The sequence below is a fragment of the Kineococcus sp. R86509 genome (genome assembly GCF_042466365.1).
Taxonomy (GTDB): domain Bacteria; phylum Actinomycetota; class Actinomycetes; order Actinomycetales; family Kineococcaceae; genus Kineococcus.
The window spans coordinates 400,880-457,841 of sequence record NZ_JAXHCE010000001.1 but is presented as its reverse complement, the minus strand read 5'-3'; the positions used below and the strand labels follow the sequence as shown (position 1 = coordinate 457,841).

The following is a 56,962-nucleotide window of genomic DNA, read 5'->3' as shown; positions in this document are numbered from 1 at the left end:
TCGGACGGCGGCGACGTCGAGCAGCGTGCGAGCGGGCGTCGTGAGGGCCAGCCCCGCGAGGTCCTGCACGTCACCGGGTGCGGGCCGCACCCGGGAGAAGCTCAACCGCAGTGGAGCGTGGGGGAGTTCGGGGAGGCGCCCGCCCGCGACCTGGACCTCGTGCGGTGCGGGCAGCGGTCGTCCCAGGTGCACCCAGGCGGCGGCGTCGGCGATGACCACGACACCAGTGGGGACGAACAGCGCGAGGGCGCGGGCGCGCAGGGCCGCGTCCAGGGTCACGTCGGCCGCGAGGACCACGTCCCCGACGACTTGCTGCAGGAGCCCGTCGCGGACCTCACGGTCAGCCGCCGCCGCTGCGGCCCGACCCTGCGGTCGCCACGGGGTGTCACCGTTGCCGGCGGCACCTCGGACCAGGACAGAGGTCAACCACTCGTCGCGCACGCCACCCAGTCCACACCGTGGACGGGGACGTGCGCGACGAGCGGCTCGGACCTGTGGACAGCTCAGGCGTCGCGCAGGGTGGCCTGGGCGGCGTCCAACCACGCGCGACGGGCCCGGAGGGCTTCCTCGGCGCGGGCCAGCGCCCGGGCGTCACCCTGGGTGCGGGCCTTCTCGACGTCGGCCTCGAGGTCGCGGATGGCGTTCTCGAGCTGGCTGGCGAGGCCACCGGCCCGGGCCTGGGCCTCGGGGTTGGACCGCGACCAGCGGGCCTGCTCGGCGTCGCGGACGGCGGTCTCGACGGCGCGCAGGCGCCCCTCGACCCGGCCGAGGTCGGTGCGCGGCACCTTGCCCGCGGCCTCCCACCGGTCCTGGATGGAGTTGAGGGCCTTCTTGGTCGCGTTGAGGTCCTTGATCGGGAGCAGCGCCTCCGCCTCGAGCAGCAGGGCCTCCTTCGCGACGAGGTTCTCGCGGAACTCCTCGTCCACCTCGTCGTTGGCCGCGGTGCGCGCGGCGAAGAAGACGTCCTGGGCCGCGCGGAAGCGGTCCCACAGGGTGTCGTCGTCCTTGCGGCCGAGGCGACCGGCCGCCTTCCAGCGGTCCATCAGGGCGCGGTAGGCGTTGGTCGTGCCGCGCCAGTCGGTGGAGGTGGACAGCGCCTCCGCCTCGGCGACGAGGGTCTCCTTCTCGGAGCGGATGGTGCTGCGTTCCTCACCGAGGGCGGCGAAGTGGTGGCGGCGCATCTTGTCGAAGGCGCTGCGGGCGTGGCTGAAGCGCTTCCACAGGTCGTCCTCGCTGCGCTTGTCGAGGCGACCCTCGCGCTGGGCCGCCTTCCACTCCTCGAAGAGGGTGCGCAGGCGTTCGCCGGAGGAACGCCACTGGACCTTCTCGGGGTCCTGACCGGCGATCTGCTCGGCCTCCTCGACGATCGCGAGCCGACCGGCGCGCAGCGTCTCGCGCTGGGCGGCGCGGGCGCGGTCGGCGGCAGCCCGGGCCTCGTCGGCCACGGTGGCCAGCGCCTCCACGCGGGCGGCGAGGGCGTCGAGGTCACCGACGGCGCGGGTCTCGGCGAGCGCGGTGCGCAGCGTGGCGACCCCGGAGACGATGTCCTTGCCGGCCAGTTCAGTGCTGCGCAGGCGCTGCTCGAACAGGTCGACCTGGGCGACGACCTCCCCGTACTTGCGCACGAAGTAGGCGATCGCCTCCTCGGGTGTCGCGTCGGGGTAGGCGCCGACCTCGTGCTCACCGTCGGCGCGGCGGACCCAGACGGTGCCGTTGTCGTCGACGCGCCCGAAGGCGGCGGCCGCCTCGCGGTCCACCGAGGTCAGGTGCCCGACCTCGGGGCCCGCCTCGGTGGTCGTCGGCGCGACGACGGCCGGGGCGGGGGTGGGACGCGGGCGCGGCGCGGCCGGGGTGGGACGCGGGCCGGGAGCCGGGGTGGGGTCGACCGGCTGCTCCGCCGGAGGGCCGGCCTCGGGCTGCGGCTCCGCCGTCACCTCGGAAGGTTCCTCCGACGACGACTGCGGCGCCTCCGACGCCGGGTCGGCCTCGGCCGCCGGCGTCTCGGCCGCCGTCACGTCCTGCTGCGCGGCAACCGTCTCCGGTGCCTCCGGGGTCGCTTCGGTCGGGGTCTCGGGGGTGTCCGCCACGTCCGTGAGGGACGCCGGCTCCTGGGGCTGCTCGGTCACCCGCCTGATTCTAGGTCCCTCGGGCCCCGATCGGAGCAGGCAGTCACGGCGTGCCCGGTCCTGATCGCGGGCCGTGAGCGACGTCGTCCCTGTCGGCGGCGCGAACTAGGGTGCGTGACGTGCTCATCGACACGGTCGAGGCGACCGTCTTCGGGACCAACTGCTACGTCGTCGCACCCCGGGCCGGGGAGGAGTGCGTCGTCGTCGACCCGGGGGTCGACGTGGCCGACCGCCTGGCCGAGGTCCTGCGCCGGCACCGCTTGAAACCCGCCGCGGTCCTGCTGACCCACGGGCACCTCGACCACACGTACTCCGTCACCCCCGTGTGCGGGGTGCACGGTGTCGCCGCCACGATCCACCGCGCCGACGCGTACCGGCTGAACGATCCGCTGGCCGGGATCGGAGCCCCCCTGCGCCAGGCCCTGGAGGCCACGACGGGCACCGTGCAGTGGCGCGACCCCGACGACGTCGTGACCGTCGAGGACGGGGCCTCCCTGCAGGTCGCGGGCCTCTCGATCGCCGTCCAGCACGCACCCGGGCACACCGAGGGGTCCGTGCTCTTCTCGGTCGACCGGGCCGGGGAGCCCGACCTGCTGCTGTCCGGGGACGTGCTCTTCGCGGGCTCCATCGGACGGACCGACCTGCCCGGCGGGGACCACCAGGCGATGCTGCGCAGCCTGCTGACGCGGGTGTTGCCGCTGGAGGACGCCACCGACGTGCTGCCGGGGCACGGTCCGGCGACGACGATCGCCCGCGAACGTGCGACCAACCCCTACCTGCAGCAGCTGGCCCGTCTCGCCGGCGGGTCCTGAGGTCAGTCCGCCACCCGCAGTCCGAGGTGCTCGGCGAGCAACGGCGCGAGGCGGAGGAGCTGGAGCTCGCTGATCCGGGCGCCGCGCAGCGACCCGACCCCGCTGACGGCCTCGAGGTCGGCCCCGCTCAGGTCGACACCGCTCAACCGGGCCGAGGTCACGTCCAGGTGCCCGATCCGGCAGTCGAGGAACCGCACCCGCGTGAGGCCCGCGCCGGAGACGTCGACCTCGCGCAGGTCGCACCCGGTGAAGGTGACGTCGGTCAGCGACGCCTCGCGCAGGTTCACGAAGTCGAAACGGCCACCGCGGACGGCCACGCGCGTCCACTGCGCCGCGGACAGGTCCCACGCGCCGATGCGGCAGTCCTCGACGACCACCTCCTGCCAGGTGGAGGAGCGCCACGGCGCCTCGGTCGCGGCGAGCGCGGCGATCCGCACGTCGACCAGGCGGGCCCCCGCCAACGCCAGCCCGTCGGCGCGCACCCGGGACAGCACGCACCCCAGGAACCGCGCGTCCCGGGCGTCGACGCCGCTGAGGTCCCCGCAGGTCGCCTCGCCGAAGAGGAGTCCGTCGTGGGACTCACCCGCCCTCGGTGGCCGCGTCGCCGCCTCGAGGGTGGACTCGTCGAGCGGGAGGTCGGGGGTGGGCGTCGCCGGCTCCTCGGAGCGGCGGCTGGGCTTCTTCGGCACGGCGCCACTGTGCCCGATCAGCTGCGGTGCCGGACTAGCCGGCGCCGACGTCCTCCGCCGCGAAGCCCAGCACCCGCGCGCCACCGCCGGGACCGTTGAGGACGCGTCCGCGCGCGAGGACCACCCCGTGCCGCGGCGGCGCGATCCGGAAGCGCACGTCGTAGGGCAGCCCGGTCGAGGCGGAGGAGCGCAGCGCCGAGGAAACGAGTGAGCGGTCCTCGTCGTGGACGCTGCGCCGCAACCACTCCGGCAGCGACGCGACCCCCGGGTGCTGGCCGAGGCCGTAGAGGACGCCGCTGCGGGCGTCCCAGGCGACGGTGTCCGCGGTGGCGTCGTACTCCCACGCCCCGGTCGACTCGCTCGGCAGCGCGGCCTCCCCGGCGACCCGCAGGTCGATGAGGCGGCCCGTCGGCGGCAGGACCCCGGCGAGGCGGGCTCGCAGGGCGGGCGGCACGAGGTGCAGGGTGGCGGAGCTGCGGACGTCGGCGAGGACCCGGGCCAGCGCCTCGTAGCCCAGACCGTCCCCCTGGACGACGAGCCGGTCGTCCACTCCGTGCTGGTCGTCGACGGCGACGGCGTCCACGAGCACGGTCAGCACCGGGTCGGGAGCCTCGGGGAGCTCGTCCCCCCAGAGGGCCTCCAGGTCCGCGCGCACGCGCTCGGCGCGGTGGCGCAGGTGGTGCTCGTGGCTCAGGGCGTCCGACACGCAACCTCCCGGGGACGATCGACGTCGGACATCCCCCAGCCGACGCGCGCAGCCGTCCGAGCGCAGGCTCCAGCGCGGCTGGGGATCAGTCAACCGTTCCCACGACGCTCCGACAAGGGGCGCGCGCCGGGCGTGCGCCACCCGGCGCGGTTCCGCTCGCGAACGATCACGAGTCCAGGATGGTGGACGCGCGATGCAGGGCCCCAACCTGTCGACGTCGCGGACACGTCGAAAGTCACGAGATCACGTAGGCCCACCCGTGGTGGGCTCGCCAGCTTCCTCGCTGACATCAACCCTGGGACCGGCTACCTGGACCGAGCGTCGCTGCGCTACGCCGCCCTGCTCGTCGGCTCGGGCACTCCCAGCCGTTCTGGGCGCCCTGCGCCCGACGTCACGGTCATCCCGCGTCGTGAGCGCTGCCGCCGGCGGCCGCGACGCTGCGGCCTCGCCGAAGAGCAGACGCGCGACGCAGGCGCGGTGTCTGGAGCGAACGGCACCCCTCCCTAGGGTTCGACGATGACCGAGGTGAGGCCCCCCGTCCTCGAGGACGCCGACCAGCTCGCACGCATCCACGTCGACACCTGGCGCGCCACCTGCACGGGCCTGATCCCCGACACGGTGATCGCGGGACTGTCGCTGAACAGCTCCGTCCAGCGGTGGCGTGACGTACTGCCCACCACCCCGCCACGACACTGCTTCGTCGCTCTCGACGTCACCGGAGACGTCATCGGCTTCGTGCGTCGCGGCCCCAGCCGCGACGAGGGAGCAGCACCCACCACCGGTGAGGTCCAGTCCCTCTACGTCCACCCCGAACACTGGAACACCGGGGCCGGGCGAGCACTGCTCGACACCGCCACCACCGAGCTGCGCGACGACGGCTTCACCGACGCGACCCTGTGGGTCCCGACCGGCAACGCCCGCGCCCGGCGCTTCTACGAACGGTGCGGCTGGCACACCGACGGGCGCACCCAGCACGACCACCGCCGGGGCGTCGTCCTGGACGAGGTGAGCTACCGGCGCGGCCTCTGACCCGCTGACTGACCCGCTGACATCCATCCGGTCACCCCGCGGTGCGCGCGGTGGCTCCGGGCCGGCCACCCCCGGCACCACGCCGGAACGGGGCTCCGCAGACGCTGCCGCGTCACGTCGGCCCAGCCGGTCTCTCGCCAGCCGGCCCGTTCCCGCCGGGAACTTCTAGACGTCGTGGGGCGCAGAGGGTCTCACCCGTTCGTCCGAGTGCGATTCACCCGTTCACCGATCCCGATCGGGGTTCAGACCGGGACGTTGAGGGCCGAAGTAATGGGGGACACCACCGGGCAGCGGATCGACCGCCGTCCGCAGCCCCACCTACGGAAGGACCTGACGTGACCAACGTCGACGCCACCCTGAAGGCCTGCCTCGAGATCGACGGCGCCACCGCCGCGGCCCTCGTCGACTACGAGTCCGGCATGTCGCTCGGCCAGGCCGGGGGCGGCGCCCTCGACCTCGACGTCGCCGCCGCCGGCAACACCGACGTCGTCCGCGCCAAGCTGCGCACCATGCAGCGCCTGGGCCTGTCCGAGAACATCGAGGACATCCTCATCACCCTCGGCACCCAGATCCACCTGATCCGTCTCATCCAGTCGCAGTCCGGCCAGGGCCTGTTCCTGTACCTGGTCCTCAAGAAGGACTCCTCGAACCTCGCCATGGCCCGTCGCCAGCTGACGATCCTCGAGCGCGACCTCGCGATCTGACGATCCCCCCGCACCACCGCACCACCGCACCACCCGTCGGCGGTCGGCCGGACGCCTCACCGCGTCCGCGTCCGACCGCCGACGCGCGCAGCCCCCACCCCGCCTCCCGAGGAGCTCCGTGAGCAGCCCCGCCCGCAAGATCGTGGTCACCGGACCCTTCGGGGCCGGCAAGACCACGTTCGCCACCACCGTCACCGCAGGCCTCGGGGGTGGGACGCTCGTGACCACCGAGACCGGGGTCAGCGACGAGACGGCCGCGCTCAAGACCTCCACGACCGTCGCGATGGACCACACCAGCTTCACGGTGCCCGCCCCCGCCACCGCCGGCTGGGACGACGTCAGGGTCAACCTCTTCGGCACCCCGGGCCAGGAACGGTTCTCCTTCATGTGGGAACTGCTGGCCCGGAACATGGACGGCTACCTCGTCCTCGTCGACGCCAGCCGCTCCACCAGCATCGAAGCGGCCGCCGACATCGTCGGGGCCTTCCAGCGCATCGCCCCGGCCGTCCCGCGCCTGATCGCGGTCAGCCGCTGGGCCGACCCCGCCGGCACCCGCGCCCGACTGGGCCAGCTCCTCGGCACCTCGCCGTCGGCGCTCATCGCCTGCGACCCCCGCGACCTGTCCCAGTGCACGGCCGTCCTGACCGTCCTGCTCGACGGCGTCCACACCCTCGAGAGCCGCCGCGTCGCCGCCGGCACGGACGGAGCCACAGCATGATCGTGAAGCAGCACGCGATGCGGGTCAGCGGCGCCCTCAAGCGCGACATCCCGGGGCTGCGGCGGATCCTCGTCGCCCGCACCGACGGCCTCGCCTTCCACGACGACGGCCCCGAACGCGACCACGAGTCCGCGGCGGCCATCGTCGCGACCGTCCTCGGCATCGCCCAGCGCGCCGCGGACGCCAATGTCCTCGGCCCGTTCCAGTCCACGACCGTCAAGGGCACCGACGGTGCTCTCGTCGTGTACGCGATCACCACCAGCCACATCCTCGCCGTCGTCACCGACCCCTCCGTCAACCTCGTGCTGCTCGACCGCCTCGCCCTCAAGCTGGTCGCCGACCTCGCCGGCGCCGAGTCCGGCGCGACACCGGCCCGCGCCCGCTGAGCCCTCGGGGGAGTGCTCCCCGGGGTGCGGCGTTCCGTAGGATCGTCCGTGCGCACACCGCGCTCTGACGATCGAAGGGACCTCCCGTGCTCCGCACCCACGAGGCCGGCAGCCTGCGCGCCGGTCACGCCGGACAGACCGTGACGCTCACCGGCTGGGTGGCGCGTCGACGGGATCACGGGGGAGTGGCCTTCCTGGACCTGCGCGACGCCTCGGGTGTCGTCCAGGTCGTCGCGCGCGACGAGATCCTCGACGCCGGCGGCGCCCGCGACCTGCGCAACGAGTACTGCATCCGCATCACCGGAGACGTGCGGCTGCGCCCCGACGGCAACGACAACGCCAACATCCCCACGGGTGCGGTCGAGGTCGACACCACGGCGCTGGAGGTCCTCTCCGAGGCCGCACCGCTGCCGTTCCAGATCGACGACCACCTCACCGTCGGTGAGGAGGCCCGGCTGAAGTACCGCTACCTCGACCTGCGCCGCACCGGCCCCGCGAACGCGCTGAAGCTGCGTTCGGCCGCGAACAAGGCCGCGCGCACCGTGCTCGAGGAACACGCGTTCACCGAGGTCGAGACCCCGACGCTGACCCGGTCCACCCCCGAGGGGGCGCGCGACTTCGTCGTCCCCGCGCGCCTGTCCCCGGGTTCCTGGTACGCCCTGCCGCAGAGCCCGCAGCTGTTCAAGCAGTTGCTGATGGTCGCCGGCATGGAGCGCTACTACCAGATCGCCCGCTGCTACCGCGACGAGGACTTCCGCGCCGACCGGCAGCCGGAGTTCACCCAGCTCGACATCGAGATGAGCTTCGTCGAGCAGGACGACGTCATCGCCCTCGGCGAGCAGATCGTCTCCGCGCTCTGGAAGCTCATCGGCCACGACGTGGCGCTGCCGATCCCGCGGATGACCTTCGAGGAGGCCATGCGTCGCTACGGCTCCGACAAGCCCGACCTGCGCTTCGGCATCGAACTCGTCGAGTGCGCGGAGTTCTTCGCGGACACCAGCTTCCGCGTCTTCCAGTCGCCCTACGTCGGTGCCGTCGTCATGCCGGGCGGGGCCTCCCAGCCGCGCAAGACCCTCGACGCCTGGCAGGAGTGGGCCAAGCAGCGCGGGGCCCGCGGGCTGGCCTACGTCCTCGTCGGCGAGGACGGCGAACTCGCCGGTCCCGTCGCCAAGAACCTCTCCGACACCGAACGCGCCGGTCTCGCCGCGCACGTCGGCGCGAACCCGGGCGACTGCATCTTCTTCGCCGCCGGCGCCGTGAACCCCTCCCGTGCGCTGCTCGGAGCCGCCCGCGCCGAGATCGCCCGGCGCACCGGCGCGATCGACGAGAACGCGTGGTCCTTCCTCTGGGTCGTCGACGCACCCATGTTCAAGTCCGCGGCCGAGGACGACGACGTGTCGATCGGCGGCGGGAACTGGAACGCCGTCCACCACGCCTTCACCGCCCCGAAGCCCGAGCACCTCGACACCTTCGACACCGACCCGGGGTCCGCGCTCACCAACGCCTACGACATCGTCTGCAACGGCAACGAGATCGGCGGCGGCTCGATCCGCATCCACCGCCGCGACGTCCAGGAGCGCGTCTTCGCGGTCATGGGCATCTCCGAGGCCGACGCGCGGGAGAAGTTCGGCTTCCTCCTCGACGCGTTCTCCTTCGGCGCCCCGCCGCACGGTGGGATCGCCTTCGGCTGGGACCGCGTCGTCGCCCTGCTCACCGGCTCCGACTCCATCCGCGAGGTCATCGCCTTCCCCAAGTCCGGCGGCGGCTACGACCCGCTGACGGCCGCTCCCGCGCCCATCACGGTGCAGCAGCGCCGCGAGGCCGGGGTCGACTTCACGCCCGAGGCCAAGAAGCCGGCGGAGACCGTCGAGGCGTGATCCGGTCCGCCCTGGGGTGTGCCGTCCTGTTCGTGGCGCTCGCGGTCCTCGTGACCACGGGCGCCACGGCGCGTCCGGACCGGTTCCTCTCCGAGCTCGGGACGGCCGCCGCGGGTGCCCATCCCACGCTGACGCGGGTCGCCCAGGTCGTCGAGGCCGTCACCCAGCCCGTGTGGGTGTACCTGGCGGGTCTGCTCGGCGTCGTGGCCGTCTGGCGCCGCGGGCGCCCGCGGGCCGCGGTGGCCTCGCTGGTCGCGGGTGCGGTCGCGTCGGTGACGTCCCCGGCGTTGAAGGCGGCCTTCGACCGGGAACGTCCGGCCGTCGACCTCGGGTACACCACCGCCGGCGGCGGGTCGTTCCCCTCCGGGCACGCCCTGGCGTCGGCGACGGTGGTGCTGCTGTTGGTGCTCGTCCTGGTGCCCGCCCGGTGGCGTTCCCGCGCGATCGTCCTGGGTTCCCTGGAACTCGGGGTGGTCGCGGTGGACCGGGTCTGGGTGGGCGCGCACTGGCCCAGCGACGTGCTGGCCGGGTTCCTGCTGGCGGGTCTGATCGTCCTGCTCGCCGCCCGGTTCGCGTCAGAGGCTGACGGTGACCCAGCCGGTGCGGCGGGTGGTCCCGGTCCCGAGGCTCGCGGGTAGCGCGGCGGGGGAGACCTCACTGACGCGCACCGGCGCGCGGTGGCCGGCGTCGACGGTCGTGGGTTCGGCCTGCGCCGCCCCGACGAGTCCGAGGCTGCCCACCCCCGTGACGAGGCCGACGGCGAGGAGGCGGCGGGGGAGGCGGTTCGTGCGGGTGCGCTGCGTCATGACGTCATCCTGGGGCCGGGGGTTCTGCGTGGCCCTGGAGGTTCCTGTGCGGTGACCGAGCCCGCACCCGGCTCCCGACGACAGTGGGCGTGGTCCCGCGGGACCACGCTCGTGCCGACCGGGTCAGGAGGCCGTGAGGTCGTAGACCGTCGTGCCGTCGACCGTGGTCGCGGTGAAGTTCGCCGCGACCCACTCGGAGATCTCGTTGGCGTCGTCGCTGCCCCCGGAGGTGGTGGAGGCCATCGAGGAACTCGCGATGTAGTAGTGGATGTCGCCGGCCGCGACGTGGGCCTGGAACTGGGCCAGGGTCGGCGCCGGGTCGGTGCCGTTGAACCCGCCGACGGCCATGACCGGTTCCTGGGTGGCGAGCTGGTACCCGGCCGCGTTGTTCGAACCCGTCGTGGCCGCGACCCAGGAGTAGGAACCGGCGTCGGCCTCGAGGAGGGCGGTGAGCGCCGCGCCGGGGGTGCTGGCGCCCAGCAGGCCGCCGACGCCGCCACCCCGCGCGGACCGCGTCCCGAGTCCGGTGCCGGCGGAACCCGTCGTGCCGCCCGCCCCGGTCGGCGGCCCGAACGTCCGCTGACCGCTCTGACCGCTCTGACCGCTCTGACCGCTCTGACCGCCGGCCCCGCCCTGGGCGAACATCCCGCTGAACTGACCGCCCCCGCGGGTGCCGGGCATCCCGCCGGCCATGCCGAAACCGGAGGACACCGTCGGGCCTGCGGAGACGATCGCCCCGGTGTGGGCGGTCGACGCCGTCTGCAGGGAGTACGAGGCGGGGCCGGCGAGGACCGCGATGGCGGCCGCGACGGCCCCGGCCTGCCGCAGTGAACTCCGCAGCTGGCCGGACACCGGGCCACGGACGAACGCCGCCGCGACGAACCCGGCGACGGCCAGGACCCCGGCCACCAGGACGACCCAGCGCAACCACGGGACGAAGTCGGCGCTGCGGGAGAGCAGGACGACGGACCACGCCGTGCTGACCGCGACGACGACCGCGAGGACGGGGAGCGCCCACCGGGCCGACCGCAGCCGCCACAGGTCCACCGCACCCGTCGCGACCAGAGCCGCGACGGCCGGGGCCAGGGCCACCGTGTAGTAGGGGTGGATGATCCCGGACATGAAGCTGAAGGCCACGAACGTGACCAGCAACCAGCCGGCCCAGGCGAGGTAGCCGGCGCGGCGGACGTCGGTCCGCGGGGCGCGTCGGGTCACGACGAACCCGGCGATCGCGAGCAGGAACGCCGCGGGCAGCAACCACGAGACGTTCCCGCCGAACTCGGAGGAGAACATCCGCCCGAGACCGGTCTCGCCCCAGCCGTGGGTGGCGCCGACGCTTCCGGTCTCATCGCCGGTCAGGCGGCCGAAGCCGTTGTAGCCGAACGTCAGTTCCAGGAACGAGTTGTCCTGCGAGCCGCCGACGTAGGGGCGCCAGGAGTCCGGGACGAGTTCGACGACCGCGACCCACCAGCCGCCGGCCACCACCACGGCCGCTCCTGCGAGCAGCAGGTGCCGGACGCGCCGGCCGAGGCCGTGCGGGGCCGCCCACAGGTAGGCCAGTCCGAGGCCGGGCAGGACGAGGAACACCTGCAACTGCTTGGTGAGGAAACCCAGGCCGATGAACACCCCCGCCCAGTACAGGAACCGGGCCCGGCCGGTGTCGACCGACGTCAGGACCGCCCAGGTGGCGGCGATCATCAGCAGGACCAGCAGGGCGTCGGGGTTGTTGAAGCGGAACATCAGGACCGCGACGGGCGTGGTGGCCAGCAGCGCTCCGGCGATCAGACCGGCCGCGGGGGTGCTGCGCCGGCGGACGGTCGCGTACAGCAGCGCCACCGCGGCGACGCCCTCGAGGGCCTGGGGCACGAGGATCGACCACGACGACAACCCGAAGACGCGCACCGACAATCCGGTGACCCACAACGCCGCCGGGGGTTTGTCGACGGTGATGGCGTTCGCCGCGTCGGAGGAGCCGTAGAACCAGGCCTCCCACGACTGCGACCCCGCCTGCGCGGCCGCGGAGTAGAAGGGGTTCGCCCACCCCGACTCCGACAACCCCACGAGGTAGAGGACGCCGGTGGTCAGGAGGAGGAGGAGCAGGGCGGGTCGGACCCAGCGCGGATCGGCGTCGCGACCCCGCCAGACCGACGTCGCCGCGCGTCGCCACCGCCCGGTGCCCGGCGAGGTGGCGGCGGTGCGCTCGAACCGCGGGACGGCGTCCGAGGTGGTGCTCATGCGTGCTCCTGCGGGGTGTCGAGGGCCTGCTCGGCCCCGGGTTGGTGGTGCCTGCGGTTGCGGAACACCCAGGAGCGCAGCAGGAGGAAGCGGACGACCGTCGCTGCGAGGTTCGCCGCGGTGAGGACCGCGAGTTCGACCCCGCGACCGGCGTCGGGGTTCCCCGAGTGCAGCGCCGACAGGCTGCCTGCGGTGATGGCCCAGCCGAGCAGGAACACGAACAGCCCCTGCGCCTGGTGCCGTCCCGCCCCGTCCCGCCCGCGGACCCCGAACGTCACGCGACGGTTCAGGGCGGTGTTGCCGACCGCGGTGACGAGGAGGGCGACGAAGTTCGCGACCTGGGCGCTGCCGAACTCCTGGAACAGCAGGTACAGCAGGGCGTAGGCGGCCGTGCTGGTCAGCCCGACCGCGATGAACCGGGTGAGCTGCCCCGCGAGCGAGGTCGGGACACCGGCGAGGGCGGCGGGCTGGGGGCCGCGGCCGAGGCTGGCGCGGATCTCCTTCAGCGGCAACCGGCCCGAGGCCATCGCCCCCGCGAGCCGGCGGATCCCGCGCAGGTCGGCCACCGCGGTGGCGACGATGTCGACGGTGCTGTCGGGGTCGTCGACCCAGTCGACCGGGATCTCCTGGATCCGCAGGCCGGACCGTTCGGCGAGCACCAGCACCTCGGTGTCGAAGAACCAGCCGGTGTCCTCGACGAGGGGCAGGATCTCCCGGGCCACGTCGGCGCGGAGGGCCTTGAAACCGCACTGGGCGTCGGTGAAGCGCACCCGCAGCGTGCCGTGCAGGATCAGGTTGTAGCAGCGGGAGATGATCTCGCGCTTCGCGCCGCGGACGACGTGGGAACCCTTCGCCAGCCGCGAACCGATGGCGACGTCGGAGTGGCCGGAGAGCAGGCCCGCGACCAGCGGCAGCAGGGCCGCGAGGTCGGTGGAGAGGTCGACGTCCATGTAGGCGAGGACCTCGGCGTCGGAGGCGGACCAGACCCGGTTCAGCGCCCGTCCGCGCCCCTTCTCCTCGAGCCGGACGTGGCGGACGTCGGGGAGTTCCTCGGCCAGGGCGCGGGCGACCCGCGGGGTGCCGTCGGTGCTGGCGTTGTCGGCGACGGTGATGCGGGTGCGGAAGGGGAAGCGGGCCACGTGCGCGTGCAGGCGGCGGACGCAGGGTTCGAGGTCGGTCTCCTCGTTGAAGACGGGGACCACGACGTCCAGGACGGGAGCCCCGGAGGTGGCGGCGGTGGTGCTCCAGGTGGCGGTGTCCGCGGCCGGCCGGGGCCGGGGTGGCGTCGTCCCCGTGGAGGAGGTGGTCGCTGTCATGGTCCCAACGTCGTCCCGCGACCTCCGGGTGCCGTGGGCTGCCGCTGTGGTCGGCCTGTGAGACCCCGCGCCCGCGATCACCGGTCTCAGCTCGAGGGCAGGGTGACGCGGAAGGCGGTGCGACCGGGGCGGCTGTCCACCGTCACGGACCCGTGGTGGGAGGTCACCACGGCCTGCACGATCGCCAGCCCGAGGCCGGTGCTGCCGGCGGCCCGGGAACGCGAGGAGTCCGCGCGGGCGAACCGCTCGAACACGCGGGGGAGGACGTCGGGGTCGATGCCCGGACCGTCGTCGACGACGTCGAGGTGGGTCCTCGCGCCGTCCGGCACGATCCCGACGGTGACCGTCGTCCCCGGCGGGGTGTGGGTGCGGGCGTTGGCGAGCAGGTTCGTCAGCACCTGGTGCAATCGGCCCGGGTCACCGACGACCTCGACGGCTTCGTCGGGCAGGTCGAGGCGCCACCGGTGGTCGCGGCCGGCGACCTGCGCGTCGCTCACCGCGTCGAGGACGGTCATCGTGAGGTCGACGCTCTCGCGGTCCAGCGGACGGCCGGAGTCGAGGCGGGCCAGCAGCAGCAGGTCCTCGACGAGACCCGTCATGCGGACCGCCTCGGACTCGACCCGGCCCATGGCGTGCGCGACGTCGGGCGGGACCTGGTCACGGGAACGGCGGGTCAGCTCGGAGTACCCGCGGATCGCGGCCAGCGGGGTGCGGAGCTCGTGGCTGGCGTCGGCGACGAACTGCCGGACGCGCTGCTCGGAGGTGTGCCGGGCCTCGAGGGCGGACCCGACGTTCTCCAGCATCCGGTTCAGCGCGAGGCCGACCTTGCCGACCTCGGTGGCGCCGTCGGCGTCGGCGTCGGGCACGCGCAGCGAGAGGTCGACCTCGCCGCGGTCCAGCTCGAGTTCGGAGACCCGGGCCGCCGTGGTCGCGACCCGTTGCAGCGGGAGGAGATCACGCCGCACCAGGAAGGAACCCACGACGGCCGCGACGGCGACACCGCCGAGGATGACGGCGATCTCGACGCCCACGACGGTGAGCAGGGTCCGGTTCACGTCGGCCAGCGGCAAGCCGGTGACCTGCAGCGACCCGTCGTCGAGGATGGTGGCCGCGATCCGGTACCGGCCCAGACCGTCGAGGTCCACGGTGAGTTCCTGGCCGGCGGTGATCTCCTCCAGGACGTCGGACTGCGCGGCGCTCAGCTGACGGACGCAGGGGGTCTGCGTGGAGGTCGAGTCGTCGTAGACGCCGGACTGCGACGTCAGCAGTTTCCCTCCGGAGTAGCGCGCGTACAGGGTCCCGTCGGTCTGACCCGGTCCGACGAAGGACGGGGTCGTGCCGTCGCTGCACGTCGTCCGGTCGAACTGCTCCGGGGGCGGGAAGTTCCCGCCGCTGCCCCCACCGCGGTCGGGGTCGCCGACGAAGCGCTGGGAGCGGTTCACCGTCGCGTCCAGCTGCTTCTCGACCCGGCCCATGAGCGAGAAGTAGAGCGCCCCCGCCGTCACCACCCCGATGACGAGTCCGACCCCGACCAGCAGTGCGCTCGTCGTGAGCACGAGCCGGCTGCGCAGGGTCTGGGGCCGGCGCAGCCGGGAGAACGGGGAGGGCATCCGGGGATCAGCTCCGACGGATCGAGGGTCAGCTGGCGACGGCGATGACCCCGTCGGCGGGCTTGAGCACGTAGCCGGCGCCGCGGACGGTGTGGATCATCGGGTTGCGGCCGGCGTCGAGCTTGCGGCGCAGGTAGGAGATGTAGAGCTCGACGATGTTCGCCTGGCCGCCGAAGTCGTAGTTCCAGACGCGGTCGAGGATCTGCGCCTTGGACAGCACCCGGCGGGGGTTGCGCATCAGGTAGCGCAGCAGTTCGAACTCGGTGGCGGTGAGCTTGATCTCCACGCCGTCGCGGGTGACCTCGTGGCTGTCCTCGTCGAGGACGAGGTCGCCGACGGCGAGGACGGGTTCCTGCTTCGCCGCGGCGAGACCGGAACGCCGCAGCAGGCTGCGCAGCCGGGCCACGACCTCCTCCAGGCTGAACGGCTTCGTGACGTAGTCGTCACCCCCGGCGGTGAGACCGGCGACGCGGTCCTCCACGGCGTCCTTCGCGGTGAGGAAGAGGACGGGGACGTCGGTCGCGTCGGCGCGCAGGCGCCGCAGGACCTCGAGACCGTCGATGTCGGGGAGCATGATGTCGAGGATCACGGCGTCGGGACGGAACGTCCGGGCGGCGCGGACCGCGTCGAGACCGTTGCCGGCCGTCTGCACCTCCCAGCCCTCGTAGCGCAGGGTCATGCTGAGCAGCTCCGACAGCGTCGACTCGTCGTCCACGACGAGGACCCGCAGAGCGGTGCCGTCGGGGCGGGTGAGTTCCGATCGGCGGTTGGTGGTCGCGGTCATGGCTCCATGCTCGACCCTCAACCTGCCAGCTGTCGTGGGAAACCCTGAGACGGACCTGTGTGTCGTCACTGGATCGGACCACTGAGGACCCTGTGACTGCTGGTGCGCCACTCCACCCATTCACCACGCTTCTAGGGCCCTGTCCCGCAACCCCTCTGCTCAGGAGGCGGCGAGTTCCCCGTCGACGACGGGCCGGGCCAGCGCGAGGACCTGCTCGACCGCGGGGCGGGCGGTCGAGGTCGTGCACTCGGCCCCCCACGCGGCGCACAGCCGCCGCACCCGCTCCACGAAGCGGAGGGCGCTCGCGTCCACGGCGGTCACCTCGCGGACGTCGAGGTGCACGCGGGCCCGGGTGGTCGCGGGGTGGGCGCAGTGCTGCTCCACCCGGCGGGCGATCCGGGCGAGTTCCTCGGCCAGGACGAGGTCGACGTCGCCGGTGAGCGTGATCGTGAACCGGTCCCCGTCGGTGCGGGTGCGCACGCCGGAAACGGCGACGGCGTCCCGGGACTCGGCGGGGGTCTCGGCGGGGGTCTCGAGCGGGGCCCAGGTCCGCGTCGCGCCCGGGAGCTCGGCACCCCGCAGGGTCCCGGTGCCCGAGCGGGTGACGAGGTGGATGCGGAGGGGTGTGTGGGTCATCGCGGCAGCCTCGCTGCGTGGTGTGGGTGGGAGTGCGGAGGAACCTGTGACCCGGCTGCGTGTGGCGTGCCGTGTGCTGCGTGCCGTGTCCGGGGGAGCACGTACCTTGTCCGCGTGGCCGACCTCTTCTCCAGCGCGAGTGCGGAGGACTCCGTGGGCGCGGACGGGACGAGGATCCCGTCGGTGCTCGCCGGGGCGCCGCTGGCCGTCCGGATGCGACCGCGCTCGATCGACGAGGTCGTCGGTCAGCAGCACCTCCTGCAACCCGGCTCACCCCTGCGCCGCCTCGCCGCCGACGGCGACCTCGGCCGCGCCGGCCCGGCCTCGGTGATCCTCTGGGGCCCCCCGGGAACGGGGAAGACGACGCTGGCCAACGTCCTCGCGCACTCCGGGGGTCGCAGGTTCGCGGAACTCTCCGCGGTCACGGCGGGGGTGAAGGACGTCCGCAAGGTCATGGAGGCCGCCCGCGACGACCGCGACCTCTACCGCCGCCAGACCGTGCTGTTCCTCGACGAGATCCACCGCTTCACCAAGGCCCAGCAGGACGCGCTGCTGCCCGGGGTGGAGAACCGCTGGGTGGTGCTCGTCGCCGCCACCACGGAGAACCCGAACTTCTCCGTCGTCACCCCGCTGCTGTCCCGCTCGCTGCTCCTGACGTTGCAGCCGTTGACGATCGCCGACGTGGAGGGGTTGCTGCGCAAGGCGGTCGAGGACCCCCGCGGGCTCGCGGGGGAGGTCACGATCGACGACGACGCGCTCGCCCACCTCGTGCGGGTCGCCGACGGCGACGCCCGGCGCGCGCTGACGGCGCTCGAGGCCGCGGCCGGGACGGCGCTCGACGACTCCGCGACCGGGACGGCGCTCGACGACTCCGCGGCCGGGACGGCGCGGATCACCCTCGTCCACGCCGAACGCGCCCTGGACCGCGCCGCCGTCCGCTACGACCGGCAGGGCGACCAGCACTACGACGTGGCCAGCGCCCTCATCAAGTCGATGCGCGGTTCCGACGTCGACGCCGCCCTGCACTACCTGGCCCGCATGATCGAGGCGGGGGAGGACCCCCGCTTCATCGCCCGGCGGATCGTCATCGCGGCCTCCGAGGACGTGGGGATGGCCGACCCCTCCGCCCTGCAGACGGCCGTCGCCGCGATGCACGCCGTGGCCCAGATCGGGATGCCGGAGGCGCGGATCGTCCTGGCCCAGGCCGTCGTGCACAACGCGACGGCGCCGAAGTCCAACGCCTCCTACCTCGGCATCAACGCGGCGATCGCCGACGTCCGTGCGGGTCTCGGCGGGTCGGTCCCCCCGCACCTGCGCGACGCGCACTACTCCGGCGCGCAGAAGCTCGGCCACGGCAAGGGCTACGTCTACACCCACGACGTCCCCGCCGGGGTCGCGGAGCAGCAGTACGCCCCCGACGAACTCGTCGGCAAGGACTACTACGTCCCCACCGACCGGGGTTTCGAGAACCAGGTCCGCGAGCGCCTCGCCCGGCTGCGCCGGATCCTGCGGGGTCGCTGAGCCGGTACGTTCCCCGCGTGCCCGGTCTCCGTTCCGCCCTCACCCGTCTGCTCGCGATCGGCGGTCGCGCGGCGCTGCGCGAGCTCGAACGCCAGACCGCCGCGCCCCGGCGGACACCCACCTCCGCCGACGCCGGTCGCGAACGCCCTCGTCCGCGTCGCGGCGGTGCCGCGGTGGCCTCCGGCGGGGTGGCGATCGAGTACGTGCCCCGCGCGGACGGTCGCCCCGACCCGGGCGAGGTCGTCTGGGCGTGGGTGCCCTTCGAGGAGATGGACGGGCGCGGCAAGGACCGCCCGGTGCTCGTCGTCGGCCGCTCCGGCGACGACCTCGTCGGGCTGATGATGACGAGCAAGGACCACGACCGCGACCCCGCGGACGGCCGGGTCTGGATCGACGTCGGCTCCGGCCCCTGGGACCGCCAGGGCCGTCCCAGCGAGGTCCGCGTCGACCGCGTGCTGACCGTCTCCCCGCGCGACGTGCGCCGCGAGGGTTCCGCGCTGGACCGCGCCCGCTTCGACGCCGTCGTCGCCGAAGGCCGCCGCCTGCACGGCTGGTGAGGCCACCGGGTCGTGGCGTGGATCCCCGACCGACCGCTCCACGCAACCCGCTGGACGGGGACGGGTAGGGTCGATGGCTGTACTGAGCACCACCCCCGCTCCACCCCCGCTCCACCCCCGCACCACACGGCAGCAGACCCAGCAGCAGGAGGCACGTCCGATGCAGACGGCAGAGATCCGTCGTCGGTGGCTCGACTTCTTCGAGCGCAAGGGGCACACCATCGTGCCCAGCGCCTCGCTGGTGTCGACCGACCCGAGCCTCATGTTCACCGTCGCCGGGATGGTGCCGTTCATCCCCTACCTCACCGCTCAGGTGCCCGCGCCGTACAAGCGCGCGACGAGCGTGCAGAAGTGCCTGCGGACCCTCGACATCGAGGAGGTCGGCAAGACCACCCGGCACGGCACGTTCTTCCAGATGAACGGCAACTTCTCCTTCGGCGACTACTTCAAGCGCGAGGCCATCACCTTCGCCTGGGAACTGCTGACGACGCCCGAGGCCGACGGCGGCCTCGGCTTCGACCCGACGCGGCTGTGGACCACGGTCTACCTCGACGACGACGAGGCGTTCCGGCTCTGGCAGGAGATCGGCATGCCCGCCGAGCGCATCCAGCGCCGCGGCAAGGCCGACAACTACTGGAACACCGGCCAGCCCGGCCCCGGCGGCCCCTGCTCCGAGATCTACTACGACCGCGGTCCCGAGTTCGGCGCCGAGGGCGGCCCCGAGGCCGACGAGGACCGCTACATCGAGATCTGGAACCTCGTCTTCATGCAGTACCAGCTCTCCGCGGTGCGCTCGAAGGTCGACTTCGACGTCGAGGGCGAGCTTCCCGCGAAGAACATCGACACCGGCATGGGGCTCGAACGCGTCGCGTTCCTCAAGCAGGGCGTCGACAACATGTACGAGATCGACGAGGTCCGCCCCGTCCTCGACTACGCGGCGCTCGCGGCCGAGAAGGACTACGGCGCCAACCACGAGGACGACGTCCGCATGCGCGTCGTGGCCGACCACGTCCGCAGCGCCCTCATGCTCATCGGCGACGGCGTCACCCCCGGCAACGAGGGCGCGGGCTACGTGCTGCGTCGCCTGATCCGTCGTGCGGTCCGCGCGATGCGCCTGCTCGGCTTCGAGGACGAGGCGCTGCCGATCCTGCTGCCCGCCTCGATGGAGGTCATGAGCGCCTCCTACCCGGAGCTGCGCACCGACTTCGACCGGATCTCGAAGGTCGCCTACGCCGAGGAGCAGGCGTTCCGGCGCACCCTCGTCTCCGGCACCGCGATCTTCGAAACGGCTGTGGCGCAGACGAAGGCGGCGGGCGGCTCGACGCTGACCGGCGACCGCGCGTTCCAGCTGCACGACACCTACGGGTTCCCGATCGACCTCACCCTGGAGATGGCGTCCGAGGCCGGCGTCACCGTCGACGAGCCGGGTTTCCGCACGTTGATGGCCGAGCAGGTCGGCCGGGCGAAGGCGGACGCGAAGGCGAAGAAGCTCGGCGGACTGGACCTGTCGATCTACCGCCAGACGCTGGAGCAGCTGACCGCGCCGGTCACCTTCACCGGCTACGAGCTCGCCGAGGGCGAGGCGCGGATCTCCGTGGTCCTGCAGGGCGGGGTCTCCACGCCGTCCGCCCCGACCGGCAGCGACGTCGAGGTCGTCCTCGACCGCACGCCGTTCTACGCCGAGGGCGGTGGCCAGCTCGCCGACCACGGCACGATCACCACCACCGGTGGCGCCGTCGTCACCGTCACCGACGTGCAGCAGCCCGTCCGCGGGCTCTACGTCCACAAGGGCAGCGTCACCAGCGGTGAGGTCGTCGCGGGGGACGGCGCGCACGCCGTCGTCGACGCGAACCGCCGTCGCGCGGTGAGTCGCGCCCACACCGCGACGCACCTCGTGCACCAGGTCGTGCGCGAGCACCTCGGCGACACCGCCACCCAGGCCGGGTCGCAGAACGCGCCGGGCCGGATGCGCTTCGACTACCACTCCAGCTCCCAGGTCGCGGCGGCCCTCGTGCGCGACATCGAGGGCGTCGTCAACGAACGGGTGGCCGACGACCTCCCCGTGTCCGCGGCGATCATGGACCGGGAGTCGGCGCTGAACTCCGGGGCCATGGCCCTCTTCGGCGAGAAGTACGGCGACAAGGTCCGCGTCGTCTCCATCGGCGAGAACTGGTCCAAGGAACTCTGCGGGGGGACGCACACCCTGACGTCGCAGCAGGTCGGGCTCGTCTCGATCGTCTCGGAGTCCTCCATCGGCTCCGGTGCGCGCCGCATCGAGGCCCTCGTCGGCACCGACGCGTACGCGTTCCTCACGCGCGAGCACCTGCTGGTCAACCAGCTCACCGAGGTCGTCAAGGCGCGGCCGGAGGAACTGGCCGACCGCATCGGTTCGCTGCTGACCCGTCTCGGCGACGCCGAGAAGGAGATCGCGAAGCTGCGCGCGGGCCAGGTCCTCGCGCTCGCCCCGACGATCGCCGCCCACCCCGTCGACAAGTTCGGGGTCCACGTCGTCACCTACGACGCCGGGACGGTCTCGGCCGACGACCTGCGCACGCTCACCCTCGACGTCAGGTCGCGGCTCGGGGACGAACGGCCCACGGTCGTCGCGATCGCGGGGGTCGCCAAGGACCGCCCGGTCGTCGTCGTGGCCACCAACGCCGAGGCGCGCCGCTGGGGCGTCAAGGCCGGTGAACTCGTGCGCGGCGCCGCGCAGACCCTCGGCGGGGGCGGTGGCGGCAAGGACGACCTCGCCCAGGGCGGTGGTCAGGACGCGACCAAGGTCGTGGCCGCGCTGCAGGGGATCGAGGACTTCGTCGGCGCCCGCGTGACCGGCTCGGTCTGAGGGTGCGGCCAGGCGCCCGACTCGCCGTGGACGTCGGGAGCGTCCGGGTCGGCCTCGCGGCGTGCGACCCTGCAGGCGTGATCGCCTCACCCGTGCGGACCCTCGTCCGCGATCCGGAGCGCGACGGCGACGTCGCCGAGATCGCGGCCGAGGCCCGCGCGCGGGCGGCGGTCGAGATCGTCATGGGTCTGCCGCTGTCGATGGACGGGTCGCAGGGCCCAGCGGCCTTGCGCGCGCTCGACTACGCGGCCAAGATCGTCCGAGCCGTCCCGGAGGTGCCGGTCCGACTCGTCGACGAGCGGCTGAGCACCGTCGACGCGCACCGGTTGCTGCACGCCGCCGGCAAGAAGGAGAAGCAGTTCCGCGCGGTGGTCGACCAGGCCGCCGCGGTGGTGCTGCTGCAGTCAGCGTTGGACGCCGAGCGTGCAGGTCACGCGCCCGGACGGGTGATGGAAGGACCGAAGGGGCGCCGCAAGGCCCGCCACCGCGGGCACGGTGTGACCTCTGAGGGTCAGCAGGCCGCGGAAGGACAGGCACGTCCCGACGCCACGGAGGGCAGGGGCTCATGATGGACCTGATGGATCTTCCCGACACCCGCTCGGACGGGTCACGGCGGCGACGCCGCCTCCGCCGTCGACGCGCGCTCGTCGCGATCGTCGCGGCGCTGGCCGTCATCGGGGGCGGGACGTGGGCGGCCTGGGGCACCCTCGGACCGGTCGTGGCCCACTTCACCGAGAGCGGCGACTGGGACGGCTCGGGTACCGGGAGCGTCGACGTCAAGGTCGCCAGCGGTGACACCGGCCGGGCCATCGGCCGCACCCTCGTCGACGCGGGCGTGGTGAAGACCCAGAACGCGTTCGTGTCCGCTGCGCAGGCCCAGCCGAAGTTCTCCGGGATCCAGCCGGGCACCTACCGGCTGAAGGAGCACATGTCCGGCACCGCCGCCGTCGCGCTGATGCTCGACCCGAGCGCCAAGGTCACCACCAAGCTGACGATCCCCGAGGGGCTGCGGGCCGAGCAGGTCTACGCGCTGATCGAGAAGAACACCTCCATCGCCGACGCCGACGTCCGTGCGGCGCTGGCGAACCCGGCCGCGCTCGGCCTGCCGGCGTCCGCGAACGGCAACGTCGAGGGCTACCTCTTCCCCGCGACCTACGACGTCGACCCCGACGAGACCGCCGTCGAGCTGCTCACCGCGATGGTCGCCCAGTCGACCAAGGTCATGGCCGACCTCGGCGTCACCCCCGAGCAGATGCACGACGTCGTGGTCGAGGCGAGCATCGCGCAGAAGGAGGCGCGCAGCGCCGAGGACATGACCCGGGTGACGCGCGTCCTCGACAACCGGATGGCGATCGGGATGAACCTGCAGCTGGACTCCACGGTCAGCTACGCGGTGAACTCCTCCAACGTCGTGACGACCACCGCCGAGCAGCGGGCGACCGACTCGCCCTGGAACACCTACCTGCACCCCGGCCTGCCCGCCGGACCGATCAGCAACCCCGGCGCGGACGCCCTGCGCGCCGCCCTGGCCCCCGCCGACGGCCCGTGGCTGTACTTCGTGACGGTGAACCTCGAGACGGGTGAGACCCGCTTCGCGACCACCATCGAGGAGCACAACGCCAACGTCGCGTTGTTCCAGCAGTACCTGCGGGAGCACCCGGAGGGCAAGTGACGTCACGATGAGGGCCTCACGATGAAGGCCGCGGTCTGCGGTTCCCCCATCCGGCACTCGCTCTCGCCCGCCCTGCACCGCGCGGCGTACGCGGCGCTCGGGCTGGAGGGGTGGAGCTACGACCTGCTCGAGGTCGACGAGGAGCGGCTGCCGGCCGTGATCGGCGACCTCGACGCCGGCTGGGCCGGGCTCAGCCTCACGATGCCGCTCAAGCAGGCGGTCGTGCCGCTGGTCGACGAGGTCAGCGACTTCGCCCGCGCCGTCGGCTCCGTCAACACCGTCGTCGTCACCCCTCGACTGGACCGGCGCAACACCCCGGGGCGGCGCGGGGTGCGGTTGCGGGCCGAGAACACCGACGTCATCGGTCTGGTGACCGCGCTGGCCGAGGCCGGCGCGTCGCGGATCCGCCGGGGCGTCGTGCTGGGCGGGGGAGCGACCGCGCGGTCCGCCGTCGTGGCCCTGCTGCAGGCCGGTTGTCCCCGACCCGTCGCCGTGGTCAGGTCCCCCGACCGGGCGGCGGAGCTGCGCGGGGTCGCCGCCCGCCTCGGCGGCGAGGTGGAGATCCGCGACTGGTCCGAGCTGGCCGTGGCGTTGTCGGCGGACGTCGTCATCTCCACCGTCCCCATCGGCGGCTCGGACGCGATGACCGACGCCGTCCTCGGTGCCTTCCGCCCGGTGTGGTGGCCGCTGCTGCTCGACGTGGTCTACGCGCCGTGGCCGACCCCCGTCGCGCAACGCTGGGGCGGGGTCGTCGTCGGCGGGTTCGAGATGCTGCTGCACCAGGCCGTCGCCCAGGTGGAGCTGATGACCGGACGGGACGGGCCGGTGGAGGCGATGCGCGCGGCCGGGTTGGCGGCGTTGGCGGAACGGGCGCGGGCCTGATCCACCCTCCTGGGATCGGGCGCGTCTGCGGTCAGGACGCGGTGAACCGTGCCTGCGAGAGGTCCACGGTGAGCTGCGCGGCTGGCGGCGTCGTGCGGTCCGGGTCGGTGGTCGCGCTGGCCACGGTCCACACCGCCAGCGTCGCCGGCCCGTCGCCCCAGGCCGCGTCGCGGGCGAAGACGTGCTTGTCGGTCACGGGCCGGTCGACCGCGACGTCCAGGGCCCCGGTCGCGGGGCACGAGGCGCTGCTCTGCTCCGATGCCGACGCCGCGAGGGCGTCCGACGTCGCCCACCACGACCCACCGGGGGCGGAGTCGCTCGCGCACGAGAGCTGGACGTCGCGACCGGTCGTCGTGGACCAGGTCAGCGCCACCGAGACCGTCCTCGCCGACACGACCACCGACGTCGCCTCCACGCGCACCGCGCCGTCGTCGACGGAGGCGGTGCGGCCCTCGCCGGGCTGGGTGGTGAGGTCGTACGTCCCGAGCTGGGGGAGGTGCGCACCGGCCTGGGCCACCTCGTGCGCCTCGCGGGCCGAGCGGACCAGCAACGACGCGATCGTGACCAGGACGCCGACCGCGACGACGGCCGCGATCCCGCCCAGCCACACCAGCGGCCCACCCCGCTGCCGCCGCGTCGTGCCCCGGTCGTCCATCGCCTGCTGACTCACTGCTGTCCCCTCGGATTCCCTGTCCTGCGTGCGGGCAACAGCTTCCACCCCTCGCCTGGGAGGTGCCGGACGGAGACCGCGGCGGCGCACGTGACCTTCGTCGCGTCCACCGGGGAGGTGCACCACCCGAACGGGCCAGCGTCGTGATCGTCGCTCTCAAGGGGGTCCCCACCCCGACCGATGAGCACAGGGGAGTGCTGGAGGTCAGCGCTCTCCTTCGTCGTGGTCGTGTGTGTGGGGAGCGAGATGGACAACGCTGGTCAGGGCGGACAGCCCTCGGAGGCTTACGTCCCGGTGAACTTCCGACCGGGCGGGGGCGACGGGGTGCCTTCGGCGCGCCCGAACATCAGCGCGCTCCTGAAGCAGCTGGAGAGCGACGAGGCCGTGATCGCCGCGCCGCCCGCTCCCGCTCCTCAGGAGTTCCAGCTGGCGCCCGTGGTGGAGGAGGTGCCCCGGCACTCCTCCGCGCCCCTCGCTGTCCAGCCCGTCGCCCCGGTGCCCGTCGGCGTGCCCGTCGTGGCGCAGCTCGTCCCCGAGGCCCGGACCGAGCACCCCGAACCCGAGGCGCTCGTGACCTCGGGCGGTGACCCCGACCGCGGCGCGACCGTCCGCATCAACGAGGTCCTCATCCGCGCGCTGGAACTGGGGGCCTCCGACGTCCACTTCACCGTCGGGACGCCCCCCTCCGTCCGGGTGTCCGGCGAGGTCGAGCCCATGGCCGAGTTCCCGCGGATGACGACGAACGTGCTGCAGGAGATGATCTACGCGATCCTCACCCAGAAGCAGCGCGAGACCTTCGAGGCCAACCTCGAGCTCGACTTCGCGTACCAGGTGCCCGGGCACTCCCGCTTCCGCGTCAACGTCTACCGCCAGCGCGAGTCGACCGGGGCGGCGTTCCGCCAGATCCCCTTCGACATCAAACCCCTCGAGGACCTCGGCGTCCCGCCCGTGGTCGGTTCCTTCGCGAGCCTGCAGCGCGGGTTCGTCCTCGTGACGGGTCCCACCGGTTCCGGGAAGTCGACGACCCTCGCCTCGGTGGTGGACCTCGCGAACCGGACCCGCAAGGACCACATCATGACCGTCGAGGACCCCATCGAGTTCCTGCACCGGCACAAGAGCTGCATCGTCAACCAGCGCGAGGTGGGGGAGGACACCAAGTCCTTCGCCAACGCGCTGAAGAGCGTGCTGCGCCAGGACCCCGACATCATCCTCGTCGGCGAGATGCGCGACCTCGAGACGATCTCGGTGGCGTTGACCGCCGCCGAGACCGGTCACCTCGTCTTCGGCACCCTGCACACCTCCAGTGCCGCCTCCACGATCGACCGCGTCATCGACGTCTTCCCGCCCCACCAGCAGACCCAGATCCGCACCCAGTTCGCCGGTGCGATCCAGGGGATCGTCTGCCAGACGCTCTGCAAGCGCGCCGACGGCCGCGGCCGCGTCGTCGCCACCGAGGTCCTCGTCGCCACCCCCGCCATCCGCAACCTGATCCGCGAGGGCAAGACCCACCAGATCGGTTCGGCCATGCAGGCCGGGGCGCAGTTCGGGATGCACACCCTCGACCAGCACCTGGCCGAACTCGTGAAGACCCGCCAGATCACGTTCGAACACGGCCTGGAGAAGTGCTCCGCCGCCGACGAGTTCCGTCGCCTGACCGGGCGCTGAGAGAGGACAGACTGATGGCAACCGCCACCAAGGCGAAGCCCGCCGCCCGCCCGCAGCACGTGGCCTTCGAGTACTCCGCGCGCGACCGTTCAGGCAAGCTCGTCAAGGGGACGCTCGAGGCGAACGACTCCAACGCGGTCGCGCAGCGGCTGATCTCCCAGGGCATGGCCCCGGTCTCCATCGCGGAGTCCAAGGCCGGCAAGGGCGTCCAGATGGAGATCAACCTCCCCGGGGCGAACCGGGTGAAGTTGAAGGACCTGGCCCTGATGTCTCGGCAGTTCGCGACCATGGTTTCTTCCGGCCTGTCCTTGCTGAAGGCGTTGACGATCCTGTCGGAGCAGACCGAGAGCAAGAAGCTCGCGACAACGCTTCAAGAGGTCCGTGCCGAGGTCGAGAGCGGCACCTCCCTCTCGACGGCGTTGGCTCACCACACGGATGTCTTTCCTCCGCTGATGATCAACATGATCCGGGCGGGGGAGGTCGGCGGCTTCCTCGACCAGGTCCTGTTGCAGCTCGCCGAGAACTTCGAGTCCGAGGTCAAGTTGCGCGCCAAGGTGAAGTCGGCGATGACCTACCCGGTCGTCGTCTTCATCATCGCGATCCTGGCCGTCGTCGGGATGTTGCTGTTCATCGTGCCCATCTTCGCGAAGATGTTCTCCGACATGGGCGGCGACCTACCGCTCCCGACCAAGATCCTCGTCGCGCTGTCGCACGCCCTGCGGTTCGGTGCTCCGATCATCGTCGTCCTCGCCGTCGTGCTGCCCATCCTGTGGCGCAAGGTGAAGGACAAGCAGCAGGTACGCAACGTCGTCGACCCGATGAAGCTCAAGGCTCCGATCTTCGGGATGCTCGCGCAGAAGATCGCCCTGTCGCGGTTCACCCGGAACCTCGGGACCATGCTGCGATCGGGGGTGCCCATCCTGCAGAGCCTCGAGATCGTCGGGAGCGCCTCCGGCAACGTCGTCATCGAACGCGCCGCGAAGGACGTCATGGAGAGCGTGCGTGGCGGTAAGTCGCTGGCAGGACCGTTGGCCGAGCACGCGGTGTTCCCGGCGATGGTCGTGCAGATGATGAGCGTCGGTGAGGACACCGGCGCCCTGGACACCATGTTGCACAAGATCTCCGACTTCTACGACCAGGAGGTCGAAGCGACGACGGAAGCGCTGACCAGCCTCATCGAACCGCTGATGATCGCGTTCCTGGGCGGCATCATCGGGGCGATGATCGTCGCGATGTACATGCCGATCTTCGGCGTGTTCAACCTGATCAAGTGATGCGTCGCTTTCCGGCGGACCGGGACGACTCCGGGTTCACGTTGATCGAGCTCCTCGTCGTCATGATCATCATCGGGATTCTCGCCGCCATCGCCGTACCGGTCTTCCTCCAACAGCGGCAGAAGGCCGTGGACGCGTCGCTGCAGACGGACCTGAGATCGCTCGCGTTGCAGGAGGAGACGTACTACACCGACAACAACGGATACCTGGCGTTCGCGGCGACCACCAGTCCGACGATCATCGATCCGGTCAAGTTGAGTCCCGGCGTCTCCGCGAGCGTCGAGCTGAACAGCTCGAAGCAGTCCTACTGCGTCGTCGTGTCCCATCCCAAGGCCTCGCAGTCGCGGGTGCACATCAGCAGCAAGGGCGGACCGCAACCGTCGTCGGTCACGACCTGCCCCGCGGCCACCTCCTACTGAGGACCGCCCCCCGAGGACCACGCACCGAGAGTCGCCGGCTCACGGTGCGTGGTCCTCGTCGTTCACCGGCTTGGTCCCAACGGGTGATCGCGTGAACTGGGTCCTCAAGGAGATCGGGAGCCGGGCCGAAGAACTACTTGTCAGAGCCGCCACACCGGAAAGCCGGTGCGCGACCAGCGAGCGGCTCCGGAACTCACCGAAGGGGAGCATCGACATGCTCGCTCGCATCCGCAAGTCCATGAACGAGAAGGACCAGGGCTTCACCCTGATCGAGCTCCTCGTCGTCATGATCATCATCGGCATCCTCGCGGCCATCGCCATCCCGGTGTTCCTGAACCAGCGCAAGAAGGCCGTCGACACGTCGGTCCGCTCCGACCTCCGCACCATCGCGACGGCGGAGGAGACCTACTTCACCGACCAGCAGAAGTACGCGGCCATCGGAGGCACCGCCCCGGCTCTGCTCGTCGGCACCGACACCGTCAAGGCGTCTTCCGGCAACACGTTCATCATCGTCGGCCTCAGCGACGCGACGACCAAGGCTGCGATCGACGCCGGCTCCGGCTACTGCATCACCGGCAGCAACACCAAGGCGACCTCGAGCTTCTACTACAACTCGCTCTCTGGCGGTCTCACCACCACCCCTTGCCCGGCCTGATATCAGCCTGACACGACGGGCGGTCTCCCCGCAGAGGGAGACCGCCCGTTCGTCGATCCACCCCACGACCCGGCACCACCGACGACGGTCACCACGACGAGAGGAACGGCCATGGACGAGCGCGCGACACCGCGCGAGGCCGACGAGGGGTTCACGCTCCTGGAGGTCGTCGTCTCGATGCTGATCTTCGCCCTGATGAGCGCCGCCGTCGTCGGCCTGGTGATCAAGACGATCAGCACGTCGGGCAACGCGACGCAGCGGGCCGTGGCGGCGAACCTCGCTGAGCGTCAGAAGGAGTACCTGCTGGGTGTCGACTACCCCAGCGTCGTCACCGGTACCAACACCCAGACCGTCGACGGGCAGACCTACACCGTCGCGACGACGGTGACCCAGGTCGCCCGCAGCCAGACGGGGGACCGCTGCGACACCGCCGACGGGGCGAACCTCGCCTACAAGAGCATCGACGTCATCGTCACCTGGCCCGCCATGGGCTCCACGGACCCGGTCCGCAACGAGACGCTCCGCCAGATCCCGCAGGTCCAGGCCGGATCGACGCTGGGCGCGTTGAGCGTCTCCCTCAAGGACCAGAACGCCGCCGGCGTGAAGGGCCTCCCGGTCACGCTTCTGAACTCGGCGGGCGCGGTGGCCCGCACGGCGGCGACGGACACCTACGGGTGCGTGGTGTTCTCCGACCTCGCGGTCGGCAACTACTCCGCCCAGGTGAACGTCACCGGCTACGTCGGCAAGGACAACGTCCAGGCTCAGAGCCTCGCCTCCAAGGCCGCGGTCGCGGGAACCCAGGGGAAGTTCGGGACGATCCTCTACGCCCCCGCCGGTTCCCTCAAGTTCTTGACCTCCGTCCCCGCGGGGGCCACCGTTCCGGCGAACCTCGGAGCAGGGGTCAAGTCCACGAGTCACTCCACGGTCGCCGCCGCGCCCGGTGCAGTGATCGCCGGCTCGCTCAGCGGGTTGTTCCCTACGGCCCAGAAGGTGTGGGCCGGCCTCTGCTACGACTCCGCTTCGGTCGTCAGCAACTCCTCGGTGCCGGACGCCGTGAACCCGCCCACGCTGCCTCTCGCCCTCTACGCGGTTCCCGTGCAGGTGCAGGCCCAGGTCGCCGGCGGGTCGCCCAAGACCCTCACGGTATCGGCCGTCCACACGACGGGTGACGGTTGCACCACGGGGGAGACGCTGCAGCTCTCGAACGCGATGAACGACCAGGTGCGCAACCTGACCGTGGCGCTGCCGCCCGGCACCTGGCAGCTGCAGGTGAGCGACGGTTCCACCACGAAGCTCGTGGACTCCCCGTTCACCGTCTCCGCCTCCACGCCCGTTCAGAAGGTGAGTGCGCCGTGAACAGGATGCGTCGCACTCTCGCCCTCCTGCGCCGGAGCGCACACCGCGACGACGGGGTGTCGCTGATGGAGATGGTCGTCTCCATGGCCGTCGGGTCGATCCTGCTCGCCGCCGTCGGCGCGCTGACGGTCCGGATGATCGGGTACCTCGACAACCAGGACAAGCGCAACGCGGCCACCCAGCAGATCGGGACCGCCATGGACCTGGCTGCGAAGCAGATCCGCACCACGTACAAGCCGGGGGTGAGAAGCGCCGTCATCGTCGCCGGGCCCGAGACCTACGGGTTCTACGCCAACCTGCAGTCGTTGCCGACGGTCGTCGCCGCGAACCCGACAGCCCCTCCTGTGACGTTCACGCCGGAGGAGGTGTGGATCTGGACCGAGACGCTGAGCACGGGGCGCGAGCGGCTGTGCGACCAGGTCCGACCACTCAGCCTGGATGCGAAGGGAGTGGTCCAGTACCCGGCCCGCGACCTCTCCGTCGCGGCCAACCGCACCTGCCACGAGGTTCTCTCCAGCGTCTCGGCCGTGGCCTCCGACGGTACTGCGGCTCCCGCGACGTTCCGCTACCTCGACGCCGACGATCCGCTGGGCAGCAAGGGTGTCTCCACGTCGTCGCTGGCTGTCGACGCCTCGGGCAACGTCGTGAAGACGACGTCGATCCAGGCGGTCGAGATCACCGTCACGGCGAACGCCGGGACCCGCAAGCGTCCGATCGTGGTCACGGCCACGAACCGCATCACCTACGTCAACCCGCAGAACTAGGAGGCCGGTCCCGTGTCCAGGCGTCTCGTGCGCAACGACGAGGGCTTCACCATGCTCGTCGTCATGGCCAGCATGCTCCTCGTCCTCGGTCTGGTGCTGGCCGGTCTGACGTTCGCGATCACCGCGGTCAAGAACGGTCGCGCGTCGCAGGACACGAAGTCCGCGTTGTCGGCCGCGCAGGCCGGCATCGCGGACTACGTGGCCCGGCTCAACTCCTGCGACACGTACTGGGTGAACCAGTGCCCGGAGACGGCGGAGCCGAACCCGGCCATCGGCGGCTGGGCCACGTTGCCGGGGACCGCCGGCTCGAGCACCGCCCAGTACCAGCAGACGGTCGTGGCGAACCCCCTGACCACCGGCTTCCTGCGCCTGCAGGTCGTGGGACGCATCCAGGCCGGGACGAAGACGGTCGACTCGCGCACGCTGACGGTCGACCTCGGCAAGAACGGATTCCTCAAGTACCTCTACTACACCACCTACGAGACCCGCAGTCCGGCCGACCAGGCGCTGACGCAGGCGAAGAACGGCACGGTGGCCTCGCCCTCGTCCGGTGTCATGGGCTCGAGCGTCACCTACAAGTTCACCGGTGACCCGGCAGGAAGCACGCAGACGGTCACCCTGCAGAAGAACAACTCGTACACGCTGCTGGTACCCACCGAGGACCAGGTCAAGCGCGGTTGCGAACGCCCGATCTACGACGCGGCCGGCAACGCCGGCAGCAACCGGTCGACCTTCCCCCGCACGCTGAGGAACACCCTGACGGGGGTTTCGACCGAGATCTGGCCCGACTTCACGGACACGATCCCCTCCGAGTGGAGCAACAACCCGGGGAGGGGCTCCCCCTACTACACGGGTGCCAACAGCGCGTACTTCGACTGCACCCTCATCCAGTTCGGCAACGGCGACACGTTCGACGGGCCGGTGCACACCCAGGATGCCTTCTACATCCCGGGCGCACAGTCGGTGACGTTCGCGCAGCCCGTCACGACCAACTTCCCCGGTAGCGGGGTAGGGGCCGCGAAGAAGTACTACTGGGGTTCCGGATCGACGACCACGGGCAGCAACCAGCCCAAGGGTCCCACGAGCATCCAGATCCCCAGCACCAACACCGACACCCTCACCGCGGCCCAGGCCGGCGGCTGTGTCTACTCGGGCCCGACGGAGGTCGTCTTCCTCGATACCGGGAAGGTGAAGGTCCGCAGCCCGAACACCCGTAGCCAGGACGTCCGGGCCGGGTGCACCACGGGCGCCGGTGCCACCACCATGTCGTCCTTCCAGGTCATCGACCGCCCCTCCAACGGGGTCTTCTACGTGAAGAACCTCACCGGGCCGTCGGCCGGCACCTGCATCGCCGACTACCAGAGTGTTGCCGGCGATCAGAGCTCCTACGACAACAGCAACTGCACGGCGGGTGACGCCTTCGTCAGTGGTTCCGTCAACGGTCGCTTCACCGTCAGCTCCGCGCACAACGTCCTCGTGGTCGACGACACGGTCTACAAGTCCAAGCTCGCGGGCACCGACGTCCTGGGCCTCATCGCGCAGAAGAACGTCTCGATCTGGCACCCCGTCAGTGCCGGCAGGGTGGAACTGGCGGACGTGACCAACCGGGAGGTCGACGCCGCGATCGCGGCAGTGGCCGGCAGCTTCAGCGTCCTCAACTACGACATCGGCTCTCCGTTGGGGAACCTCACGGTCAAGGGCGTCATCGTGCAGAAGTTCCGTGGCACGGTGGCGACCGGTGGCGGGGGAACGGGCTACAGCAAGAAGTACAGCTGGGACGCGCGCCTCCCCACCCTGCCACCACCGTTCTTCCTCGCCCCGGAGAACGACCCATGGTCGGTGACGACCCTGTCGGAACAGCAGTCACCGTGAGGCTGGCCCTGGCCTGCGCGTTCGTCGGCCTGCTCATCGGATCCTTCCTGAACGTGGTCATCCACCGTGTTCCTGCGGGGGAGTCGGTGGTGCGGCCGCCGAGCGCGTGCCCGGGCTGCCGCCACGAGATCCGCCGGCGCGACAACGTCCCGGTGCTCTCCTGGCTGGTCCTGCGCGGGCGTTGCCGCGACTGTCGGGCACGGATCTCCGTTCGCTACCCCCTGGTGGAAGCCGGGACCGGTCTGCTCTTCGGAATCGTCGGGTGGTGGGTCGGACCCGCCTGGGAACTGCCGGCCTACCTGTACCTCGCGGCCATCGGCGTCGCGCTCACGATGATCGACCTGGACGTGCGGCGACTGCCCGACGCGATCGTCCTCCCGGCCTACCCGGTGGCGCTCCTGCTGCTGACCGGTGCAGCCGCCCTGTCGGGGGAGTGGGGACAGCTCCTGCGGGCCCTCATCGGTTGCGCGGCCGTGTTCCTGCTCTACGGGATCCTCTTCGTCGTGAAACCCGGTGGCATGGGTTTCGGGGACGTCAAGCTCTCAGGGGTGCTCGGCCTCTACCTCGGGTGGTGGAGCTGGAGCGCCCTGGCGGTCGGCACCTTCGCCGCGTTCCTGCTGGGAGGCGTCGTGGGCCTCGCGCTCGTGGTCGCCGGCCGCGCGGGCCGCAAGGCGCGCATCCCCTTCGGCCCGTGGATGATCGCCGGGGGTTTCCTCGGGATCCTCGTCGCCGATCCCATCGTGCACGGCTACTTCCAGCTCGTCGGGCTGGGAGACGTGGTCTGAGACCTCGAAGCCTCAAGTCGCCCCACCGGTGACCCGAAGATCTCCAGAGAAGCACGTGGGACCTGCCCCACGACCAACCCTCTCGCCACTCCGGCGGGACACGAGAATCAGAGGAGGCGTCGTGCCCGGACGTACCGCGGTCGGCCTCGACATCGGAACCTCGGGTGTGCGTGCGGCCGAACTTTCCTACGGCCGTGGCGGCATCACCCTGGAGAAGTTCGGTCAGGTCGCCCTCCCCGAAGGCGCTGTGCGCGACGGTGAGGTCATCGACCGTCCGATCGTGGTCGACGCCCTGAAGGCCCTCTGGAAGGGATCGGGCTTCACCAACAAGCACGTCGGCCTCGGGATCGCCAACCAGCGCGTCGTCGTCCGGCAGGTCGACCTGCCCTGGATGCGTCCCGAGGAACTGAAGGCCTCCCTCCCGCTGCAGGTGCAGGACTACCTGCCCATGGCGGTCGGCGAGAGCGTCATCGACTTCCACGTCACCGAGGAGCTCAACGCTCCGGAGGGCCGGCAGTTGCGCGGCCTGCTCGTGGCCGCGGCCCGCGAGATGATCGCGAACAACGTCGAGGCCGTCCAGGCCGCAGGTCTGTTCGTCGACTCGGTCGACCTCACCTCCTTCGCGGTCCTCCGCTCCGTGGGCAAGGTCAACTCCGAGGTGGCGACCGAGGCCCTGCTCGACGTCGGGGCCCGCGTGTCGAACCTCGTCATCCACTCCGCCGGCCAGCCCCGCTTCGTGCGTGTGCTGCTCTCCGGCGGCCAGGACGTGACCGACGCCGTGGCCGAGCGCCTCGGGGTGCCCTCCGCGTTCGCGGAAGCCGTCAAACGCGGTGGGGTCGACGACCTCGACCCCCGTGAGGCGGACCTCCTCCGCAGCGCGGTGGACCTCATGACGGAAGTGTTCGTCGATGAGATCCGCAGTTCCATCGACTACTACTCGGCCTCCAACCCGCAGTTCCCGGTCGAGCGCATCGTGGTGTCCGGTGGTGGTTCCCTGCTCGAGGGCCTGGTCGAACGGCTCGGTCAGGCCACCCGCCGTGCCGTGGTGGCCGGTGACCCCATCTCGGGGCTGCACATCGGCCGGACAGGTCTCGACGAACAGCAGCTCCTCACCGTCAACCCCCTCGCCGCCGTCCCGGTGGGTCTCGCCCTCGGAGTGATCTCATGAGCTTCCAGACCCTCGAAGCCGTGGCGGCGGGAACCCGGACGGTTCGCGTCAACCTGCTCCCCCCGGAGTACACGAAGGCGCGGGGAACCCGTCGTCTCCGCATCGCGCTGGTGGCGGGCGTGGTCCTGGTGGCCGGGGCCTGCGGCGCGGCCGGAGTGATCAGCGCCGGTCACGTGTCCGACGCCCAGGCCGGCTTGGACGCTGAGCAGTCCCGGACCTCGACCCTGCGGGCGGCGCAAGCGCCCTACGCGGAGGTGCCGGCCGTGCTCGAGGCCCTCTCGAAGGCCCAGGCCGTTCAGACGCAGGTCCAGTCCTCCGAGATCCCCTACTACCGCTACGTCGACCTGTTCGCGGCGAACACCCCGGCCGACCTCACCTACACCTCTCTCGCGATGACGACGAACGCGGCCAGCACGGTGACCTCGACGACGGCGGATCCGCTCGCAGCCGCCGGTATCGCCTCCGTCACCGTCAGCGCCGTGGCCAAGGAACAGTCGCAGATCGCGACCTGGATGGACCAGGTGAACACGATCCCCGGGGTCACCGGGGCGACGCTGCTCAGCAGTTCCCTGAACACCGACGACGGCACCGTGACCTTCAACGCCACGGCCACCCTGACCGACGACGCGCTCCTGCGTCAGCAGTGACGAGAGGACAGGAGGTAACGACATGACCACGTCCAAGAACACCGTGTGGGTCGCCGCTGCTGCAGTTCTCGCGGCGCTGCTGGTCGTCGCGACGTACTTGCTGGTGATCGCTCCCCAGCGCACGGAAGCCGCGGACCTCACGACCCAGGCTGCCGGGGTGGCTCAGAGCAACGCCCAGATCGAGTCCGAGACAGAGCGGCTGAAGGCCGAGTTCGTCACCCTCGACGACAAGAAGCGAGAGCTGGCGGCCATCCAGTCGACGCTGCCGGCCCAGGCAGACGTCCCGGGTCTGCTGCGCCAGCTCCAGGGCTACGCGACCACCGCCGGCGTCTCGTTGACGACGGTCACCCCCTCGAGCGCGGTGGCCTACGCCCCCGCCGGCACCGATGCAGCCCCGGGCACCGCGACGGGGGTCTACTCGATCCCCTTGTCCGTCGAGGTCGCAGGGAGCTTCTCCGGGATCGAGCTCTACCTGAAGAACGTGGAGGCGGACATGGGCCGCTTCTACCTGGTCGACGGCGCGTCCCTGACCTCCGGGGCGGGCGCCAGCAGCGCGGAGGTGTCCGCGACGATCACCGGTCAGGTCTTCGTCTACCAGGGTGGGGCTACGTCCGCGGCGGCGACGACCGCCTCCGCTGGTTCCGCCTCTTCCACCTCAGGGGCTGTGGCCCCCCTCTCCACCACCACGGAGCAGTGATGAGCTTCCAGAACGGGCCCGGTGACGAGGCCCCCCCGCAGCCGGAGTCCAGCTACTTCGACCAGAATTCCGCCGGGGTCCGTAGCGGGCGAGGTCTCCGTTCCCTGCTCGCCGGCGCCGCCGGCGTCGCTGTCCTCGGCGGAGGCGCCCTCGGGTTCCTCTGGGTGAGCAGCACCCCGGGAGCGGACACCGCCTCCGCGGCGGTTCCTGGGGCCGTCATCACCTCCTCCGCTCCGCAGACCTCCACCTCGGCGGGGACGGCGTTCACGGTGACCGACCGGGACGTCTTCGCCCAGGCGAGCGTCACCCCGACCGTCACGAGCAACGCCGGGTCGGGCAGTGCGTCCAGCGGCGGATCCGGGACGACCGGTGCAGCCTCGGGGTCGACCGGCGTGAGCTCGACCACCACCAACCGGTCGACGAGCTCGTCCACGAGACCGTCGACGGCCACACCGACCGCATCCAGGCCGACCTCGTCCACGACGACGCGTCCGACGCTCACCCCGGCTCCGGTGACGAGCGCACCGTCGCCCGCCGCGTCGACGTCTCCTGGATGGGTCAAGCCCGACGTCAGGTTCCTGTCCGGAACCGATCTCCAGGGAACCTTCGAGATCGGCGGCGAGCAGCGCTCGTTCGCGAAGGGCGACCTGATCTACCCCCTCAACGTGCGGTACGCGGGCATCGTCATCGACACCACGGCCACGACCACCCCGGTGGTGACCCCGACGCCCACCGCGACGAGCACCGACACGACCGTCCCGTCCGTGACCGGCATCTTCCTGTCCGGCGACGACGCCGCCGTGGGCTGGCTCGTGACCTCCAACGCCGACGAACCGACGGTCCTGCCCGACGCAGCCCTGGGCAAGATCTCCGGGCGCGTGCGAGCGGCCGGCTCGGTGGCCGGCACGAAGGACCAGTACTCCGTCCGCGTCGGCGACCGGCAGGCCGTCGCCACCAAGGTGAACACCTCGGTCGACGGCAGCGGCCTCACGTTCAACGGGGTGTCGGACAAGCGTGTCCCGACCGCCTCGGTGTTCTTCACCGACGCCTCCGGCGTCGTGTTCTTCGGTCGTTTCGGTGGAGGGGAGTACGACGGTGTCTGGTTCTGAGCGCCGCGTCCGCGTCGGGGCACGTCGCCTGCTGACGGCGGGCGTCCTGGCGGGCGTCGGCATCGGTCTGGTCACGACCGGTGCCCAAGCGGCCACGCCGCTGCCTGACACCCCGGTCGTCGCCCACCGCACGGCCGGTTCCGACCGCTACGTCACGACGGCGCAGATGGAGGTCGAGTCCAGGGACACGGCCTACGTCGTCACCGGGGAGAAGTGGGCGGACGCTGTGACCGCCGCGGCGGTGGGTGGTCGCAGCGGGTCGAACATCTTCCTCACGCCCCACGACCAGCTCCCCGAATCCGTGCGCGCCGTCATCGGTCTCTACCGCAACGTCGTCGTCGTGGGTGGCGAGGGTTCCGTCGGGACCGGGGTGTGGACCTGGCTGCAGCAGAACACCCGAGCCTCGATCAGCCGCGTCGCGGGGGTGGACCGCTACGAGACCGCCGCGAAGCTGTCGGCCGCCTCGTTCGCCCCGGGCGTCGCCAACGTGCTCATCGCCACCGGGTCGGACTACGCCGACGCCCTGGCCGGCTCGTCCGCCGCCGAGAGCGTGGACTCGCCCGTCCTGCTCGTGCAGTCCGGTGAGATCCCGGCGTCCGTCGCGGCTGAGCTCACCCGGCTGCAGCCGAGGTCCGTCACCGTGCTCGGTGGCACGTCGTCGGTCAGCGACGCGGTGCTCACCCAGCTCAGGGGCTACACCACGGGTGCGGTCACCCGGCTCGCCGGGGCCGACCGTTACGGGACGGCCGTCGCGGTGAGCCGCACGTTCTTCGCGAACGGCGGCCGCTACCCGCAGTTGGCGTCCGGCACCGCGTGGCCGGACGCCATCGCGGCCGGCGCCTTCGCCGCGCACAACGCCTCTCCGGTCCTCCTGACGCCGCGGAACTGCGTCCCGCAGGACGTGAACGTGGAGATCGAGCGCCTCTCCGCCCGGGCCCTCCAGGCCGTCGGTGGAACTCCGTCCCTGGCCGACACCGCGATCGACCGCACGGACTGCGACGCGGTGCCCTCGACGTACCTCAGTGACCTCGCCGGGCCCACCGGCAACGCTGCCTACGTCACGGCGCACGCCTTCCTCGGCGGGCACTTCTACCCGCGGTCGATCGCCTACGTCACCGACCCGCGCAACTCCGAGTACCGGGTCTGGACGCTCGGCGGGACCTACCAGCGGTTCACCGCCACGGTCGGCGTGTCCGACGCGGCCACTTCGGGGCTCACCTCGCACGTCGAGGTCTTCGGAGACGACCGCCTGCTCGGTGCCTACGACGTGGGTGCCGGCAAGCCGGCGACGGTCGACGTCGCTGTCCGTGGCGTGCAGAACCTGAAGGTCGTGACGACGTCCTCGGCGCGGTCCGCGACGGACAGCGATGCACGGGCCAACAGCGTCTACCTCGGTGACGCCGGTCTGAACTGATCGAGGCAGGACGAAAGCCCGCACCCCCTCCTGGGGTGCGGGCTTGCGTCGTGGAGCCCGCACCCCCTCCGGGGTGCGGGCTTGCGTCGTGGTGCCAGCGCCTAGGATCGTGGCGCACCAGCCGCCCGCACCGCAGGAGCCCCTCCGTGATCGTCCTCGTCGGCTTCATGGGCGCCGGCAAGACGACCGTCGGGCGCCTGCTCGCTGACCGCCTGGGTCTGCCCTTCGTCGACACCGACCTCGTCATCGAGGAGCGTCGAGGTCGCTCGGTCCCCGAGATCTTCACGACCGACGGCGAGCCCGCCTTCCGCGATGCCGAGCAGACCGTCGTCGCCGACGTACTCGGCGGTCCGGAGAGCGTGGTGTCGCTCGGGGGCGGGGCCTGCGAGCGCCGGGCCACCCGTGACGTGCTGGCCTCCCACACCGTCGTGCACCTCGACGTCTCCTTCGCGCAGGCACGAGCCCGCACCGCGGGCGACACGAACCGGCCGATGCTGCACCGGCCCGGGCTGGAGCAGCTGCACGCCGATCGACGCACCGTCTTCGAGGCGCTCGCGGACGTGAGCGTCGTGACCGACGGACGCCACGCGGAGGCCATCGCGCTGGAGGCGCTGGACGGCGCCACCGCTCACGACGGGGTGCTGGTCGCAGTGCCCAGCGGTACCTGCCGGATCCGGGTGCGGGCGGGATCGCTCTCCTGCGTCGGATCCCTCCTGCCCGGGACGGAGTCCGTCCTCGTGGTGGCGCGCAGAGGCGACCCGGCCCTCCCGGAGGTGATCCAGGGACTTCATGGCCTCGTCCACGTGGAGGAACTTCCCGTCGGGGCCGTAGAGGTGCCAGGAGCCCACGGCCGCCTTGCCCGGCGTGCCGTCGGGGTGGAGCAGCCCGACGACGTCCTGCTTCTCGCCGTCGGGGACGAGGCCGTGGTCGGCGCCGTCTCCCTCATAGCGGGGGTGGACGACCGCGGGGTGCGCTGGGCGGCGGTCCCCCGTTCACTGGAGGCGATGGTCGCCTCCCCCCGCGGGGGCGAGGTCGCCGTGCTCGCCGACCCCGAGGGTGTGTCCCCGTCGACCGACGCCCGGTTCGCGTTGGGCCTCACGGAAGCCGTCAGAACTGCTCTGGTGGCCGACTTCGGGGACCTCGATTCCCTGATCGCGTCCGCAGTCGACGTGCTCGACGGTGACGGCGACGCCATCGCGAGGCTGGTCGGCCGGACGGCGCTCGCGAGGGCGCGTCTCCTCACCCGGGGCGAGGGCGGGGTGATCGAAGGTTGGCGGCTGGACTACGGGCGCACCTTCTCCGGTGCCTTCGCGCGGGTCCTCGCGGACGGTGCCGATGCCTCCTCGCTCGGGCTCATGGCCGCCGCCCACCTGTCCCGCCGGCTCGGGATGCTCGACGACGCCGGAGTGGCCGTGCACCGCCGCGCCCTGCGCGCGTTCGGGCTGGCGACCAGCGGACGCTTCGACCTCACGGCGCTGTGGCGGTCCCGGTCCGAGGAGACGCAGGCTGAGAACGGGGCCCGGTTCGTGCTGCTGCACGGCCCGGGCCGACCCGAGGCGGGGGTTCTCGCCTCGGACGACGCACTCACCGGTGCGTTGGACGACCTCGCGGAGGACAGATGACCACTACCGAACCCGTTCGCATCACCGTCGACGGAGACGCTCCGTACGACGTGCTCATCGGCAGGGGTCTGCTCGGTGAACTCCGGGGTCTGCTCGGGCCCAAGGTCGCGAAGGTTCTCGTGGTGCATCCGCGTGCGTTGCGCAGTACCGGGGAAGCAGTTCGTGACGACCTCGTGGGACAGGGGCTCGAAGCGATCCTCGCCGAGGTCCCCGACGGCGAGGAAGCGAAGTCCGCCGAGGTCGCCGCCTTCTGCTGGACCGTCCTGGGGCAGTCGGACTTCACCCGATCCGACGCCGTCGTCGGCGTCGGCGGGGGAGCAGTGACCGACCTCGCGGGTTTCGTCGCCGCGACCTGGTTGCGTGGGGTTCGCGTCGTGCAGGTGCCGACGACGCTGCTGGCCATGGTTGACGCGGCCGTCGGGGGGAAGACGGGGATCAACACCGCGGAGGGCAAGAACCTCGTGGGTTCGTTCCACCCGCCGGCCGGGGTGCTGTGCGACCTCGACGCGTTGGACACCCTCCCGTCGCACGACCTGCGCGCCGGCCTGGCCGAGGTCGTCAAGTGCGGTTTCATCGCCGACCCCCGGATCCTCGAACTGCTCGAGACCGACGTCGCCGCGGCGAGCGACCCCCGCTCGCCGGTGCTCGCCGAACTCGTCGAGCGCGCGGTTCGGGTCAAGGCCCGCGTGGTGGGGGAGGACCTCAAGGAGTCCGACCTGCGCGAGATCCTCAACTACGGCCACACCTTCGCGCACGCGGTGGAACTCGTGGAGCGCTACCAGTGGCGTCACGGCGCCGCTGTCAGCGTCGGGCTCGTCTACGTCGCGGAACTCGCCCGGATGGCGGGTCGGCTCTCTGACGCCGACGCGGACCGGCACAAGGCGGTGCTGTCGTCCCTCGGCCTGCCCACGACGTACCGCGGCGACCGGTGGCCTCAGCTGCTCGACGCGATGAAGCGGGACAAGAAGGCCCGGGGCGCGTTGCTGAGGTTCGTGGTGCTGGACGGGATCGGGAGGCCGTCGCGACTCGAAGGGCCGGACCCAGCCATGCTGCAGGCTGCCTACGCCGAGATCAGCCGGGACTGAGGCGCGGCCTCCGGTCGGGCATCACAAGGTGCTCGATCCGGGGCGGTGCCCTCCGGCCGCTGGTCGCGGGCGGGCTCCCACCGGTCCGACCAGCAGGAGCACGACGGCCACCAGGACCGGCAGAGACTGGATCGCGGCGATCGACCACGAATCGTCGAGGAGCCAGCGGGCGTCGTACAGCAAGGCGATGGTGGTCAGCGTCACCCAGGGGCCGCGGGTGCCGGGTCTCAGCACGTCGGCGGCCAGGGCCGCCACTGCGGTAGTGGCGAAGTAGTAGTCCCACGCCTGGGGGTCCAGGGCGATCCGCGCGGCGACAGCGGCGAAGGGCGCGAGGTCTGCGCGGCGCCTGAGCACCGCCACCCCGGCCAGACCCACTGCCAGGGCGAACTGGGCCGGCCGCACCCAGACGGGGTAGACGACACCGCCGTAACCCAACAGGGCCAGCGGAGAGGTGCTCCAAACCTCCACGCGGAAGGCCCCCAGCCTCGTCAGGCTCTCGGGAGCCGCGAGGACGAAGGGCAGCCAGCACGCTCCCGCGACGATCCCGGCGCTCAGGACCCGGGCGGCCCGCAGGGCGTGGGGTGCCGACCACGCGGCGGCCAGGACGGTGAACCCCACCGCCCACGGCTTCCCCGCTGCCGCCACGCCGAGCAGCATCGCGGAGAGCCACGGGTGCCACGACGAGGACGGGTGGAGCCGGGACCACTTCAGGACCAAGCAGGCCGTCGCGATCGCCATGACGTCTTCGGGGTGGCTGTAGTCCGCGGCGATCCGCCACCAGTAGGTACCGGCCAGCAGCCCGCCGGTGACGACGACGAGTTCGATCCTCGGGTCCCGGGTCCCGCCGGCCCGGGCAGCGTCCTCCAGCCAGCGGCAGCACAGCGGTAGGGCGCAACCGGTCAGCAGCACGAGGACCCACCACCCGAGAGGCAGTGGAAGCAGCGCGACCGGGAGCGCGAGGAGGAGGGCGGGGGGACCGATCTGCGTCTGCGGCGAGGCGAGGTAGAGGTCCAACGGCGCCGTGCTCGAACGTCCCGACAGGACCTCGGCCGCAGAGCGGAACACACCCCAGTCGCCCACGCCACCGTTCGTGTGCAGGTGCCAGAGCGCGGGGAGGACACCGACCAGGAGGAGTACCGCGTATCGGGCGCGGAGCGCCACGGGCACCCACGGCGGCAGGAGCGCGACGGTGTCACGGCCTGCGGAACTCACGCCGTGGTGATCGGCAGCGGATGGGCTCCGCTGAACGCCCCGCACACCAGGAGGTGCCCCACCTGTCGTGGTCAGCGGCAGGGGACCTCGGACATCCCGCCGGCAGGGGAGAAGTACCGGACGACCGAGCCCGTCGGGGCCCGCCCCTCGAGGCAGTAGGAGCCCAGGCTCGCCGAGACGACCGTGACCCGGCTCAAGGTCCCCGGTACGGCGAGGTTCGCCAGGTCCGGGGTGAACGTGCCGTAGAGGTGCTGGTAGTTCTCCTCCGCAGCACTCACCGCTCCGAGGTCGTCGGTCACCGCCGAGATGGACTTGGCGTGGACCTGGTTCATGACGGCGGGGAAGCCGTACCTCCAGGCCACGATGACGACCACCAGGAAGACCGCCCACGAGATCAACATCCGGACCGGGTTGCGACCGACCCGCCGGGGTACGCCCTCGGTGCGGGGTACCTCGAAGGGCGCTGCGTTGCCGGGGTTGAAGGCCGCCCGCCCGCTGGGCTGCGCGTAGAACGAGTCGCCACCACCGGCGCGGGGATCGCGCATCCTGGTCACCTCCTGGGTCACGGTGTTCATCGGTTCTGCGGGAGTTCCGGATGAGGTCTCGTCACCCGTCCGGCGTCAGCCGCAGGCTGCCGAGCTGAAGCCGTCCGCAGGCGAGAAGAAGACCGCTGACCTCGTCCCCGGGTCGTAGGCCCCGACGCAGAAGCTGCCCGCGTCCGCCTGCACGATGGCCAGGTCGTCGTCGCGCTCTGCGAGGCCGAGATCGGCGAGCTGTGTCGTGTAGCCGCCGTGCGCGGCCCTCCAGGCGTCCTGCGCGGTCGCCACCTGCTGCAACTGCTCGCGCAGGTCCGTCGCGGCGCTGGAGGCCCGGTCCTCGAGGACGACGGGGAGGGTGACGGCGCTCGCCAGCCCGAGCACGATCAGCATTCCGGCGCCTACGACGACGGCGCGGTGCGGTCGTCGACCCGGGCGCGGTGGGTCGGGACGGGTGGGGGTCTTCACGGACAGGCTCACACGCGGTCTCCTTTCCCTGGTCCGGCGCCGGTTGTGGTCGCTCTGGCGTTGCCCAGGAGTGATCGGGCGTGGTGTCCGCGCGGCTGAGGTCCGGAGCCTCCGGGCCACCCGGACGCGCACCCCACTCCACCGTCCGGCCCAACGGGTGCCCCCGCAGGCTGGGCGCAGGGTGATCGCCGGGACACCCGGACGCCACTCGTGCGGACGGGACGGGGGCCGTGCGCTCGGTAGGATGCATCAGCTACACCCGCGTCCGTTCCCGGTCGCCGGGTGATCGACGGACAACGAGATGGACTGAGAGACGACGTGGCATCGACGAACGACCTGAAGAACGGCACCGTGCTGAACCTCGACGGCAACCTCTGGGCCGTGGTCGAGTTCCAGCACGTGAAGCCCGGCAAGGGCGGGGCCTTCGTCCGGACCAAGCTCAAGAACGTCCTCTCCGGCAAGGTCGTGGACCGCACCTTCAACGCCGGCTCCAAGGTGGAGACCGCGACGGTCGACAAGCGCGACATGCAGTACCTGTACAAGGACGGCGAGGACTACGTCTTCATGGACTCCGCCACCTACGACCAGCTCTACGTCAGCGCGACCACCGTCGGCGACGCCGCCAACTACATGCTCGAGTCCACCGAGGCCATGGTCGCGACGCACGAGGGAACCCCCCTCTACGTCGAACTGCCGGCGTCGGTCGTCCTCGAGATCACCTACACCGAACCCGGCCTGCAGGGTGACCGCTCCACCGGTGGCACCAAGCCCGCGACGGTCGAGACGGGCTACGAGATCCAGGTCCCGCTGTTCCTCGAGACCGGCACCAAGGTCAAGGTGGACACCCGCTCGGGCGACTACCTCGGCCGCGTCAACGACTGATGGCTGCCCGCCGCAAGGCACGCACACGCGCGCTGGAGGTCCTCTTCGAGGCCGACCAGCGCGGGCTCGCACCCCTCGACGTCCTCAAGGACAAGATCGTCCGCGCCGACCCGCCCGTCGGCGAGTACGCGGTCACCCTCGTCGAGGGCGTCGTCGCGCAGCAGGCCCGCATCGACGAGATCCTCTCGACGTACTCGATGGGCTGGACGATCGACCGGATGCCGGCCGTCGACCGCGCGATGCTCCGCATCGGGGTCTGGGAGATCCTGCACGCCCCCGACGTCCCCGACCACGTGGCCGTCAGCGAGGCCGTGGAGATCGCGCAGGACCTCTCGACGGACGAGTCCCCGAAGTTCGTGAACGGGCTCCTGGCCCGGATCGCGGAGCTCAAGGAGACCCTCTCCGCCTGAGTGGGTGGGCGTGCTGGAGGGGGATCGTTGCCTCCCCGATGACGTAGAGCGTCATCGGGGAGGCAACGATCCCCCTCCGCGTCAGCCGACCCGTCGGGCCGCGACAGCGAGGGTCGTGCCCAGTTGCCGGAGGAACCCGTCCAGGTCGGCGAGGACGTCGGCGGGGGCGATGGAGACGAGCAGGATCCCGGCTTCCGCGTAGGCCCGCTGCTTCGTCTGGGTACGCCGGATGTCGTGGGGCGTCGAGTGCCAACGGATCCCGTCGACCTCGAGCGCGACGCCGAGCTCAGGCCAGTACGCGTCGGCCTCGCCGACGACCAGGCCGTTCACGACCACCGTCTCGTTCCAGAGCGGCTGCGGCAGGCCGGACGCCGAGATCGCACGGAGGACGGTCGCCTCCGCGGTGCTCCTGACCCCGGCCGACACCTCGCTCAGGACGAGACGGGCGTCGGCGGTGCGTTGCGTCGGTCCGTCGAGGACCTCCTCCCTCAACTCCTCCACCGTGCAGCGCCGCTGGTGCAGGGTCGCGCCGAAGATCTCGCGGATGCGCTCGAGGTCGGCGCCGTGCCGGGCGGCGTCAGCAGCGGCTCGCGCGGGAGGGACGACGGGGAGGCCGCGTCTGACGCTGACCACGGGTTCGCGCTGGGTGCGTTCGACGGTGACGAATCCCGTGGACAGGCGTTTCCGGGTCCACGGGATGAGCACGAGGATCTGGTCCCCGATGGCGATCCGATCGCCGGTGACGCCCAGGACCTCGAGCGCGTGCTCTCCGCTCAGGACCGCGGCCGGACCGCAGTAGGCCAGGGCGCCGAGGCGTCGTTGACGCCGCGACAGCGTGCCGCGGTGGCCGGCGACGACGCCGGGGAGGACACGCTGCCAGGGGCCTCTGCTCGCCCACCGCGCGATGGTCTTGATCGGCATCCCCAACGCCCTCAGCTGCGCGTGCGTCGCGATGCGGTCGTTCTCCCGGAGGAGCGCTTCGACGGCGACCGGGTCGAAAGTCCGTCGAGTCATGCCGAGGATGTTCGGGCGGCGCGATCGCCCACGTGTCGTGCGGCGGTGCGGGGTGTGGACGGTCGGGTGCTCGGGGCGACTGTGGAGACGCCGTCGTCACCCCTCCGGTGGGATCGTTGCCTCCCCGGTGACGTCTAGTGGCCTCGGGGAGGCAACGATCCCACCCCCGGGCGCCGACAACGCCGAACGGCCCGGCCCCACGGGGGGACCGGGCCGTTCGGCGTTCGGGTGGGATCAGCCGTGCTCGACGGCGCGACGCGCGTCGGCGTTGAGCACGCCCCAGGCGATGAACTCGTCGCACAACGTCGTCGCGGGGACGTCGTAGATGACGGCGAGGGTGCGGAGGTCGTCGGCGCGGATCGAGAGGACCCGGCCGTTGTAGTCGCCACGCTGGGACTGGATGGTCTTCGCGTAGCGGTCGAGGGGGCCGGCCTTCTCGGCGGGGACCTCCTGGAGACGCTCGAGGTCGAGCACGAGCCGCGGCGGCGGCTCGGAGCTGCCCTGCGGGGCGCCTTCGGGAAGCAGGGCCGAGACGGGGACTCCGTAGAAGTCCGCGAGTTCTGCCAGTCGCTGGACGGTCACTGCACGGTCGCCACGTTCGTAAGAACCGACGACGACAGCCTTCCACCGTCCCTCGGACTTCTCTTCGACGCCGTGCAGGGACAGACCCTGTTGAGTACGGATGGCGCGAAGGCGCGATCCGAGTGCGCGGGAGTAGTCCGATGCCATACGAGAATCGTCACGGAGCGTGAACGTCTTCGTCAAGCTGACCTGCCGTTTCCCACCCTGTTCTCAGAGATTCACCACTCTCTCGGCACTCCAGCCATTACTCCGTGTGAGCGTTTGACCCCGCAACGACAGCTCTCGGGAGCTGAGGCGCCCCCGCACGAGGACACCAGCCTGCTCCTGTAAGGTCCCGGGTGACTAGCACCCACCGTCACGACGAGGTGGGGAGCCGGTGAAGACGTCCTTTAAGGATCCGTCCAGTGAGGCGGGGAAGGAGGTCGCAGTGAGCGCTGCCCATGACCAGGCAGACCCGTCCGCGCAGGGCAGGGTGCTCCTCGAAGGAGCCGACATCTCCCGTGCCGTGTCGCGCATCGCGCACGAGCTGCTGGAGACCAACCGGGGTGCGGACGATCTCGTCCTGCTCGGCATCCCCACCCGCGGGGTCCCCCTCGCGAAGCGACTGGCGGCCAGGCTGGCCGAGGTCGAGGGACGCACCGTCCCGACCGGCTCCCTCGACGTCACGATGTACCGCGACGACCTGCGCCGCCACCCCACCCGCGAGCTGCTCCCCACGGAGCTGCCGGCCGGCGGGATCGACGACAAGGTCGTGGTCCTCGTCGACGACGTCCTCTACTCCGGGCGGACCATCCGCGCCGCCCTCGACGCGCTCAACGACCTCGGCCGCCCCCGTGCGGTCCGGCTCGCCGTCCTCGTCGACCGCGGTCACCGCGAGCTGCCGATCCGCGCCGACCACGTCGGCAAGAACCTCCCGACCTCCTCGACCGAGCGCGTCAGCGTCCTGCTGAGCGAGCTCGACGGCCGCGACGCGGTCATGATCACGGGAGGCCTCCAGTGACCATGCGCCACCTGCTCTCCGCCGCCGACCTCGACCGCGACGCCGCCGTCCGCGTCCTCGACGTCGCCGAGGAGATGGCCGCCACCCAGCGCCGGGAGATCAAGAAGCTCCCCACGCTGCGCGGGCGGACGGTCGTGAACCTCTTCTTCGAGGACTCCACCCGCACCCGCACGTCGTTCGAGGCCGCCGCGAAGCGCCTCAGCGCCGACGTCATCAACTTCTCCGCCAAGGGCTCCAGCGTCTCCAAGGGCGAGAGCCTCAAGGACACCGCGCTGACGCTGGAGGCCATGGGCGCCGACGCCGTCGTCGTCCGGCACGGCTCCTCCGGCGCCCCGCACCGGCTCGCGCACGCGGGCTGGACGAAGGGCGCGGTCGTCAACGCCGGCGACGGCACCCACGAGCACCCCACCCAGGCCCTGCTCGACGCGTACACGATGCGTCGCCACCTCCGCGCCGGCACGGGCGACCTGCAGGGCGCGAAGGTCGTCATCGTCGGCGACGTCCTGCACTCCCGGGTCGCCCGCTCCAACGTCCTGCTGCTGCACACCCTCGGCGCGCAGGTCACACTCGTCGCTCCGCCGACGCTGCTGCCCGTCGGGATCGAGGACTGGCCGTGCGCCTCCTCCCACGACCTCGACGCGACCCTGCGCGAGCGCGACCCCGACGCGGTGATGATGCTGCGCGTGCAGGCCGAGCGGATGGACGCCTCCCAGGGGTCGTTCTTCCCCTCCGCGCGGGAGTACAGCCGCCGCTACGGCCTCGCCCGCAAGCGGCTCGAACTGCTCAACGACCACGCCATCGTGATGCACCCGGGCCCGATGAACCGCGGGCTGGAGATCTCCGCCGAGGCGGCCGACTCGGCCCGCTCCACCATCGTCGAGCAGGTCGGCAACGGCGTCGCGGTGCGGATGGCCGTCCTCTACCTGTTGCTGGCCGGCGAACTCCCGGGAGGGGACGCGTGAACACCACGATCATCCAGAACGTGAGACCGCTGGGCGGCGAGGCGAGCGACCTGCTGCTGCGCGACGGCCGCATCGCCGCGATCGGGCCGGGCCTGAGCGCCGAGGGCGCCACGGTCCTCGACGCCACGGGGCTCATCGCGCTGCCGGGTCTCGTCGACCTGCACACCCACCTGCGCGAACCCGGTCGCGAGGACGCCGAGACCGTCGAGTCCGGCACCCGCAGCGCGGCCCTCGGCGGCTACACCAGCGTCTTCGCGATGGCCAACACCTTCCCCGTCGCCGACACCGCCGGGGTCGTCGAGCAGGTCCAGCGCCTCGGCGAGGAGGCCGGCTGGGTCGACGTCCGTCCCGTCGGCGCCGTCACGGTCGGTCTCGCCGGGCAGCAGCTCGCCGAACTCGGCGCCATGGCCGACTCCCGTGCGGGGGTCCGGGTCTTCTCCGACGACGGGCACTGCGTCTCCGACGCCGTCCTGATGCGCCGGGCCCTGGAGTACGTCAAGGCGTTCGACGGCGTCATCGCCCAGCACGCCCAGGAACCGCGCCTCACCGAGGGCGCGCAGATGAACGAGGGCACCGTGAGCGCCGTCCTCGGCCTGCGCGGCTGGCCGAGCGTGGCCGAGGAGGCGATCATCGCCCGCGACGTGCTGCTCGCCGACCACGTCGGCTCGCGCCTGCACGTCTGCCACCTCTCCACCAAGGGGTCCGTCGACATCGTCCGCTGGGCCAAGGCGCGCGGGGTCCAGGTCACGGCTGAGGTCACCCCCCACCACCTGCTGCTCACCGACGAACTCGTCCGGGGCTACGACCCGGTCTACAAGGTCAACCCGCCGCTGCGCACCCAGGCCGACGTCGAGGCCGTCCGCGAGGGTCTGGCCGACGGGACGATCGACGTCGTCGCCACCGACCACGCCCCGCACCCGGTCGAGGCCAAGGACTGCGAGTGGTCCGCCGCGGCCATGGGGATGACGGGGCTGGAGACCGCGCTGAGCGTCGTGCAGCACACGATGGTCGACTCCGGCCTCATCGGCTGGGACACCCTCGCCGACCGGATGTCGTTCGCGCCCGCGCGGATCGGCCGTCTCGCCACCCACGGTCAGCCGATCGCCGTCGGCAGCGCCGCGAACCTCGTGCTGCTCGACCCGGCCGCCCGCTGGACCGTCGACCCGGCCGCGATGGCCACCGCCGGTCGGAACTCGCCGTTCCGGGACATGGAGCTGCCCGGTCAGGTCGTCGCCACGTTCCTGCGCGGGCGCGCGACCGTCCTCGGTTCCCAGCTGGTGGACGCGTGAAGATCATCGCGGTGATCGTCCTCGTCGCGGCGCTGCTCGTGCTGTGGCGGATGATGTTCATGGGCTACCGCGGTCGTGCGTTGCGCCAGCGGCGCGACCTGCCGCGCCCGGTCGGGGCCAGGGACTGGAAGGCCATGAGCCGCTCCGTCGAGGGGATCTACGTCTCCACGACCGACGCGGAGAACGCCCTGGACCGGATCGCCGCCCACGGGCTCGGCAGCCGCAGCGCGGTGCAGCTGGGCTTCGTCGAGGAGGGCATCGGGTTCCTGCGCCAGGGCGCGCGCTCGTTCGTCGTCCCGATCGGAGACGTCCTCGGCGTGGGCCACGGGCCGGGCATGGTCGGCAAGTGGATCGGCAAGGAGAAGGGGCTCATCGTCCTCCGCTGGAAGCTGGGGGACAGGGTCGTCGACACGGGAGTGAAACCGCGACACCCCGCCGAGGGTGCGGCGTTCGCGGAGCAGGTGGAAGAACTCGTGCGCAAGCACAAGAACACGAAGAACCCCGGAGGTGCCCAGTGAGCGACCGCGTTCCCGCCGTGCTCGTCCTCGAGGACGGCCGCACGTTCCACGGACAGGCCTACGGCCGCGTGGGTCAGACCGTCGGTGAGGCGGTGTTCTCCACCGGCATGACCGGCTACCAGGAGACGCTGACCGATCCCAGCTACCACCGCCAGGTCGTCGTCATGACCGCCCCGCACGTCGGGAACACCGGCTACAACGACGAGGACCAGGAGTCGGGCCGGATCTGGGTCGCCGGCTACGTCGTCCGCGACCCCGCGCGCACCCCCTCGAACTGGCGCTCGCAGCGCGGTCTCGGCGAGGAGCTCGACGTTCAGGGGGTCGTCGGGATCTCCGGGGTCGACACCCGCGCGCTGACCCGGCACCTGCGCGAACGCGGCGCGATGAAGGTCGGGGTGTTCTCCGGCGACGCCGCCGCGAAGTCGCCCGCGGAACTGCTGCAGGCCGTGCACGACGCCCCCGACATGGAGGGCACCGACCTCGCCTCGCTGGTCAGCACCGACGCGGACTACGTCGTGCCGGCCGTGGGGGAGCGGCGGTTCTCCGTCACCGCGCTCGACCTCGGCATCAAGTCGATGACCCCGCACCGCCTCGCGGAACGCGGGATCGACGTGACCGTCGTGCCCTCGACCGTGACCCTGGAGCAGGTGCTGACCTCCGGGCCGGACGGGAGCGCCCCCGACGGGGTGTTCTTCTCCAACGGCCCGGGCGACCCGGCCGCCGCGACCCACGAGATCGAGGTCCTGCAGGGGGTGCTGGAGCGCCGGATCCCGTTCTTCGGGATCTGCTACGGCAACCAGCTCCTCGGTCGTGCGCTCGGGTTCGGGACCTACAAGCTCAAGTACGGCCACCGCGGGATCAACCAGCCGGTGATGGACCTCACGACCCGCAAGGTCGAGGTCACCGCGCACAACCACGGTTTCGCCGTGGACGGAACCGCCGGGGAGGTTCGCGACACCCCCTACGGGCGGGCCGAGGTGAGCCACGTCGGGCTCAACGACGGCGTCGTCGAGGGGCTGCGCTGCCTGGACGCGCCGGCGTTCTCCGTGCAGTACCACCCGGAGGCGGCGGCCGGTCCGCACGACGCCTCCTACCTGTTCGACCGGTTCGTCGACCTCATGGCGAACCCGGTGCACGACGACCACGAGAAGGACGCCTGATGCCCCGTCGCACCGATCTGAAGTCGGTCCTCGTCATCGGGTCCGGGCCCATCGTCATCGGCCAGGCCGCCGAGTTCGACTACTCCGGGACCCAGGCCTGTCGCGTGCTGCGCGCCGAGGGGCTGCGCGTCATCCTGGTGAACTCCAACCCGGCGACGATCATGACCGACCCGGAGATGGCCGACGCGACCTACGTCGAGCCGATCACCCCCTCCGTGGTCGAGGCGATCATCGCCAAGGAACGTCCCGACGCGGTGCTGGCGACCCTCGGGGGCCAGACCGCGCTGAACACCGCGATCGCGCTCTACGAGAACGGCGTCCTCGAGAAGTACGGCACCGAGCTCATCGGCGCCGACGTCGACGCCATCAAGCTCGGCGAGGACCGCCAGCTGTTCAAGGGCGTCGTCGAACGTTGCGGTGCGGAGTCCGCGCGCAGCCACCTCTGCCACTCGATGGACGAGGTCCTCGCCGGAGCGGCCGACCTCGGCTACCCCGTCGTCGTGCGCCCCAGCTTCACCATGGGCGGTCTGGGTTCGGGTTTCGCCTACGACGAGAACGACCTCCGGCGCATCGCCGGTCAGGGGCTGCACCACTCGCCCGTGACCGAGGTGCTCCTCGAGGAGTCGATCATGGGCTGGAAGGAGTACGAGCTCGAGCTCATGCGCGACCGCGCCGACAACGTCGTGGTCGTCTGCTCGATCGAGAACTTCGACCCGATGGGCGTCCACACCGGTGACTCCATCACCGTCGCGCCCGCGATGACCCTCACCGACCGCGAGTACCAGCGGATGCGCGACATCGCGATCGCCGTCATCCGCGAGGTCGGCGTCGACACCGGCGGCTGCAACATCCAGTTCGCGGTGAACCCCGCCGACGGTCGCATCATCGTCATCGAGATGAACCCGCGGGTGTCGCGTTCCTCCGCGTTGGCGTCGAAGGCGACGGGGTTCCCCATCGCCAAGATCGCCGCCCGCCTCGCCGTCGGCTACACCCTCGACGAGATCCCGAACGACATCACCCGCTCGACCCCGGCGAGCTTCGAGCCCTCCCTCGACTACGTCGTGGTCAAGGTCCCCCGGTTCGCGTTCGAGAAGTTCCCGGCCGCCGACCCCACCCTGACCACGACGATGAAGAGCGTCGGCGAGGCCATGGCGCTGGGCCGCAACTTCACCGAGGCGCTGCAGAAGGCGTTGCGCAGCACCGAGAAGCGCGGTGCGCAGTTCTCCTGGGCGGGTGACCCCGGGGACCGCCAGGACCTGCTGCGCCGCGCCGCGCAGCCCACCGACGAACGCATCGGGCTGGTCATGCAGGCCATCCGCGCGGGTGCGACCCCGGCGGAGCTGTTCGAGTCCACCCGGATCGACCCGTGGTTCCTGGACCAGCTGTTCCTGCTCGACGAGATCGCCGTCGAGGTCCGCGAGAGCGACGAACTCACCCCGGACCTGCTGCGTCACGCCAAGCGGCACGGGTTCTCCGACCTGCAGATCGGCGAACTGCGTCACCTGCCCGAGGACGTCGTCCGCGGCGTCCGGCACGCGCTGGGGATCCGGCCCGTCTTCAAGACCGTCGACACCTGCGCCGCCGAGTTCGCGGCGAGCACGCCGTACCACTACTCCAGCTACGACGAGGAGGACGAGACCCGCCCCCGCGAGAAGGAGGCGATCCTCATCCTCGGCTCGGGCCCCAACCGCATCGGGCAGGGCGTGGAGTTCGACTACTCCTGCGTGCACGCGAGCTTCGCGCTGCGCGACGCCGGGTACGAGACCGTCATGGTCAACTGCAACCCCGAGACGGTGTCGACGGACTACGACACCTCCGACCGGTTGTACTTCGAACCGTTGACCCTCGAGGACGTCCTCGAGGTCGTGCACGCCGAGATGCGCTGCGGCCCGGTCAAGGGCGTCATCGTGCAGCTCGGCGGGCAGACCCCGCTGGGCCTCGCCGCCAAGCTGGAGGAGGCGGGTGTCCCGATCATCGGGACCTCCCCGCAGGCCATCGACCTCGCCGAGGAGCGCGGCGCCTTCGGCCAGGTGCTGGAACGCGCCGGTCTGGTCGCCCCGAAGCACGGGACGGCGTCGAGCTTCCCGGGCGCCAAGGCGATCGCCGCCGAGATCGGCTACCCCGTCCTCGTCCGCCCGAGCTACGTCCTCGGTGGCCGCGGGATGCAGATCGTCTACGACGAGGCCTCCCTCGAGGAGTACATGCGGACTGCGACCGAGGTGTCGCCGGAACGGCCCGTGCTCGTCGACCGGTTCCTCGACGACGCCATCGAGATCGACGTGGACGCGTTGTTCGACGGCGAGGAGATGTACCTCGGCGGGATCATGGAGCACATCGAGGAGGCCGGGATCCACTCCGGCGACTCGGCCTGCGTCATCCCGCCCGCGACGCTCGGCAACTCCGAACTCGCCCGGGTCCGCGCCGCGACCGAGGCCATCGCCCGCGGGGTGGGGGTGCGGGGTCTGCTCAACGTGCAGTTCGCCCTCGCCGCCGACATCCTCTACGTCCTCGAGGCGAACCCGCGGGCCTCGCGCACCGTGCCGTTCGTCTCCAAGGCCACCGGGGTCGCGCTGGCCAAGGCCGCCGCGCGGTTGATGGCGGGCACGTCGATCCGGGACCTGCGGGCCGAGGGTCTGCTGCCCTCCCGAGGCGACGGTGGGCTGCTGCCGGCGGACTCGCCGGTGTCGGTGAAGGAAGCGGTGCTGCCGTTCGCGCGGTTCCGCACCGCCGAGGGCGTCGTCGTCGACTCCCTGCTCGGGCCGGAGATGCGCTCGACCGGTGAGGTCATGGGCATCGACGTCGACTTCCCGACGGCGTTCGGGAAGTCGCAGACCGCCGCCTACGGCGGGTTGCCGACGGAGGGGACCGCGTTCATCTCGGTCGCCGACCGGGACAAGCGCGCGATGATCTTCCCGATCAAGCGCCTCGCCGACCTCGGGTTCACCCTGGTCGCCACCGAGGGCACCGCGCAGGTGCTGCGTCGCAACGGGATCGCCTCCACCGTGGTGCGCAAGCTCACCGAGGGCGTCGGGGAGGACGGGGAACCCACGATCGTCGGGCGCATCGGGAACGGCGAGATCTCGATGGTCGTCAACACGCCCTCCGGCAACCAGGCCCGCGCCGACGGCTACGAGATCCGCGCCGCCGCCACCGCGGTCGGGGCCCCGATCATCACGACGATCCAGGAGCTCTCCGCCGCGGTGCAGGCCATCGAGGCCTACCGCAACGGCGGCGGGCGGAACGTCGCGTCGCTGCAGGAGCACACCGCGCGGCTCGTCGCCGCCTGGGACGGGTTCCGGGCGTGACCCCGACGGCGCGCTTCGGGGAGCGCCTCGCCGCGGCGATGGCCGCGCACGGTCCGCTGTGCGCGGGCATCGACCCGCACGCCCCGCTGCTTGCGGCGTGGGGCCTGAGCGACGACGCCGCGGGCGTCGAACGGTTCGGCCGCACGGTCGTCGAGGCGCTCGCCGGGAACGTCGCCTGCGTCAAACCGCAGGCGGCGTTCTTCGAACGGCACGGCTCCCGGGGGGTGGCGGCGCTGGAACGTGTCGTCGCCGACGCCCGCGCGGCGGGTCTGCTGACGATCGTCGACGCCAAGCGCGGGGACATCGGCTCGACCATGGCCGCCTACGCCGACGCGTTCGTGGGCGACTCGCCGCTGGCCGGGGACGCCGTCACGGTCTCGCCCTACCTGGGGTTCGGGTCGTTGCGCCCGGTCCTGGACCTGGCCGCGGCGAACGGCCGGGGCGTCTTCGTGCTGGCGCTCACCTCGAACGCGGAGGGGGCCGGCGTCCAGCACGCGCTCGGTCACGACGGTCGCTCCGTCGCCCGGGCCGTCGCGGAGTCCGCGGCGCGGGAGAACTCCGGTGCGTCGCCCTTCGGTGACGTCGGTCTCGTCGTCGGCGCGACCGTGGGTTCCGCCGTGGAGGACCTGGGCATCGACCTCGACGCCGTGAACGGTCCGCTGCTGGCCCCCGGGGTCGGCGCGCAGGGTGCGACCGCGCAGGACCTGCAGCGGGTGTTCGGCCACGGGCGCCGGTTGGTGCTCGCGTCCAGTTCGCGGGAGGTCCTGCAGACCGGACCCGACGTGACGGCCCTGCGCGACGCGGCCCGTCGCAGCGCGGACGCGGTCGGAGTGGCGCTGGCCCGCTAGCCGCGGCACCACCGCTCACTACGATGGACGGGTGCTCCTGCGACACCCCGGCGAGACCTGCTGATGCCCTCGAAGGAGATCGCCCGCGGGCTCGCGGCCCTCACGGTGACGGCCGTCGAGGTCGGTCACGACGAGCTCGAGGCGCGGCGTCAGGTCGGTGCCTTCCTGCGCGGGCTCTCGCTGGACCCGGTGACGATCCTGCGCGAGGCCGTCGCCGCCGTCGCCGAGCTCGCCCCGGCCGAGATGCGGGTCGCGGGCGGCGAACGGCAACTCCTCGCCGCGTTGGAGGCTCGCGCCTGGCTGGAGCGGATGACCGTCGACACCGCGAGCGGCACCCCCCTCTGACCCGTGATCCCGCGGGGAATCCCCGCGAGATCACGGGGCGGGGGAAGGTGTTCACCGTGAGGTGGTTGTGTCGTTGCTGAGAGTGGCTAGGTTGCTCCCGATCACGGAACCGACCGGGGGGACCCACTCATGCGCCGCGCCCGACTGCTGACCGGGGGCGCGCTCGCCCTCGTCCTCGCGAGCCCACTGCTCACCGCCCTGCCCGCCACGGCGACCGGCTGCGCCGCGCCCACGCAGGCCGTCGGTGCCGTCCAGGGGAGCGGTGACGTCAGCCCCCTCGCCGGTCGGACCGTGACGGTGAGCGGGACCGTCGTCGGCGACGTCCCGGGGTTGTCCGGCTTCTACCTCCAGGACGGCGGCGATCGGGACCGCGCGACCTCCGACGGCGTCTTCGTGTACGCGCCGGACGCCGCCGTCGACCTGGGCGACACGGTGACCGCGACCGGCGCGGTGAGCGAGTACTCCGGGCAGACCCAGGTCTCGGCCCGCGGCGGCGTCACCGTCTGCGCCGAGGGGTCGGCGAGGAACCTGCCGAAGGCCGCGAAGCTGGACCTCCCCGCCGACCCCGCCGCCCGGGAGCGCCTCGAGGGCATGCTCGTCGCCCCGGCCGACGCGCTGACGGTCAGCGAGGTCTACGACCTCACCCGGTTCGGGGAGCTGACCCTGTCCGCAGGCGGCCGGCTCGTCCAGCCCACCGAACTGGCCCGCCCGGGCTCGCCCCGCGCGCAGCGCATCGCGACGGACAACGCGAACTCCAGCATCGTCCTCGACGACGCCTCGAGCGCCCGCACCAGCACGACGGCGCGGCCCTACCTCTCGGCCACCACCCCCGTCCGGGTGGGCGACGTCGTGCGGTTCCGCGAACCGCTCGTCCTCGGCCACGGGTTCGACGCCTGGCGGTTGCAGCCCGCCGACGGCACCGCCGACGGGGTGTTCGCGGCCCAGGACACCCGGGAACGCCGCCCCGACCGCGTCGGCGGTGACGTGCAGATCGGGGCCTTCAACGTCCTGAACTACTTCCTGACCTTCACGGGCCCGGACGCGCGGGGGGCCGCGGACCAGGCGGGGCTCGACGCCCAGGCCGCCAAGGTCGTGCCCGCGATCAGGGCCCTCGGGGCCGACGTCGTGACCCTCATGGAGATCGAGGACACCGACTCCACCGGACTCACCCCCGGCAACGCCGACACCGCTCTCGCCGACCTCACGCGCCGGTTGAACGCGGCGGGCGGCGGGCACTGGTCCTACGTCCCGATGCCGGCCGAGCTGTACGGGGTGCAGCGCGACGCGATCCGCAGCGCCATCGTCTACCGCGACGACACCG

56 protein-coding genes (2 of these 56 cut by a window edge) are annotated in these 56,962 nt (G+C 71.7%); 39 read left to right on the top strand and 17 right to left on the bottom strand.

Annotated elements, in window-relative coordinates:
- Together SJY07_RS02225 and SJY07_RS02220 are read right to left on the bottom strand one after the other, a co-directional pair.
- Positions 1–441, bottom strand: partial view of a hypothetical protein gene (locus SJY07_RS02225; RefSeq protein ID WP_380156747.1) — the 5' portion only. Its footprint begins 189 nt before the window's first position; 441 of the gene's 630 nt are visible here — the first part of the coding sequence; its start codon is at positions 439–441; its stop codon lies off the left edge, out of view.
- Positions 442–503: 62 nt separating this feature from the next.
- On the bottom strand, positions 504–2,126 hold the full coding sequence (locus SJY07_RS02220; protein WP_380156745.1) for a DUF349 domain-containing protein: 1,623 nt from the start codon (positions 2,124–2,126) through the stop codon (positions 504–506).
- 119 nt (positions 2,127–2,245) lie between these two features.
- Here SJY07_RS02220 and SJY07_RS02215 point away from each other — a divergent pair, with 119 nt between their 5' ends.
- Complete coding sequence (locus tag SJY07_RS02215) at positions 2,246–2,938, top strand: MBL fold metallo-hydrolase (protein ID WP_328295865.1); 693 nt, start codon at positions 2,246–2,248, stop codon at positions 2,936–2,938.
- A 2-nt stretch (positions 2,939–2,940) separates the two neighbouring features.
- On the opposite strand, the gene SJY07_RS02210 is transcribed toward SJY07_RS02215, so the two are convergent.
- A complete protein-coding gene (locus SJY07_RS02210) occupies positions 2,941–3,627 on the bottom strand; it encodes a pentapeptide repeat-containing protein (protein ID WP_328295866.1) in 687 nt (228 codons plus the stop codon).
- Between the two features lie 34 nt (positions 3,628–3,661).
- Positions 3,662–4,333 carry a hypothetical protein gene (locus SJY07_RS02205; protein WP_380156742.1) on the bottom strand — a complete coding sequence of 224 codons (672 nt, stop codon included), beginning with the start codon at positions 4,331–4,333 and terminating at the stop codon, positions 3,662–3,664.
- A gap of 516 nt (positions 4,334–4,849) precedes the next feature.
- Between SJY07_RS02205 and SJY07_RS02200 the strand changes: the two genes are divergently transcribed.
- The 6 genes from SJY07_RS02200 to SJY07_RS02175 all read left to right on the top strand — a co-directional run bounded on the left by SJY07_RS02200 (position 4,850) and on the right by SJY07_RS02175 (position 9,685).
- Entirely contained in the window at positions 4,850–5,362 is a 513-nt protein-coding gene (locus tag SJY07_RS02200; RefSeq protein WP_380156740.1) for a GNAT family N-acetyltransferase, read from the top strand.
- A gap of 335 nt (positions 5,363–5,697) precedes the next feature.
- A complete protein-coding gene (locus SJY07_RS02195) occupies positions 5,698–6,066 on the top strand; it encodes a hypothetical protein (RefSeq protein ID WP_328295869.1) in 369 nt (122 codons plus the stop codon).
- 118 nt (positions 6,067–6,184) lie between these two features.
- Complete coding sequence (locus tag SJY07_RS02190; RefSeq protein ID WP_380156738.1) at positions 6,185–6,784, top strand: ATP/GTP-binding protein; 600 nt, start codon at positions 6,185–6,187, stop codon at positions 6,782–6,784.
- On the top strand, positions 6,781–7,170 hold the full coding sequence (locus tag SJY07_RS02185) for a roadblock/LC7 domain-containing protein (protein ID WP_380156736.1): 390 nt from the start codon (positions 6,781–6,783) through the stop codon (positions 7,168–7,170). The genes SJY07_RS02190 and SJY07_RS02185 overlap by 4 nt, the downstream gene beginning before the upstream one ends.
- An 86-nt stretch (positions 7,171–7,256) precedes the next feature.
- Positions 7,257–9,047, top strand: a complete 1,791-nt coding sequence (gene aspS, locus SJY07_RS02180) for an aspartate--tRNA ligase (RefSeq protein ID WP_380156734.1) — start codon at positions 7,257–7,259, stop codon at positions 9,045–9,047.
- On the top strand, positions 9,044–9,685 hold the full coding sequence (locus SJY07_RS02175; RefSeq protein ID WP_380156732.1) for a phosphatase PAP2 family protein: 642 nt from the start codon (positions 9,044–9,046) through the stop codon (positions 9,683–9,685). The genes aspS and SJY07_RS02175 overlap by 4 nt, the downstream gene beginning before the upstream one ends.
- Here SJY07_RS02175 and SJY07_RS02170 read toward each other — a convergent pair.
- From SJY07_RS02170 to SJY07_RS02145, 6 genes are all read right to left on the bottom strand, one after another.
- Entirely contained in the window at positions 9,623–9,853 is a 231-nt protein-coding gene (locus tag SJY07_RS02170; RefSeq protein WP_380156730.1) for a hypothetical protein, read from the bottom strand. The genes SJY07_RS02175 and SJY07_RS02170 overlap by 63 nt on opposite strands.
- Positions 9,854–9,976: 123 nt before the next feature.
- Positions 9,977–12,088: a glycosyltransferase family 39 protein gene (locus SJY07_RS02165; protein ID WP_380156728.1), complete on the bottom strand. Its 2,112-nt coding sequence runs from the start codon at positions 12,086–12,088 to the stop codon at positions 9,977–9,979.
- Positions 12,085–13,404, bottom strand: coding sequence for a glycosyltransferase (locus SJY07_RS02160; protein WP_380156726.1), 1,320 nt, complete (start codon positions 13,402–13,404; stop codon positions 12,085–12,087). Before SJY07_RS02160 ends, SJY07_RS02165 begins: the two co-directional genes overlap by 4 nt.
- Positions 13,405–13,490: 86 nt before the next feature.
- Entirely contained in the window at positions 13,491–15,014 is a 1,524-nt protein-coding gene (locus tag SJY07_RS02155) for a sensor histidine kinase (RefSeq protein WP_380156724.1), read from the bottom strand.
- Positions 15,015–15,042: 28 nt separating this feature from the next.
- The gene (locus SJY07_RS02150; protein WP_328295878.1) at positions 15,043–15,798 is read right to left on the bottom strand and encodes a response regulator transcription factor; all 756 of its coding nucleotides are present in this window, start codon (positions 15,796–15,798) and stop codon (positions 15,043–15,045) included.
- Positions 15,799–15,957: 159 nt separating this feature from the next.
- Entirely contained in the window at positions 15,958–16,434 is a 477-nt protein-coding gene (locus tag SJY07_RS02145; protein WP_380156722.1) for an STAS domain-containing protein, read from the bottom strand.
- A 114-nt stretch (positions 16,435–16,548) separates the two neighbouring features.
- Between SJY07_RS02145 and SJY07_RS02140 the strand changes: the two genes are divergently transcribed.
- The 6 genes from SJY07_RS02140 (at position 16,549) to SJY07_RS02115 (ending at position 23,908) form a co-directional block, all read left to right on the top strand.
- A complete protein-coding gene (locus SJY07_RS02140) occupies positions 16,549–17,955 on the top strand; it encodes a replication-associated recombination protein A (protein ID WP_380156721.1) in 1,407 nt (468 codons plus the stop codon).
- Positions 17,956–17,972: 17 nt separating this feature from the next.
- Positions 17,973–18,512, top strand: a complete 540-nt coding sequence (locus SJY07_RS02135) for a type II toxin-antitoxin system PemK/MazF family toxin (RefSeq protein WP_380156719.1) — start codon at positions 17,973–17,975, stop codon at positions 18,510–18,512.
- Between the two features lie 160 nt (positions 18,513–18,672).
- Positions 18,673–21,354 carry an alanine--tRNA ligase gene (gene alaS / locus SJY07_RS02130; protein ID WP_328295882.1) on the top strand — a complete coding sequence of 894 codons (2,682 nt, stop codon included), beginning with the start codon at positions 18,673–18,675 and terminating at the stop codon, positions 21,352–21,354.
- A gap of 2 nt (positions 21,355–21,356) precedes the next feature.
- On the top strand, positions 21,357–21,923 hold the full coding sequence (gene ruvX, locus SJY07_RS02125) for a Holliday junction resolvase RuvX (RefSeq protein ID WP_380156716.1): 567 nt from the start codon (positions 21,357–21,359) through the stop codon (positions 21,921–21,923).
- 8 nt (positions 21,924–21,931) lie between these two features.
- The gene (gene mltG, locus SJY07_RS02120; protein WP_380156714.1) at positions 21,932–23,026 is read left to right on the top strand and encodes an endolytic transglycosylase MltG; all 1,095 of its coding nucleotides are present in this window, start codon (positions 21,932–21,934) and stop codon (positions 23,024–23,026) included.
- A gap of 21 nt (positions 23,027–23,047) precedes the next feature.
- The gene (locus tag SJY07_RS02115) at positions 23,048–23,908 is read left to right on the top strand and encodes a shikimate dehydrogenase (protein ID WP_328295885.1); all 861 of its coding nucleotides are present in this window, start codon (positions 23,048–23,050) and stop codon (positions 23,906–23,908) included.
- A 31-nt stretch (positions 23,909–23,939) separates the two neighbouring features.
- On the opposite strand, the gene SJY07_RS02110 is transcribed toward SJY07_RS02115, so the two are convergent.
- Entirely contained in the window at positions 23,940–24,578 is a 639-nt protein-coding gene (locus SJY07_RS02110) for a hypothetical protein (RefSeq protein WP_380156712.1), read from the bottom strand.
- Positions 24,579–24,824: 246 nt separating this feature from the next.
- On the opposite strand from SJY07_RS02110, the gene SJY07_RS02105 reads away from it, so the two are divergent.
- The 11 genes from SJY07_RS02105 to pilO all read left to right on the top strand — a co-directional run bounded on the left by SJY07_RS02105 (position 24,825) and on the right by pilO (position 35,880).
- Entirely contained in the window at positions 24,825–26,243 is a 1,419-nt protein-coding gene (locus SJY07_RS02105; protein ID WP_380156710.1) for a type IV pilus twitching motility protein PilT, read from the top strand.
- Positions 26,244–26,257: 14 nt separating this feature from the next.
- The gene (locus SJY07_RS02100; RefSeq protein ID WP_380156709.1) at positions 26,258–27,517 is read left to right on the top strand and encodes a type II secretion system F family protein; all 1,260 of its coding nucleotides are present in this window, start codon (positions 26,258–26,260) and stop codon (positions 27,515–27,517) included.
- Positions 27,517–27,936, top strand: a complete 420-nt coding sequence (locus SJY07_RS02095; RefSeq protein ID WP_380156707.1) for a type II secretion system protein — start codon at positions 27,517–27,519, stop codon at positions 27,934–27,936. The genes SJY07_RS02100 and SJY07_RS02095 overlap by 1 nt, the downstream gene beginning before the upstream one ends.
- A gap of 214 nt (positions 27,937–28,150) precedes the next feature.
- Positions 28,151–28,591 (top strand): type II secretion system protein, encoded by a 441-nt coding sequence (locus tag SJY07_RS02090; RefSeq protein WP_380156705.1) that lies wholly within the window; start codon positions 28,151–28,153, stop codon positions 28,589–28,591.
- Between the two features lie 111 nt (positions 28,592–28,702).
- Entirely contained in the window at positions 28,703–29,947 is a 1,245-nt protein-coding gene (locus SJY07_RS02085; protein ID WP_380156703.1) for a prepilin-type N-terminal cleavage/methylation domain-containing protein, read from the top strand.
- A gap of 5 nt (positions 29,948–29,952) precedes the next feature.
- The gene (locus tag SJY07_RS02080; RefSeq protein WP_380162103.1) at positions 29,953–30,711 is read left to right on the top strand and encodes a type II secretion system protein J; all 759 of its coding nucleotides are present in this window, start codon (positions 29,953–29,955) and stop codon (positions 30,709–30,711) included.
- A 12-nt stretch (positions 30,712–30,723) separates the two neighbouring features.
- Positions 30,724–32,583 carry a hypothetical protein gene (locus tag SJY07_RS02075; RefSeq protein WP_380156701.1) on the top strand — a complete coding sequence of 620 codons (1,860 nt, stop codon included), beginning with the start codon at positions 30,724–30,726 and terminating at the stop codon, positions 32,581–32,583.
- Positions 32,544–33,368, top strand: coding sequence for a prepilin peptidase (locus tag SJY07_RS02070; RefSeq protein ID WP_380156699.1), 825 nt, complete (start codon positions 32,544–32,546; stop codon positions 33,366–33,368). Before SJY07_RS02075 ends, SJY07_RS02070 begins: the two co-directional genes overlap by 40 nt.
- A gap of 121 nt (positions 33,369–33,489) precedes the next feature.
- Positions 33,490–34,536 carry a type IV pilus assembly protein PilM gene (gene pilM / locus SJY07_RS02065; RefSeq protein ID WP_380156697.1) on the top strand — a complete coding sequence of 349 codons (1,047 nt, stop codon included), beginning with the start codon at positions 33,490–33,492 and terminating at the stop codon, positions 34,534–34,536.
- Positions 34,533–35,183, top strand: a complete 651-nt coding sequence (locus SJY07_RS02060; protein WP_380156695.1) for a PilN domain-containing protein — start codon at positions 34,533–34,535, stop codon at positions 35,181–35,183. Before pilM ends, SJY07_RS02060 begins: the two co-directional genes overlap by 4 nt.
- A gap of 22 nt (positions 35,184–35,205) precedes the next feature.
- Entirely contained in the window at positions 35,206–35,880 is a 675-nt protein-coding gene (gene pilO / locus SJY07_RS02055; protein ID WP_380156693.1) for a type 4a pilus biogenesis protein PilO, read from the top strand.
- A 52-nt stretch (positions 35,881–35,932) separates the two neighbouring features.
- Here pilO and SJY07_RS02050 read toward each other — a convergent pair whose 3' ends face one another.
- A complete protein-coding gene (locus SJY07_RS02050) occupies positions 35,933–36,382 on the bottom strand; it encodes a hypothetical protein (RefSeq protein WP_380156691.1) in 450 nt (149 codons plus the stop codon).
- 10 nt (positions 36,383–36,392) lie between these two features.
- Between SJY07_RS02050 and SJY07_RS02045 the strand changes: the two genes are divergently transcribed.
- The 4 genes from SJY07_RS02045 to aroB all read left to right on the top strand — a co-directional run bounded on the left by SJY07_RS02045 (position 36,393) and on the right by aroB (position 41,110).
- Positions 36,393–36,989: a hypothetical protein gene (locus SJY07_RS02045; RefSeq protein ID WP_380156689.1), complete on the top strand. Its 597-nt coding sequence runs from the start codon at positions 36,393–36,395 to the stop codon at positions 36,987–36,989.
- A complete protein-coding gene (locus SJY07_RS02040; RefSeq protein ID WP_380156687.1) occupies positions 36,976–38,403 on the top strand; it encodes a cell wall-binding repeat-containing protein in 1,428 nt (475 codons plus the stop codon). The genes SJY07_RS02045 and SJY07_RS02040 overlap by 14 nt, the downstream gene beginning before the upstream one ends.
- 146 nt (positions 38,404–38,549) lie before the next feature.
- Entirely contained in the window at positions 38,550–40,025 is a 1,476-nt protein-coding gene (locus SJY07_RS02035) for a shikimate kinase (protein ID WP_380156685.1), read from the top strand.
- Positions 40,022–41,110 (top strand): 3-dehydroquinate synthase, encoded by a 1,089-nt coding sequence (aroB, locus tag SJY07_RS02030; RefSeq protein ID WP_380156683.1) that lies wholly within the window; start codon positions 40,022–40,024, stop codon positions 41,108–41,110. The genes SJY07_RS02035 and aroB overlap by 4 nt, the downstream gene beginning before the upstream one ends.
- Positions 41,111–41,131: 21 nt before the next feature.
- Here aroB and SJY07_RS02025 read toward each other — a convergent pair whose 3' ends face one another.
- The 3 genes from SJY07_RS02025 to SJY07_RS02015 form a co-directional block, all read right to left on the bottom strand.
- Entirely contained in the window at positions 41,132–42,322 is a 1,191-nt protein-coding gene (locus SJY07_RS02025) for a hypothetical protein (RefSeq protein WP_380156681.1), read from the bottom strand.
- A gap of 71 nt (positions 42,323–42,393) precedes the next feature.
- Complete coding sequence (locus SJY07_RS02020) at positions 42,394–42,867, bottom strand: hypothetical protein (protein WP_380156679.1); 474 nt, start codon at positions 42,865–42,867, stop codon at positions 42,394–42,396.
- 75 nt (positions 42,868–42,942) lie between these two features.
- Positions 42,943–43,338 (bottom strand): hypothetical protein, encoded by a 396-nt coding sequence (locus SJY07_RS02015; RefSeq protein ID WP_380156677.1) that lies wholly within the window; start codon positions 43,336–43,338, stop codon positions 42,943–42,945.
- 306 nt (positions 43,339–43,644) lie between these two features.
- Here SJY07_RS02015 and efp point away from each other — a divergent pair, with 306 nt between their 5' ends.
- Both efp and nusB read left to right on the top strand, forming a co-directional pair.
- Positions 43,645–44,208: an elongation factor P gene (gene efp, locus SJY07_RS02010; protein ID WP_328295908.1), complete on the top strand. Its 564-nt coding sequence runs from the start codon at positions 43,645–43,647 to the stop codon at positions 44,206–44,208.
- Positions 44,208–44,618 carry a transcription antitermination factor NusB gene (nusB, locus tag SJY07_RS02005; RefSeq protein WP_328295909.1) on the top strand — a complete coding sequence of 137 codons (411 nt, stop codon included), beginning with the start codon at positions 44,208–44,210 and terminating at the stop codon, positions 44,616–44,618. Before efp ends, nusB begins: the two co-directional genes overlap by 1 nt.
- Before the next feature lie 81 nt (positions 44,619–44,699).
- On the opposite strand, the gene SJY07_RS02000 is transcribed toward nusB, so the two are convergent.
- Both SJY07_RS02000 and SJY07_RS01995 read right to left on the bottom strand, forming a co-directional pair.
- Positions 44,700–45,632, bottom strand: a complete 933-nt coding sequence (locus SJY07_RS02000; RefSeq protein ID WP_380156674.1) for a hypothetical protein — start codon at positions 45,630–45,632, stop codon at positions 44,700–44,702.
- 234 nt (positions 45,633–45,866) lie between these two features.
- Positions 45,867–46,361: a transcriptional regulator gene (locus SJY07_RS01995; RefSeq protein ID WP_106206055.1), complete on the bottom strand. Its 495-nt coding sequence runs from the start codon at positions 46,359–46,361 to the stop codon at positions 45,867–45,869.
- A gap of 280 nt (positions 46,362–46,641) precedes the next feature.
- Here SJY07_RS01995 and pyrR point away from each other — a divergent pair, with 280 nt between their 5' ends.
- The 9 genes from pyrR to SJY07_RS01950 form a co-directional block, all read left to right on the top strand.
- The gene (gene pyrR, locus SJY07_RS01990) at positions 46,642–47,214 is read left to right on the top strand and encodes a bifunctional pyr operon transcriptional regulator/uracil phosphoribosyltransferase PyrR (protein WP_328295911.1); all 573 of its coding nucleotides are present in this window, start codon (positions 46,642–46,644) and stop codon (positions 47,212–47,214) included.
- A 2-nt stretch (positions 47,215–47,216) separates the two neighbouring features.
- Entirely contained in the window at positions 47,217–48,176 is a 960-nt protein-coding gene (locus SJY07_RS01985; protein WP_380162101.1) for an aspartate carbamoyltransferase catalytic subunit, read from the top strand.
- The gene (locus tag SJY07_RS01980; RefSeq protein WP_380156672.1) at positions 48,173–49,465 is read left to right on the top strand and encodes a dihydroorotase; all 1,293 of its coding nucleotides are present in this window, start codon (positions 48,173–48,175) and stop codon (positions 49,463–49,465) included. Before SJY07_RS01985 ends, SJY07_RS01980 begins: the two co-directional genes overlap by 4 nt.
- Positions 49,462–49,983: a hypothetical protein gene (locus tag SJY07_RS01975; protein WP_328295913.1), complete on the top strand. Its 522-nt coding sequence runs from the start codon at positions 49,462–49,464 to the stop codon at positions 49,981–49,983. Before SJY07_RS01980 ends, SJY07_RS01975 begins: the two co-directional genes overlap by 4 nt.
- Positions 49,980–51,143 (top strand): glutamine-hydrolyzing carbamoyl-phosphate synthase small subunit, encoded by a 1,164-nt coding sequence (gene carA, locus SJY07_RS01970; protein ID WP_380156670.1) that lies wholly within the window; start codon positions 49,980–49,982, stop codon positions 51,141–51,143. The genes SJY07_RS01975 and carA overlap by 4 nt, the downstream gene beginning before the upstream one ends.
- The gene (gene carB, locus SJY07_RS01965) at positions 51,143–54,448 is read left to right on the top strand and encodes a carbamoyl-phosphate synthase large subunit (protein ID WP_380156668.1); all 3,306 of its coding nucleotides are present in this window, start codon (positions 51,143–51,145) and stop codon (positions 54,446–54,448) included. The genes carA and carB overlap by 1 nt, the downstream gene beginning before the upstream one ends.
- A complete protein-coding gene (gene pyrF, locus SJY07_RS01960) occupies positions 54,445–55,296 on the top strand; it encodes an orotidine-5'-phosphate decarboxylase (RefSeq protein WP_380156666.1) in 852 nt (283 codons plus the stop codon). The genes carB and pyrF overlap by 4 nt, the downstream gene beginning before the upstream one ends.
- Before the next feature lie 63 nt (positions 55,297–55,359).
- Entirely contained in the window at positions 55,360–55,641 is a 282-nt protein-coding gene (locus tag SJY07_RS01955) for a hypothetical protein (protein WP_380156664.1), read from the top strand.
- Positions 55,642–55,770: 129 nt separating this feature from the next.
- Positions 55,771–56,962, top strand: partial view of an ExeM/NucH family extracellular endonuclease gene (locus tag SJY07_RS01950; RefSeq protein WP_380156663.1) — the 5' portion only. 602 nt of this gene lie beyond the right edge of the window; 1,192 of the gene's 1,794 nt are visible here — the first part of the coding sequence; its start codon is at positions 55,771–55,773; its stop codon lies off the right edge, out of view.

Excerpts from the sequence above, each read along its gene's own strand:
- SJY07_RS02200 (WP_380156740.1), top strand. The coding sequence starts at position 4,850 with ATGACCGAGGTGAGGCCCCCCGTCCTCGAGGACGCCGACCAGCTCGCA.
- SJY07_RS02185 (WP_380156736.1), top strand. The coding sequence starts at position 6,781 with ATGATCGTGAAGCAGCACGCGATGCGGGTCAGCGGCGCCCTCAAGCGC.
- SJY07_RS02170 (WP_380156730.1), bottom strand. The coding sequence starts at position 9,853 with ATGACGCAGCGCACCCGCACGAACCGCCTCCCCCGCCGCCTCCTCGCC.
- SJY07_RS02165 (WP_380156728.1), bottom strand. The coding sequence starts at position 12,088 with ATGAGCACCACCTCGGACGCCGTCCCGCGGTTCGAGCGCACCGCCGCC.
- SJY07_RS02160 (WP_380156726.1), bottom strand. The coding sequence starts at position 13,404 with ATGACAGCGACCACCTCCTCCACGGGGACGACGCCACCCCGGCCCCGG.
- SJY07_RS02155 (WP_380156724.1), bottom strand. The coding sequence starts at position 15,014 with ATGCCCTCCCCGTTCTCCCGGCTGCGCCGGCCCCAGACCCTGCGCAGC.
- SJY07_RS02150 (WP_328295878.1), bottom strand. The coding sequence starts at position 15,798 with ATGACCGCGACCACCAACCGCCGATCGGAACTCACCCGCCCCGACGGC.
- SJY07_RS02145 (WP_380156722.1), bottom strand. The coding sequence starts at position 16,434 with ATGACCCACACACCCCTCCGCATCCACCTCGTCACCCGCTCGGGCACC.
- alaS (WP_328295882.1), top strand. The coding sequence starts at position 18,673 with ATGCAGACGGCAGAGATCCGTCGTCGGTGGCTCGACTTCTTCGAGCGC.
- mltG (WP_380156714.1), top strand. The coding sequence starts at position 21,932 with ATGGATCTTCCCGACACCCGCTCGGACGGGTCACGGCGGCGACGCCGC.
- SJY07_RS02115 (WP_328295885.1), top strand. The coding sequence starts at position 23,048 with ATGAAGGCCGCGGTCTGCGGTTCCCCCATCCGGCACTCGCTCTCGCCC.
- SJY07_RS02105 (WP_380156710.1), top strand. The coding sequence starts at position 24,825 with ATGGACAACGCTGGTCAGGGCGGACAGCCCTCGGAGGCTTACGTCCCG.
- SJY07_RS02100 (WP_380156709.1), top strand. The coding sequence starts at position 26,258 with ATGGCAACCGCCACCAAGGCGAAGCCCGCCGCCCGCCCGCAGCACGTG.
- SJY07_RS02095 (WP_380156707.1), top strand. The coding sequence starts at position 27,517 with ATGCGTCGCTTTCCGGCGGACCGGGACGACTCCGGGTTCACGTTGATC.
- SJY07_RS02090 (WP_380156705.1), top strand. The coding sequence starts at position 28,151 with ATGCTCGCTCGCATCCGCAAGTCCATGAACGAGAAGGACCAGGGCTTC.
- SJY07_RS02085 (WP_380156703.1), top strand. The coding sequence starts at position 28,703 with ATGGACGAGCGCGCGACACCGCGCGAGGCCGACGAGGGGTTCACGCTC.
- SJY07_RS02080 (WP_380162103.1), top strand. The coding sequence starts at position 29,953 with ATGCGTCGCACTCTCGCCCTCCTGCGCCGGAGCGCACACCGCGACGAC.
- SJY07_RS02070 (WP_380156699.1), top strand. The coding sequence starts at position 32,544 with ATGGTCGGTGACGACCCTGTCGGAACAGCAGTCACCGTGAGGCTGGCC.
- SJY07_RS02060 (WP_380156695.1), top strand. The coding sequence starts at position 34,533 with ATGAGCTTCCAGACCCTCGAAGCCGTGGCGGCGGGAACCCGGACGGTT.
- pilO (WP_380156693.1), top strand. The coding sequence starts at position 35,206 with ATGACCACGTCCAAGAACACCGTGTGGGTCGCCGCTGCTGCAGTTCTC.
- aroB (WP_380156683.1), top strand. The coding sequence starts at position 40,022 with ATGACCACTACCGAACCCGTTCGCATCACCGTCGACGGAGACGCTCCG.
- SJY07_RS02020 (WP_380156679.1), bottom strand. The coding sequence starts at position 42,867 with ATGCGCGATCCCCGCGCCGGTGGTGGCGACTCGTTCTACGCGCAGCCC.
- nusB (WP_328295909.1), top strand. The coding sequence starts at position 44,208 with ATGGCTGCCCGCCGCAAGGCACGCACACGCGCGCTGGAGGTCCTCTTC.
- SJY07_RS02000 (WP_380156674.1), bottom strand. The coding sequence starts at position 45,632 with ATGACTCGACGGACTTTCGACCCGGTCGCCGTCGAAGCGCTCCTCCGG.
- SJY07_RS01995 (WP_106206055.1), bottom strand. The coding sequence starts at position 46,361 with ATGGCATCGGACTACTCCCGCGCACTCGGATCGCGCCTTCGCGCCATC.
- SJY07_RS01985 (WP_380162101.1), top strand. The coding sequence starts at position 47,217 with ATGCGCCACCTGCTCTCCGCCGCCGACCTCGACCGCGACGCCGCCGTC.
- carB (WP_380156668.1), top strand. The coding sequence starts at position 51,143 with ATGCCCCGTCGCACCGATCTGAAGTCGGTCCTCGTCATCGGGTCCGGG.
- SJY07_RS01955 (WP_380156664.1), top strand. The coding sequence starts at position 55,360 with ATGCCCTCGAAGGAGATCGCCCGCGGGCTCGCGGCCCTCACGGTGACG.